57 protein-coding genes (1 of these 57 running past the window's edge) are annotated in these 55,310 nt (G+C 68.7%); 21 read left to right on the top strand and 36 right to left on the bottom strand.

Features of this window, described 5'->3' with window-relative positions:
• From HNR40_RS38530 to HNR40_RS38475, 12 genes are all read right to left on the bottom strand, one after another.
• Positions 1-515, bottom strand: the start of a protein-coding gene (locus HNR40_RS38530; RefSeq protein ID WP_184970443.1) for an acetyl-CoA carboxylase biotin carboxylase subunit. The gene continues 841 nt to the left of window position 1, outside the view; only the first 515 of its 1,356 coding nucleotides appear in the window; its start codon is at positions 513-515; the stop codon falls past the left edge of the window.
• Positions 516-538: 23 nt separating this feature from the next.
• On the bottom strand, positions 539-973 hold the full coding sequence (gene accB / locus HNR40_RS38525; protein WP_246509956.1) for an acetyl-CoA carboxylase biotin carboxyl carrier protein: 435 nt from the start codon (positions 971-973) through the stop codon (positions 539-541).
• A 14-nt stretch (positions 974-987) separates the two neighbouring features.
• The gene (locus HNR40_RS38520; protein ID WP_184970439.1) at positions 988-2,652 is read right to left on the bottom strand and encodes an acetyl-CoA carboxylase carboxyltransferase subunit alpha; all 1,665 of its coding nucleotides are present in this window, start codon (positions 2,650-2,652) and stop codon (positions 988-990) included.
• A 132-nt stretch (positions 2,653-2,784) separates the two neighbouring features.
• Positions 2,785-3,093, bottom strand: coding sequence for an antibiotic biosynthesis monooxygenase family protein (locus HNR40_RS38515; protein ID WP_184970437.1), 309 nt, complete (start codon positions 3,091-3,093; stop codon positions 2,785-2,787).
• Positions 3,090-3,425 carry an antibiotic biosynthesis monooxygenase family protein gene (locus HNR40_RS38510; RefSeq protein WP_184970435.1) on the bottom strand — a complete coding sequence of 112 codons (336 nt, stop codon included), beginning with the start codon at positions 3,423-3,425 and terminating at the stop codon, positions 3,090-3,092. Before HNR40_RS38510 ends, HNR40_RS38515 begins: the two co-directional genes overlap by 4 nt.
• A 1-nt stretch (position 3,426) precedes the next feature.
• Entirely contained in the window at positions 3,427-4,164 is a 738-nt protein-coding gene (locus HNR40_RS38505; protein ID WP_184970433.1) for an SDR family NAD(P)-dependent oxidoreductase, read from the bottom strand.
• Positions 4,165-4,208: 44 nt separating this feature from the next.
• Positions 4,209-4,670 (bottom strand): anthrone oxygenase family protein, encoded by a 462-nt coding sequence (locus HNR40_RS38500; protein WP_184970431.1) that lies wholly within the window; start codon positions 4,668-4,670, stop codon positions 4,209-4,211.
• 7 nt (positions 4,671-4,677) lie between these two features.
• A complete protein-coding gene (locus HNR40_RS38495; protein ID WP_184970429.1) occupies positions 4,678-5,145 on the bottom strand; it encodes an SRPBCC family protein in 468 nt (155 codons plus the stop codon).
• A 2-nt stretch (positions 5,146-5,147) separates the two neighbouring features.
• A complete protein-coding gene (locus HNR40_RS38490; protein WP_184970427.1) occupies positions 5,148-5,402 on the bottom strand; it encodes a phosphopantetheine-binding protein in 255 nt (84 codons plus the stop codon).
• The gene (locus tag HNR40_RS38485) at positions 5,399-6,643 is read right to left on the bottom strand and encodes a ketosynthase chain-length factor (RefSeq protein ID WP_184970425.1); all 1,245 of its coding nucleotides are present in this window, start codon (positions 6,641-6,643) and stop codon (positions 5,399-5,401) included. Before HNR40_RS38485 ends, HNR40_RS38490 begins: the two co-directional genes overlap by 4 nt.
• Positions 6,640-7,911, bottom strand: coding sequence for a beta-ketoacyl-[acyl-carrier-protein] synthase family protein (locus HNR40_RS38480; protein ID WP_184970423.1), 1,272 nt, complete (start codon positions 7,909-7,911; stop codon positions 6,640-6,642). The genes HNR40_RS38485 and HNR40_RS38480 overlap by 4 nt, the downstream gene beginning before the upstream one ends.
• On the bottom strand, positions 7,908-8,213 hold the full coding sequence (locus HNR40_RS38475) for a cupin domain-containing protein (protein ID WP_246509954.1): 306 nt from the start codon (positions 8,211-8,213) through the stop codon (positions 7,908-7,910). Before HNR40_RS38475 ends, HNR40_RS38480 begins: the two co-directional genes overlap by 4 nt.
• A gap of 314 nt (positions 8,214-8,527) precedes the next feature.
• Here HNR40_RS38475 and HNR40_RS38470 point away from each other — a divergent pair, with 314 nt between their 5' ends.
• Genes HNR40_RS38470 through HNR40_RS38455 form a run of 4 tightly spaced genes read left to right on the top strand, consistent with a single transcriptional unit; the run spans position 8,528 to position 11,781 of the window.
• Entirely contained in the window at positions 8,528-8,983 is a 456-nt protein-coding gene (locus HNR40_RS38470) for an anthrone oxygenase family protein (RefSeq protein WP_184970419.1), read from the top strand.
• Positions 8,984-9,032: 49 nt separating this feature from the next.
• Positions 9,033-9,506 (top strand): pyridoxamine 5'-phosphate oxidase family protein, encoded by a 474-nt coding sequence (locus HNR40_RS38465; protein ID WP_184970418.1) that lies wholly within the window; start codon positions 9,033-9,035, stop codon positions 9,504-9,506.
• Positions 9,507-9,542: 36 nt separating this feature from the next.
• Positions 9,543-10,733 (top strand): cytochrome P450 family protein, encoded by a 1,191-nt coding sequence (locus HNR40_RS38460; RefSeq protein ID WP_184970416.1) that lies wholly within the window; start codon positions 9,543-9,545, stop codon positions 10,731-10,733.
• 34 nt (positions 10,734-10,767) lie between these two features.
• Positions 10,768-11,781 carry a methyltransferase gene (locus HNR40_RS38455; RefSeq protein WP_184970414.1) on the top strand — a complete coding sequence of 338 codons (1,014 nt, stop codon included), beginning with the start codon at positions 10,768-10,770 and terminating at the stop codon, positions 11,779-11,781.
• A 30-nt stretch (positions 11,782-11,811) separates the two neighbouring features.
• Here the strand turns inward: HNR40_RS38455 and HNR40_RS38450 are convergent, their stop codons facing one another.
• Together HNR40_RS38450 and HNR40_RS38445 are read right to left on the bottom strand one after the other, a co-directional pair.
• Positions 11,812-13,086 (bottom strand): FAD-dependent oxidoreductase, encoded by a 1,275-nt coding sequence (locus HNR40_RS38450; RefSeq protein WP_184970412.1) that lies wholly within the window; start codon positions 13,084-13,086, stop codon positions 11,812-11,814.
• Positions 13,087-13,163: 77 nt separating this feature from the next.
• Positions 13,164-13,307 (bottom strand): hypothetical protein, encoded by a 144-nt coding sequence (locus HNR40_RS38445; RefSeq protein ID WP_184970411.1) that lies wholly within the window; start codon positions 13,305-13,307, stop codon positions 13,164-13,166.
• A gap of 138 nt (positions 13,308-13,445) precedes the next feature.
• Between HNR40_RS38445 and HNR40_RS38440 the strand changes: the two genes are divergently transcribed.
• The 3 genes from HNR40_RS38440 (at position 13,446) to HNR40_RS38430 (ending at position 18,511) form a co-directional block, all read left to right on the top strand.
• Positions 13,446-15,359: an APC family permease gene (locus HNR40_RS38440; protein ID WP_184970409.1), complete on the top strand. Its 1,914-nt coding sequence runs from the start codon at positions 13,446-13,448 to the stop codon at positions 15,357-15,359.
• A gap of 267 nt (positions 15,360-15,626) precedes the next feature.
• Entirely contained in the window at positions 15,627-17,561 is a 1,935-nt protein-coding gene (locus HNR40_RS38435; protein ID WP_312896669.1) for a hypothetical protein, read from the top strand.
• Positions 17,562-18,223: 662 nt separating this feature from the next.
• A complete protein-coding gene (locus HNR40_RS38430; protein WP_184970405.1) occupies positions 18,224-18,511 on the top strand; it encodes a hypothetical protein in 288 nt (95 codons plus the stop codon).
• A 242-nt stretch (positions 18,512-18,753) separates the two neighbouring features.
• Here the strand turns inward: HNR40_RS38430 and HNR40_RS38425 are convergent, their stop codons facing one another.
• Positions 18,754-19,146 (bottom strand): VOC family protein, encoded by a 393-nt coding sequence (locus HNR40_RS38425; RefSeq protein ID WP_184970403.1) that lies wholly within the window; start codon positions 19,144-19,146, stop codon positions 18,754-18,756.
• Between the two features lie 35 nt (positions 19,147-19,181).
• The gene (locus HNR40_RS38420; RefSeq protein WP_184970401.1) at positions 19,182-19,787 is read right to left on the bottom strand and encodes a dihydrofolate reductase family protein; all 606 of its coding nucleotides are present in this window, start codon (positions 19,785-19,787) and stop codon (positions 19,182-19,184) included.
• 256 nt (positions 19,788-20,043) lie between these two features.
• Here HNR40_RS38420 and HNR40_RS38415 point away from each other — a divergent pair, with 256 nt between their 5' ends.
• The 3 genes from HNR40_RS38415 (at position 20,044) to HNR40_RS38405 (ending at position 21,785) form a co-directional block, all read left to right on the top strand.
• Positions 20,044-20,517: a hypothetical protein gene (locus tag HNR40_RS38415; RefSeq protein WP_184970399.1), complete on the top strand. Its 474-nt coding sequence runs from the start codon at positions 20,044-20,046 to the stop codon at positions 20,515-20,517.
• A gap of 18 nt (positions 20,518-20,535) precedes the next feature.
• Positions 20,536-21,114 carry a NucA/NucB deoxyribonuclease domain-containing protein gene (locus tag HNR40_RS57545; protein WP_184970397.1) on the top strand — a complete coding sequence of 193 codons (579 nt, stop codon included), beginning with the start codon at positions 20,536-20,538 and terminating at the stop codon, positions 21,112-21,114.
• 62 nt (positions 21,115-21,176) lie between these two features.
• Positions 21,177-21,785, top strand: coding sequence for a hypothetical protein (locus HNR40_RS38405; protein ID WP_184970395.1), 609 nt, complete (start codon positions 21,177-21,179; stop codon positions 21,783-21,785).
• A gap of 150 nt (positions 21,786-21,935) precedes the next feature.
• Here the strand turns inward: HNR40_RS38405 and HNR40_RS58135 are convergent, their stop codons facing one another.
• Positions 21,936-22,757 (bottom strand): recombinase family protein, encoded by an 822-nt coding sequence (locus tag HNR40_RS58135; protein ID WP_312896683.1) that lies wholly within the window; start codon positions 22,755-22,757, stop codon positions 21,936-21,938.
• Between the two features lie 480 nt (positions 22,758-23,237).
• Positions 23,238-23,618, bottom strand: a complete 381-nt coding sequence (locus HNR40_RS38390; RefSeq protein ID WP_184970391.1) for a hypothetical protein — start codon at positions 23,616-23,618, stop codon at positions 23,238-23,240.
• Between the two features lie 632 nt (positions 23,619-24,250).
• Here HNR40_RS38390 and HNR40_RS38385 point away from each other — a divergent pair.
• Complete coding sequence (locus HNR40_RS38385; RefSeq protein WP_184970389.1) at positions 24,251-28,570, top strand: WD40 repeat domain-containing protein; 4,320 nt, start codon at positions 24,251-24,253, stop codon at positions 28,568-28,570.
• 120 nt (positions 28,571-28,690) lie between these two features.
• On the opposite strand, the gene HNR40_RS38380 is transcribed toward HNR40_RS38385, so the two are convergent.
• The 5 genes from HNR40_RS38380 to HNR40_RS38360 all read right to left on the bottom strand — a co-directional run bounded on the left by HNR40_RS38380 (position 28,691) and on the right by HNR40_RS38360 (position 33,805).
• Entirely contained in the window at positions 28,691-29,872 is a 1,182-nt protein-coding gene (locus HNR40_RS38380) for a cupin domain-containing protein (RefSeq protein ID WP_184970387.1), read from the bottom strand.
• Positions 29,869-31,083 carry a radical SAM protein gene (locus HNR40_RS38375; protein ID WP_221341351.1) on the bottom strand — a complete coding sequence of 405 codons (1,215 nt, stop codon included), beginning with the start codon at positions 31,081-31,083 and terminating at the stop codon, positions 29,869-29,871. The genes HNR40_RS38380 and HNR40_RS38375 overlap by 4 nt, the downstream gene beginning before the upstream one ends.
• Before the next feature lie 9 nt (positions 31,084-31,092).
• Positions 31,093-31,722: a hypothetical protein gene (locus tag HNR40_RS53895; protein WP_221341350.1), complete on the bottom strand. Its 630-nt coding sequence runs from the start codon at positions 31,720-31,722 to the stop codon at positions 31,093-31,095.
• Positions 31,723-31,726: 4 nt separating this feature from the next.
• A complete protein-coding gene (locus HNR40_RS38365) occupies positions 31,727-31,987 on the bottom strand; it encodes a hypothetical protein (protein WP_184970385.1) in 261 nt (86 codons plus the stop codon).
• A 468-nt stretch (positions 31,988-32,455) separates the two neighbouring features.
• A complete protein-coding gene (locus HNR40_RS38360) occupies positions 32,456-33,805 on the bottom strand; it encodes a carotenoid oxygenase family protein (protein ID WP_184970383.1) in 1,350 nt (449 codons plus the stop codon).
• 287 nt (positions 33,806-34,092) lie between these two features.
• On the opposite strand from HNR40_RS38360, the gene HNR40_RS38355 reads away from it, so the two are divergent.
• The gene (locus tag HNR40_RS38355) at positions 34,093-34,719 is read left to right on the top strand and encodes a hypothetical protein (protein WP_184970381.1); all 627 of its coding nucleotides are present in this window, start codon (positions 34,093-34,095) and stop codon (positions 34,717-34,719) included.
• Between the two features lie 120 nt (positions 34,720-34,839).
• Complete coding sequence (locus HNR40_RS38350; protein ID WP_246509952.1) at positions 34,840-35,799, top strand: TAXI family TRAP transporter solute-binding subunit; 960 nt, start codon at positions 34,840-34,842, stop codon at positions 35,797-35,799.
• A gap of 11 nt (positions 35,800-35,810) precedes the next feature.
• Here the strand turns inward: HNR40_RS38350 and HNR40_RS38345 are convergent, their stop codons facing one another.
• Positions 35,811-37,226 carry a sensor histidine kinase gene (locus tag HNR40_RS38345; protein WP_184970379.1) on the bottom strand — a complete coding sequence of 472 codons (1,416 nt, stop codon included), beginning with the start codon at positions 37,224-37,226 and terminating at the stop codon, positions 35,811-35,813.
• A 6-nt stretch (positions 37,227-37,232) separates the two neighbouring features.
• Positions 37,233-37,895, bottom strand: a complete 663-nt coding sequence (locus HNR40_RS38340; protein WP_184970377.1) for a response regulator transcription factor — start codon at positions 37,893-37,895, stop codon at positions 37,233-37,235.
• 144 nt (positions 37,896-38,039) lie between these two features.
• Here HNR40_RS38340 and HNR40_RS38335 point away from each other — a divergent pair, with 144 nt between their 5' ends.
• Genes HNR40_RS38335 through HNR40_RS38325 form a run of 3 tightly spaced genes read left to right on the top strand, consistent with a single transcriptional unit; the run spans position 38,040 to position 41,005 of the window.
• Complete coding sequence (locus HNR40_RS38335) at positions 38,040-39,035, top strand: tripartite tricarboxylate transporter substrate-binding protein (protein WP_184970375.1); 996 nt, start codon at positions 38,040-38,042, stop codon at positions 39,033-39,035.
• Position 39,036: 1 nt separating this feature from the next.
• Complete coding sequence (locus HNR40_RS38330) at positions 39,037-39,498, top strand: tripartite tricarboxylate transporter TctB family protein (protein ID WP_184970373.1); 462 nt, start codon at positions 39,037-39,039, stop codon at positions 39,496-39,498.
• A 1-nt stretch (position 39,499) separates the two neighbouring features.
• Positions 39,500-41,005, top strand: coding sequence for a tripartite tricarboxylate transporter permease (locus tag HNR40_RS38325; RefSeq protein ID WP_184970371.1), 1,506 nt, complete (start codon positions 39,500-39,502; stop codon positions 41,003-41,005).
• A gap of 249 nt (positions 41,006-41,254) precedes the next feature.
• On the opposite strand, the gene HNR40_RS38320 is transcribed toward HNR40_RS38325, so the two are convergent.
• Positions 41,255-41,656: a hypothetical protein gene (locus tag HNR40_RS38320; protein ID WP_184970368.1), complete on the bottom strand. Its 402-nt coding sequence runs from the start codon at positions 41,654-41,656 to the stop codon at positions 41,255-41,257.
• 1,040 nt (positions 41,657-42,696) lie between these two features.
• A complete protein-coding gene (locus HNR40_RS38315) occupies positions 42,697-42,963 on the bottom strand; it encodes a DUF1876 domain-containing protein (RefSeq protein ID WP_184970366.1) in 267 nt (88 codons plus the stop codon).
• A gap of 126 nt (positions 42,964-43,089) precedes the next feature.
• Between HNR40_RS38315 and HNR40_RS38310 the strand changes: the two genes are divergently transcribed.
• Entirely contained in the window at positions 43,090-44,028 is a 939-nt protein-coding gene (locus HNR40_RS38310; RefSeq protein ID WP_184970364.1) for a TIGR03885 family FMN-dependent LLM class oxidoreductase, read from the top strand.
• Positions 44,029-44,031: 3 nt separating this feature from the next.
• On the opposite strand, the gene HNR40_RS38305 is transcribed toward HNR40_RS38310, so the two are convergent.
• The 5 genes from HNR40_RS38305 to HNR40_RS38285 form a co-directional block, all read right to left on the bottom strand.
• The gene (locus HNR40_RS38305) at positions 44,032-44,667 is read right to left on the bottom strand and encodes a TetR/AcrR family transcriptional regulator (protein WP_184970362.1); all 636 of its coding nucleotides are present in this window, start codon (positions 44,665-44,667) and stop codon (positions 44,032-44,034) included.
• Between the two features lie 253 nt (positions 44,668-44,920).
• Positions 44,921-45,592: a uridine kinase family protein gene (locus tag HNR40_RS38300; protein WP_184970360.1), complete on the bottom strand. Its 672-nt coding sequence runs from the start codon at positions 45,590-45,592 to the stop codon at positions 44,921-44,923.
• Between the two features lie 167 nt (positions 45,593-45,759).
• Positions 45,760-46,425 carry a C39 family peptidase gene (locus tag HNR40_RS38295; RefSeq protein WP_184970358.1) on the bottom strand — a complete coding sequence of 222 codons (666 nt, stop codon included), beginning with the start codon at positions 46,423-46,425 and terminating at the stop codon, positions 45,760-45,762.
• 383 nt (positions 46,426-46,808) lie between these two features.
• Positions 46,809-47,540 carry a sulfite exporter TauE/SafE family protein gene (locus HNR40_RS38290; protein WP_184970356.1) on the bottom strand — a complete coding sequence of 244 codons (732 nt, stop codon included), beginning with the start codon at positions 47,538-47,540 and terminating at the stop codon, positions 46,809-46,811.
• A 360-nt stretch (positions 47,541-47,900) separates the two neighbouring features.
• Positions 47,901-48,263 (bottom strand): STAS domain-containing protein, encoded by a 363-nt coding sequence (locus HNR40_RS38285; RefSeq protein WP_184970354.1) that lies wholly within the window; start codon positions 48,261-48,263, stop codon positions 47,901-47,903.
• 486 nt (positions 48,264-48,749) lie between these two features.
• On the opposite strand from HNR40_RS38285, the gene HNR40_RS38280 reads away from it, so the two are divergent.
• Positions 48,750-49,619 carry an alpha/beta fold hydrolase gene (locus tag HNR40_RS38280; RefSeq protein WP_184970351.1) on the top strand — a complete coding sequence of 290 codons (870 nt, stop codon included), beginning with the start codon at positions 48,750-48,752 and terminating at the stop codon, positions 49,617-49,619.
• 14 nt (positions 49,620-49,633) lie between these two features.
• Here the strand turns inward: HNR40_RS38280 and HNR40_RS38275 are convergent, their stop codons facing one another.
• The 3 genes from HNR40_RS38275 to HNR40_RS38265 form a co-directional block, all read right to left on the bottom strand.
• Complete coding sequence (locus HNR40_RS38275) at positions 49,634-50,095, bottom strand: hypothetical protein (protein WP_184970349.1); 462 nt, start codon at positions 50,093-50,095, stop codon at positions 49,634-49,636.
• 207 nt (positions 50,096-50,302) lie between these two features.
• On the bottom strand, positions 50,303-51,163 hold the full coding sequence (locus HNR40_RS38270; protein ID WP_184970347.1) for an SDR family oxidoreductase: 861 nt from the start codon (positions 51,161-51,163) through the stop codon (positions 50,303-50,305).
• 103 nt (positions 51,164-51,266) lie between these two features.
• Positions 51,267-51,821 carry a hemerythrin domain-containing protein gene (locus HNR40_RS38265; RefSeq protein WP_184970345.1) on the bottom strand — a complete coding sequence of 185 codons (555 nt, stop codon included), beginning with the start codon at positions 51,819-51,821 and terminating at the stop codon, positions 51,267-51,269.
• 225 nt (positions 51,822-52,046) lie between these two features.
• On the opposite strand from HNR40_RS38265, the gene HNR40_RS38260 reads away from it, so the two are divergent.
• The 3 genes from HNR40_RS38260 (at position 52,047) to HNR40_RS38250 (ending at position 54,451) form a co-directional block, all read left to right on the top strand.
• On the top strand, positions 52,047-53,186 hold the full coding sequence (locus HNR40_RS38260) for a carboxylate-amine ligase (protein WP_184970342.1): 1,140 nt from the start codon (positions 52,047-52,049) through the stop codon (positions 53,184-53,186).
• The gene (locus tag HNR40_RS38255; RefSeq protein ID WP_312896668.1) at positions 53,183-54,175 is read left to right on the top strand and encodes an iron-containing redox enzyme family protein; all 993 of its coding nucleotides are present in this window, start codon (positions 53,183-53,185) and stop codon (positions 54,173-54,175) included. Before HNR40_RS38260 ends, HNR40_RS38255 begins: the two co-directional genes overlap by 4 nt.
• A 102-nt stretch (positions 54,176-54,277) precedes the next feature.
• Positions 54,278-54,451, top strand: coding sequence for a CDGSH iron-sulfur domain-containing protein (locus tag HNR40_RS38250; protein ID WP_184970943.1), 174 nt, complete (start codon positions 54,278-54,280; stop codon positions 54,449-54,451).
• A 72-nt stretch (positions 54,452-54,523) separates the two neighbouring features.
• Here the strand turns inward: HNR40_RS38250 and HNR40_RS38245 are convergent, their stop codons facing one another.
• A complete protein-coding gene (locus HNR40_RS38245; protein ID WP_184970340.1) occupies positions 54,524-55,042 on the bottom strand; it encodes an EF-hand domain-containing protein in 519 nt (172 codons plus the stop codon).
• Positions 55,043-55,310: the final 268 nt, after the last annotated feature.

The raw sequence follows: 55,310 nt of genomic DNA, 5'->3' as shown, positions 1-55,310 counted from the left end.
CGGACCACGGCCATGCCGCGGCCGCCGCCACCGGCCACGGCCTTGATGATGACGGGGTATCCGATCGTGCCGGCGACCTCCTTGGCCTCCTGGCCGCTTTGGAGCGGGCGCGGGCTGCCCGGAAGGACGGGCAGCCCCGCGGCCGCGGCGAGGTTGCGCGCCTGCGTCTTGTCCCCCAGGGAGGCGATCACCGACGGTGACGGGCCGATGAAGGCCAGCCCCTTCGACTCGCACATCTCGGCGAAGTCGGCGTCCTCGGACAGGAAACCGTAGCCGGGGTGGACGGCCTGCGCCCCCGTGCTCAGCGCCGCCTCCAGGATCGCGGGCGGGTAGAGGTAGCTGCGCCTGGCCGTCGCCGGGCCGATCTGCACCCGCTCGTCGGCCAGCCGCAGCGCGGGCGAGTCGCGGTCGGCCGTCGAGTGGATCATGATGACGCGAACGCCCAGCTCGCGGCAGCTCCGGGCGATGCGCAACGCTATCTCGCCCCGGTTGGCGATGAGGACCGACGAGAACATGGAGCCTCCAGGCGCGCGATCGTTCACTGTGTGGCGAGCGGGGCGACGGCGAACAGCTTCTGCCCGTACTCCACCGGCGTGCCGTCGGACACGAGGATGTCGATGAGCCGGCCGGAGGTGTCGGCTTCGATGGGGTTCATGAGCTTCATGGCCTCAAGGACTCCGATCTGCTGCCCCTTCTCGACCGAGTCGCCGATGCGGACGAACGGCGCCGCCCCGGGCTCGGGAGCCCGGTAGAAGGTGCCCACCATCGGTGCGCAGACGTGGCGCAGGTCGTCGCGCTCGGCGGGGGCGTCGGGCACCGGGGCCGGGGCGGGCGCCGCGACCCCGGCGGCCTCCGGCCGTTCCAGTTCGACGACCATGTCGCCGGATCGCAGCCGCACTCTGCGCATGCCACCGCCGACGGCGATGAGCTCGGCGGCGTGACGGCACAGCTCGGAGATCAGCGGCCGTTCCATGGGGTCCTCCGCGCTCATCGTGACCCCGCGTCGAACTGGCGGAACCGCTGACGGCGCTCCGCGATCAGCTTGCGCGGCTCGTGGATGGCCAGATCCTCGAACGCCTCGGACACCGCCGCCGCCAGCAGCCGCGCGGTCGTCGCCGGGTCCGAGTGGGCGCCCTCTCCCGGCTCGGGGATCACGCCGTCGACGATCCGGTGCCGCAGCAGTTCGCGGGCGTCCAGGCGGAGCGCTTCCGCGGCCAGCGGCGCCGCCGTCGGGCTCTTCCACAGGATGGACGCGCACCCCTCGGGGCTGATCACCGAGTAGACGGCATTGGACAGGGCCAGGACGCGGTTGGCGACGCCGAGCGCGAGCGCCCCTCCGCTGCCGCCCTCGCCGGTGACGACGGTGACGACCGGCACGGGCAGCGTCGACATCAGGCGCAGGTTCTCGGCGATCGCCCACGCCTGGCCGTCCTCCTCCGCCTCGATTCCGGGGTACGCGCCGGGCGTGTCGACCAGCGTGAGAATCGGATATCCCAGCTTGGCGGCCAGCCGCATCAGCCGGGCCGCCTTGCGGTATCCGGCGGGCGTGGGCATGCCGAAGTTGCGCTCGACACGCTCCCTGGTGGTGTGGCCCTTCTGGTGGCCGATGAAGACGATCGGCCTTCCGCCGAGCCGGCCGAGACCGCCGACGATCGCGGGGCAGTCACCGCTCAGCCGATCACCGTGCAGCTCCACGAACTCCTCCAGCATGTAGCCGGCGTAGTCGAGCGTGGTGGGCCGGTCGGCGTGCCGGGCGAGCTGAACGGCCGTCCAGCCGTCCCTGACCGGCAGCCGCTCCGGCTGGAAGAGGAGCTGGGACGGCTCGGCGGTGGGCGGGCGCTCGGCCGTCCGCCGCAGGGAGCAGAGGCGGGCGAGAGTGAATCGCAGCGCGGCGCGGGGCCGTACGTCGTCGATGAGCCCTTTCGCCCGCAGGAACTCCGCTGTCTGGAATCCGTCGGGCAGCTCCTGGCCGATCGTCTGCTCGATCACCCGTGGGCCGGCGAACCCGATGTGGGCGCCCGGCTCGGAGAGGATGACGTCGGGAAGCGTCGCGAAGGACGCCGCCACCCCGCCATACGTCGGATCGGTGATCACCGCGATGGTCAGGATCCCGGCCTCGTCGAGCTCGGCCAGGGCCTGGCTGGTCTTGGCCATCTGCATGAGCGACAGCGCGCCCTCCTGCATACGCGCTCCGCCCGAGGCCGTCACCAGCAGGAAGGGCACCTGCTCCACCAGCGCGACCTCGGCCGCGGCGACGATGCGCGCTCCCACGCCGACGCCGAGGCTGCCGCCCATGAACCGGAAGTCCATGGCGGCGGCGACGGCGGCGTGGCCCTCGATCGTGCCGCGCACGCACAGCACGGCCTCGTCCATCCCGGTCTTCGCGCGCGCCTCGCGCAGCCGGTCGGGATAGGGCCGGCTGTCGACGAACCCGAGCGGATCCTCGGGGGTCGGCGGCGCGTCGATCGCCCGCACCGATCCGTCGTCGAAGAGCTGCTCGATCCGCTGCCGGGCGGTGAGCCGGGTGTGCAACGCGCACCCCGGGCACACGCCGAGATCGCGGGTGAACCGCTTTCCGTACACGATCTCCCCGCACCGCGTGCAGCGGATCCATTCGGCGACTTCGACCGTGGGGGGAAAAGTGATGGTCATCGTCGCTCCTCCTTTTCCTCGCTCGACCACCCGTCGGCGAAGTTCGTCCGCCCGATTGCTTGCAAACCGGTCCATACGTGCTGCCCCACCGCGTGCATGATCTGCCGCAGGTCCCCAGGGCCCGGCCGTCCTTCAGAACTGGTCCACGACTTCATAGATCCCGTAGCCTTTGCCGCTGTCGTCGTCGCGGTATGACCGGAGCGCTGACGTCTGCCCCTTGTGCCGCGAGCCCTGCTCCCAGGAGTTGAACTGCGACAGGCTCGTCCACTCGCTGAGCACGGCGAACTCGCTCGGGTCCAGCGCCGACTGGAGGAGCTGGCTGCTCAGCAGGCCCGCGGTGCCGCGCATCCCCATGCTGACCCGCCGGTAGGCGTCGATCACCGAGCTTTCGTGACCGGCGGCGGCCGAGTAGAAGACCAGGACGCGGACCGCGCCGCTCATCGGCCCGCCTCTGAGCGTTCGCGGCCGAGGTCGTACACCACGTGCAGGGTCGTCATCGTGCCGTGCGAGCGGTAGGGGTGCAGCTTCCTGCGGTGCTCGACGTGCGCGTCGCTGCGCTCGAACGCGCGGAACCTGGCCTCGTCGACCCAGTCGCTCATGATGTAGTAGACGCCCTCTTCCTCGGCGCTCTTCGACAGCCACTGGCCGACGTTGGCCGGATCGCCGCCGACCACATCCGCGACGGAGTACCAGACCCGCTCGAAGTCCTTCTCCTTGCCCGGGATGATCTGCATCCTCAGCATCACCCGGAACACCTGCGCGTTGTCGCCCATCTCAGATCCCTCCGTCGACGTGGACGGTCTCGCCGGACATGTAGCGGGAGCGGTCGCTGGCCAGGAACAGCACGACGTCGGCGATCTCCTCCGGCTCGCCGAGCCGGCCGAGCGCGGTCATGTTGCGGTAGCGCTCCTCCTGCTCGGGGGTGAGGCCCTCCGCGGCGTGGGTGGAGATGATCCCGGGCGCGATCACGTTGATCCTGATGCCGCGCGGGCCGAGCTCCTTGCACAGCGATCTGGCCAGGCCGAGGACTCCCGCCTTCGAGGCCGTGTAGTGCGTGCGCAGGGGTACGCCGACCATCGCCGCCTTGGAGCCGATCGCGACCACGGAGCCGCCCTCCGACATCAGCGGCAGCGCGCCGCGCACCACGAGGTACATGCCGGTGAGGTTGGTGTCCAGCACCCGCTGCCACTCCTCCAGCTCGAGCTGGGCGAACGGTATGTGGCTGATGGCGCCGGCGTTGTGCACGACGACGTCCAGCGTGCCGAGTCGCGTACGGCATTCGTCGATCAGCCTGACGACCTCGTCCGCCTTGCCCACGTCGGCCTGGATGACGCCGTGCTTGCCCGGTGTGACGGACAGGTCGTGCTCCAGCCGTGCCGCCGCCTCGGTGTCACCGCGGTAGCACGCGACGACGTTGCAGCCCTCCTGGGCCAGGCTGAGCACGACCGAGCGGCCGATCCCTCTCGTCCCTCCGGTGACCAGGACGTTCTTGCCCTCAAGCCGGAAGCTCATGATGGGTCTCCTCTGGGTTCGCGGTTGGTGTCGCGGGCTGCTGTTCAGAGCAGCGCGACTGCGGCGCCGGTGTTCAGCGTGAGAGCGAGTACGGCCAGCCCCGTCCGGGTCTTGTTCCACCGCGCCCACCGGCGGCGGAAGGCGTCCATGTCCCAGCCGGGTGGCAGCGCGTCAGGATCCTGCGCTTTGACCCAGCGGTTCATCGGAACGTTCCGGGTGAGCGAGATGGCCACCACCGAGCCGGCCGCCAGGGCGGCGGCCGCGCACAGCAGCCGCCCCGCCCAGCGCGGCTCCACCGCCGCGACGAGCACGTCGGCGAGGAGGGTGACCACCAGGCAGGCGGGCTGGAACGGGTCGTACCGCCCGACGGCGAACGCGTGGGCCCTGACGTAGTCGCCGGCCGTGAGCGTCATGTAGAACGGGACGACCCCCAGCACGGTGGCCATCAGCACGCCCGCGGCAAGGCCGTTGGCCAGCAGGGCCAGCGGCAGCGCCACCTCGGTCATGGCCGGCTCACGACTTCCCGGCCCGCTGTGCCGCCTGCTCGACCTTCTCCTTGATCAGTTTCATCTGGCCGGGCGAGCTGCCGTTGATCCGGTTGGTCATCTGCTCCAGGTTCACCGGGGAGTCCGGCTTCATGCGGAAGTCCTGGATCCAGCGCATCTCCACGCCGCCGGGGACCTCCGCGTACTCCCAGTGCAGGTGCATGTACTCGAACCAGCCCAGCTCGGTGCGGTGCGCCTGCACCGTGCGCGTCCTGGCGTTGGCGGTCCGCTCCGACACCCACGACCAGGCGTTGCCGTCCTTGTCGGGGTGCATCGTGAGGCGGAAGCGGACCATGTCGCCCTCGCGGTGCAGGACCTCGACCTTCGCGTACTCGCTGAACAGGTTCGGCCACGACTCGACGTCGTTGGTCATGGTCCAGACCAGCTCCATCGGCGCCGCGATCACGATCGCGTTCTCGGTGTGTCCTCCGGCCATGGCTAGTTCACCGCCGCCCGCTCGTTGACGTAGTCGAGGACCGCGCGGGGCGTCTCCAGCGTGGCCGCCACCTCGTCGGGCACGATCACGCCCCAGTCCCGCTCCAGGCGGCTGGCCATTTCGAGCACGGCCAGGGAGTCGTAGGCGAGGTCCTTGAACGTGGTGTCGATGATGTCGCCGTCGAGGTCGATCGACTCGTCCTCACCGGCGCTGAGCCGCATCAGGCTTCGCAGGTCGTCAAGCGTGAGTTCCTTCATCGGTCTCCTCCTGTCGCGGTGCTGTTGGGTGCGCGCAGCACGAGCGCGGCGTTGAACCCGCCATAGCCGCGGGCGATGATCAGTGCGGAGCGCACCCGGCAGGGGCGGGGTTCGTCCCTGACCAGGTCGATCTCGTAGTCGGGGACGAGCTCGGCCACGCCGACCGTCGGCGGCAGCACCGAGTCGCGCATGGCCAGCAGCGCGGTGGCCACGTCCAGGGACGGCCCGCCCGCGTACAGCCGGCCGGTCATGGTCTTGGGCGCCGTCACCGGCACCCCGTGGGCGCCGAAGACGGCCGCGATCACCTCGGCCTCGGCCCGGTCGAGCTCCGGAGTGCCGGCGGCGTCGGCGAAGACCACGTCGACGTCCCCCGGCGCCAGCCCCGCCTCGGCGAGTGCCAGCTCGACGGCCCGGCGCAGCGCGGGCGGGCGTCCGGTGGCCGGGGCCGGATCGAACGTGGCGGCATGGCCGGCGATCACGCCGTAGACCTTCTCCGCTCCGCGCGCTCGGGCGCTCGCGGCGTCCTCGACGATGAGGATGGCTCCGCCCTCGCCGGCCACGTAGCCGTTGGCGCCGGTGTCGAAGGGCCGGTAGGCGAGCGCGGGATCGCCCTGAGTGCTCATCAGGCCGTTGGAGATCTGGCACGTCAGGCCGTACGGGCTGAACGGGGCCTCGGTGCCGCCGCTCACGACCAGGCGGGCGCCGTCCTCCAGCACCCGGCGGGCCTGCGCGAGCGACTCCAGGGCGCCGGCCTGCTCGGCGACCACGACCCCGCACGGGCCGCGCATGCCGTACCGGATCGAGATCTGACCGGTGGTCGCCGCGTAGAACCAGGCGATCGACTGGTAGGCGCCCACATGCCTCGGGCCTTTGCTCCACAGTTCCTGGATCTCGCGCTGGCCGAACTCCACCCCGCCCGCGGAACTCGCCGTGACCACGCCCATCTCGTACTCGGGCAGGGCCGACGGGTCCACACCCGCGTCGGCGAGCGCCATGTCGGTGGCCACCAGCGCCATGTGGGTCCAGTGGTCGGTCTGCGGGATCAACCGGCCGGGCACGTTACCGGTCGCGACGAAGTTCCTGGCCTCTCCGGCCACGCGCACCGGGTAGTAACCACTCTCGAATCGCCTGATCGTGTCGATCGCCCTCGTCCCGCTCAGCGTCGCGGACCAGTGCGCCTCCGCGCCGAGACCGGTGGGGGCGATGACACCGATCCCCGTGATCACGGGGGCGGTCGTCATGCGACCTCCAGTCCGGGCGCGGTGAGCACCATCGCCGTCTGGAAGCCGCCGAAACCGCTGCCCACGCTGAGCACCACGTCGACGGGCTGCTCGCGCGCCACGTGGGGCACGTAGTCGAGGTCGCACTCCGGGTCCGGCGTCTCGAGGTTGGCCGTCGGCGGCACCGTGCCGTGCTCGATCGCCAGCGCGCTGGCGGCCACCTCGATGGCCCCGATCGCGCCGAGCGAGTGCCCGACCATCGACTTGATCGAGCTGACCGGGGTCCGGTAGGCGTGCTCACCCAGGCTGCGCTTGAACGCGGCCGTCTCGTGCCGGTCGTTCTGCTTGGTGCCGGAGCCGTGGGCGTTGATGTAGCCGACGGCGTCCGGGTTCAGCCTGGCCTGGTCGAGGGCGACCCGGATGGCCTCCGCCATCTCCCGGCCGTCCGGCTTCAACCCGGTCATGTGGTACGCGTTGCCGCGCGTGGCGTACCCGGCGATCTCGCAGTAGACATGAGCCTCGCGGCGCCGGGCTCGCTCCAAATCCTCCAGCACGAACACGGCCGCACCCTCGCCCAGCACGAAGCCGTTGCGCTCGCGGTCGAACGGGCGGGAGGCGTGGGCCGGGTCGTCGTTCCTGGGCGACGTCGCCTTGATCGCGTCGAAGCAGGCCACGGTGATGGGTGAGATCGGGGCATCTGTCGCACCGGCCAGCACGACGTCCGCCGAGCCCTCGGCGATCAGCCGCGCCCCGTACCCGACGGCGTCGAGCCCAGAGGTGCAGCCGGTCGAGATGAGCGTGACCTGGCCCTCCGCGCCGGACGCCCAGGCGACCTCGGCGGCCAGCGAGCTCGGCACCAGGTGCCCGTACAGGTGCGGGACGCCGTAGGAGGAGTCGACGAGCCAGCCTCGGCCGGAGTCGCTGACGACCACGTACTCCTCTTCGAGGCTCATGGTGCACCCGACGGCGCTGCCCAGGGTCACGCCGGTGCGCATCGGCTCCAGGTCGGAGGGGTCGAGGCCGCTGTCGGCCAGCGCCTCGCGGGTGGAGACGACCGCGAACTGCGCGGCGCGGTCCATGCGCCGGATCTCGCGTGCGCTGAGTCCCTCCACGGCCGGGTCGAAGTCGCATTCGGCCGCGATGCGCGACCGGAACGCGCCGGCGTCGAACATCGAGATCGTCCGCGTCGCGGTACGGCCGGCCGTCAGCAGTTCCCAGAACGCCTTGCGGCCCGTGCCGCCAGGAGCCACGACACCGATGCCGGTGAGGGCCACCCGCCTGCGGTTCATCGCTTCTCCCCCACGTTGAGCGAGGGCTCGGCGGGGTTGGGCTGCGGCTCGGTGTCGACGTGGCCGAGGTCCGGCCGCGGCGCGAGCGGGCTGAGGTGGAACACGACCATGGCCTGCGCGTCGCCGGTGTTCTCGACCCGGTGCCTGACGTCGATGGGAATGTGGAGCGCCTCACCCGGACTGAGCCGGACCGGCGTGCCGTCCGCCAGAACGGTCAATTCACCCCGAATGACGCAAAGGAACTCCTCCGAGTAAGGGTGGTAATGCTCGGACACGAACTCCCCCGGCTCCAGCGTGAGCATTCCCATGAATCCGGACGTCGCTCCCACCGTCGCAGGGCCGAGCAGAACACGAATGTCACCGCCACGCCGCCGATTAGGTGTGATCTCGCTGGCTATGATCTTTGATGCCCGAGTAATCGTCACGTCGAAGCCTCCCATTCAGGCGGACGACTCTGCTGACAGCAGCATGGCGGCGCCGGCTAGAGGAATACTCGAAGCGTGCTCAAGCCCTCCGCAAATGGCGCTCGGCGCTATTCCCCCACCGATATTCGAGTCCGCCTCAAGGTGCCGGCGGGATACTTCGGGTGGTGACAGAGGAAGGAGCGACATACGTGATGGCCCACATTCTCACCGCCGCCGTGCTGGTCACCAGCGGGCTCGCCGCCGGTGTGCTGTTTACCCACGCCATCGGCGTGTGGCCGGCCATGCAGGCGATGACACCGGAGCGCTACGTCGCGGCCCACAAGTTGCTCGGCCGCGCCTACGACCCCATGATGCCGATCATCGTCGGCACGTCGACGGTTCTTGACATCAGTCTGGCCTTTATCGCCGAAAACAGCCTGAGCCAGAATCTGTTCATCGCCTCGGCCGTGTGCCTGGTCGGCGTCGGCGCGGTCTCGCAGACCAGGAACGTGCCGATCAACCGGCGGGTCAAATCACTCGACCCCCGGGCCATTCCAGCCGACTGGAAAGACCCGAGAAGCGCCTGGGCCAAATGGAACATGGTCCGGACGACATTCGCCGTGCTGGCCCTCGTGGGAAATGCCGCGGCGGCGGTCTCCGCGTTCTGAAACAGAGCTCTGCGCGTTCTGATACCAGATCTCAGCCGAAGGGATTCACATGTCCGCGACCGGCACCGCGCGGGGCGTCGGCCTCGCACCGCCCCGCGACCTCGCCCAGCGCAAGGCCGACGTGCTCGGCAAACTCGAAACAGAGAGGTACGCCTGGCTGGCGACCGGCGGCGAGTCCGGCGCCCACCTCGTCCCGCTCGGCTGCGTGTGGGACGGCGCCCGCCTGGTGATGGCCACGCGGAAGCAGCACGTGACCGTGCGCAACCTGCGCCGGCGCGCCGAATGCCGCGTCGCGCTCGGCGATCCCACCGACGTCGTCCTCATCGACGGCACCGTGGAGATCATCGCGCATCGTGACCTGCCTCCCGACGCCCCGAGCGTGCTCGGGGACCTCCCGGTGAACCCGACCCGCGTTCCGGGCTGCGTCTATCTCTTCCTCACGCCCCGGCGCGTCCTCGCCTGGCGGCACCGCGGCGAGATCCCCGGCCGCACCGTGATGACCCACGGCCGCTGGGTCGTCTGACCTGCTTGAGAAACCTCTCAGACCTGAGGAGCGCAGATGATCGGCGACATCCCTCATTCGGCCCTGATCGACCCCTACCCCTTCTATGAACTGTTGCGCGCGCAGGGGCGGGTACACCACCTGGACACCCCCATCGGGCTGAAAGCGTGGTTCGTCCCGCACTACGAGGACGCCCGCCCTCTGCTCAGCGATCCCCGCTTCAGCAAAGCCGCGCACCACTCCGACGTGGTCAAGGAGGACGGGCAGAAGGCCGAGAGCTCGTTCGCCGACAACATGGTCAGCACCGACCCTCCCGAACACACCCGGCTGCGCAAGCTGGTGCAGAAGGCGTTCACCCGCCGCCGGATCGAGCTCCTGCGCCCCCAGGTGGAGCGGTTCACCGACGAGCTGCTCGACAAGATGGAGAAGGCGGGCGAGGTGGAGCTCATGGAGGACTTCTCCTTCCCCCTGCCCATGATGGTCATCGGGGAGCTCCTGGGACTGCCCCCGGAGGACCTCGCCAACCTGCGCGAGAAGAGCATCTTCTGGTTCATGGAGGAGGAGTTCACCGGCAGCCCGGTCGACGTGTTCCGGGCTCGGCAGGCCAGCATCGGGGCGTACGTGCGCGATCTCATCGAGCGTCGGAGGGGTACTCCCGGCGACGACCTCATCCAGGGGCTGATCGAGGCCCGCGACGGCGAGAACCAGCTGTCCGAGCGGGAACTCGTCGCGACGGTGATGCTGCTCATCTTCGCCGGCTTCCTGACCACCGTGAACCTGATCACCAACGGCATGCACGCTCTGGTGCGCAACCCCGGCCAGCAAGCCCTGCTCGCCGCGCGCCCCGACCTCATCGGCTCCGCCGTGGAGGAGTTCCTCCGCTACGACAGCTCGCTGGCCCTGATCGAAGGGCACGCCAAGGAGGACATCGAGATCGCCGGAACCGTGATCCCGGCGGACGCCCTGATCATCGTCCCCGTGCACTCGGTCAACCGCGACCCGGCGGCGTTCCCCGACCCGCACCGGCTGGACATCACCCGCAATCCCAACCCGCACCTGGCCTTCAGCCACGGTGTGCACCACTGCCTGGGCGCGCCGCTGGCGAGGCTCGAAGCGCAGGTGGCCATCACCGCGCTGCTGCGCCGGTTCCCGAACATGACGCTCGCGTGCGACCCCGCCGAGGTGCGCTGGCACCGCGACTTCTTCCAGCGTTCCCTGCACGCGCTCCCTCTGCGGCTCAACCCCTGACCTTTTCCTCTGGATCGTTGAGAAAGGACGCCGGATGTCCGCAACACCCCTTGTCAGGACAGCGACGGGATTCTTCCAGGCGCAGGCCCTGTTCGCCGGGATCGAGCTGGGACTGTTCGCCCGCATCTGCGCCGCGCCAGCCACCGCCGAGGAGATCCAGCGCGAGTTCGGCCTGCATCCCAAGCTGACGAGCGACTACCTGGACTCGCTGGTCGCGATGGACCTGCTCGCGCGGAACGGCTCCGCGTACAAGGCGGGTCCCCTGACCGCGACCTACCTCGACCCGCGCCGGCCGGAGTACATCGGCGGCTTCCTCGCCCACAACCAGCGCCGGCTCTACCCGGCGTGGGGCAAGCTGCCCGACTTCCTGCGCTCAGGCGAGAGCCTGGTCCAGCAGTTGTCGGAAGCCGACTTCACCGAGGGCCTGTACGCCGACCCCACGCGCACCCGCCACTTCGCCGACGCGATGGACGGCTACGCGGTGCTGCTCGGCCGCCCGCTGGCGGAGAGGTACGCGTGGGACACGGTCAAGTCCTTCACCGACCTCGGCGGCTGCCGCGGACTGCTCACCATGCGGCTGGCCGCCGCCCACCCGCACCTGCGCGGGGTGACCTTCGACCTGCCCCCGCTGGAGCCCCTTTTCGACGAGCTCATCGAGAAGGAAGGCGGCGAAAGCGACCTGCGTGACCGGGTCAGCTACCAGGCGGGCAGCTTCTTCACCGACGACCTGCCCGACACCCAGGTGTACATCTTCGGCCACGTGCTGCACGACTGGGCGGACGAGCGTCGCCGGGCGCTGGTGAACCGGGCGTTCGAGCAGTTGCCCCCCGGCGGCACCTTGCTGATCTACGACAGCATGATCGACGACGAGCGGCGCGACGCGGCCTTCGGGCTCCTGATGAGCCTCAACATGGCGATGATCAGTGGATCCTCGGAGTACACGGTCGCCGAGGGCCTCGGGTGGTTGAAGGAGGCCGGATTCGAGGTCCGGCCGCCGGTCGCGCTGAACGAGCTCAGTACCCTGCTCATCGGCGACAAGCCGGTCTGATGACACCGGGCGGTGTCTTGCGGTCGGGGTTCAGGCGGCTCCGGCCGCGAAGGCGCGTTCCTTCAGCATCGGGATCCGCTGGGCCGTGCGCAGGAAGGTGCGGAAGCCGAGGCGGGCCAGCGGGCTCCTGGTGACGAACCGCCGGGCCGTGTTCAGGGAGTCGCGCACCGCGGCGAAGCCGTACACGGTCATCTGGCTCTCGTACGCGGCGATCGCCGCGACGACGTCCTTCGCCTGAGCAGCGGTCAGTTCCTGACACAGCAGCCGGGCGTCGCGCAGCGCGGTGTTGGCCCCGAGGCCCAGGTGCGGGGCCATGGTGTGGATGGCGTCACCGAGCAGCGTGACGTTCGTGGCGGCCCATGGCCCCGTCGGTACGGCGCTGCGGATCGGCAGCAGCGACACCGTCTCCGGAGGAGTCATGTCGATCATCCGGAGCAGGTCCGGGTGCCAGTTGCCGATCATGCCGGTGACGAGGTCGCGGATCGCGGCGCCCGGCATCTCGGCGGCGTCCGCCGGGAACTGCCGGGTCTCGGCGCCGAAGGCCCACAGGATGTAGCTGCTGGTGTTGTCGTGCATCGCGCCCTCGCGTTCGCTGGCTCCGATGCCGCCGGGCAGCACGACCGGATCGCCACCGAAGTCGTGCGGCGCGCAGAACATCGAGTAACCCCTGGCCGGGACGATGTTGGTCAGGCCCTCGTACAGGTGAGCCGGAATGAGCCGCTTCGTCTCCTCGGTGAGCGGGAACTTGCCGGCGACGCGGGTGATGCCGGTGTCGATCCGCTCGGCCTGCGGAAGGTACTGCTGCCGCACCCGCGAGCCGCTGCCGTCGGCGGCCACCAGGACGTCGGTGGTCGCGGTGGAGCCGTCCGCGAAGTGCAGCGTGATCCGCCCGTCTCCCCTGCGCTCGTACCGCTCGAACGTCCGGTCGAAGCGCACCACCTCGTGCAGGCCGGTCAGGAGGATCTGGCGCAGGGTGATCCGGCTGACCGAGTGGTGGTCGCGCCAGTTGGCGTCCCGCTCGCCGGCCTCCAGCTTGATCAGCGGCCGCAGCCGCTCGGTCATGAACACGAAGTCGAGGCCGCCCTTGCCCGTGGTGGCCAGGAACGCCTGCCACAGCTCGGGGGACATGCACTCGCGGAGCGCTTGGGCGCCGAGGGGGTTGATGTGCAGGCGGTAGCCCTGGAGGCGGTTGGTCGGTGTGCGGTCTCGCTCGTACACGGTGACGTCGACGCCCGCCTTGTGCAGGCCCTGGGCCAGACAGAGCCCGCCCACCCCGGCGCCGATGACTGCTACGTGGAAGGTCATGCTTCCCCGTCCCCGACAGTCATCCATTCGGATGAATGTCTCAACCAAACGTATGGATGCTACGAAGGTAACCCGGATCAGGGCACGCGGCAATCGCTGCGGTCCGCAGCGTCGTCGATGACGACCACCTTCGCGTCGTTGACGACCACCTTCGCGTCGTTGACGACCACCTTCGCGTCGTTGACGACCACCTTCGCGTCGTTGACGGCGTCAACGCCCACCGATTGCCCTGACCAGCCATCACCCGCGCCCGCGCCGGGCAATATTTACGTTTTTTTGACGCCTTGATCGCGCGGGATCGACCTTCGGGCTCAGTAGCGTGCATTCGTCTGACATGCCGCAAAAGTGGAGGTGGCCCGGTGGCCGGCGCTGTCCGGGAGCGAACGCTGCGGCAATGGCTGCTGAAGGGTCTCAAACGCCCCGAAGGGCTGAGCAGCGCACCCCACGAAGAAGAAACCCCCGAACATCAGCATTCCTGGTGGCAGGTCATGTGCCTGACCGGCGTGGACTACTTCTCCACGCTGGGCTACCAGCCTGGCATCGCCGCCCTGGCCGCCGGCGCACTGAGTCCCATCGCGACACTTGTGCTGGTGGCGCTGACGCTCTTCGGCGCCCTGCCGACCTATCGGGCGGTGGCCGAGCAGAGCCCGCACGGGCTCGGGTCGCTGTCGATGCTGGAGCGGTTGCTGCCCGGCTGGCGCGGCAAGCTGCTGGTGCTGTTCCTGCTCGGGTTCGTGGCCACCGCCTTCATCGTCACCATCACCCTGTCGGCGGCCGACGCCACCGCGCACATCCTGCACAATCCGTTCGTGCCGGAGTTCCTGGCGAGCTGGCAGGTTCCAGTCACGCTGGTACTGATCGCGGCGCTCGGCGGAGTCTTCCTTGCGGGTTTCAGTGAGGCGATCTCCATCGCTGTCGTGCTGGTGGCCGTCTACTTGCTGCTCAACGTGGTCGTGGTGGGCTCGGCCGTACAACATGTGCTCACGGCGCCGGAGAAGGTGGCCGGCTGGCAGAACGCGCTGAGCACCGACTACGCCAGCCCGCTCGCCATGGTCGCGGTCGCGCTGTACGTGATGCCGAAACTCGCCCTGGGCCTGTCCGGTTTCGAGACCGGTGTGGCCGTCATGCCGCTGGTCAAGGGTGACCTCGCCGAGCGGGTCAAAGGCGCGCGCAAGCTGCTGACCACGGCCGCTCTCATCATGAGCGTCTTCCTGATCACCTCCAGCTTCGCCACCACCGTGCTCATCCCGCCCGCGGAGTTCGCCGAGGGCGGCTCGGCCAACGGCCGAGCCCTGGCCTACCTCGCCCACGAATACCTGGGCGACTGGTTCGGCACCGCCTACGACCTGTCCACCATCGCCATCCTGTGGTTCGCCGGAGCCTCCGCGCTGGCCGGCCTTCTCAACATCGTGCCGCGCTATCTCCCCCGGTACGGCATGGCCCCGGACTGGACCCGAGCCTCACGCCCGATGGTCCTGGTCTTCACCGCCATAGCATTCGTCATCACCATGGTCTTCGGCGCCGAAGTCGAGACACAGGGCGGCGCCTACGCCACCGGCGTGCTGGCCCTCATCCTGTCCGCCGCCGTCGCCGTCACCCTCTCGGCCTGGACCGCAGGCCGTACCCGGCCCGCCCTGTTCTTCGGCTTCGTCACCCTGGTCTTCGCCTACGCCACCGTCGCCAATATCATCGAACGTCCCGACGGGCTCGTCATCGCCTTGCTGTTCGTGCTGGCCATCGTGGTCGTCTCCCTCGTCTCGCGCGCCACCCGCTCCACCGAACTGCGCGTCACCCGCATCTCCCTGGACGACGAGGCCCGCCGCTACATCAACGAAGCGGCAGAGCTCTACCTCATCGCCAACGAACCCCACGGCAGGGACGCCAAGGAGTACGTCGACAAGGCCCGCGAAGCATGGGAACTGCACCGCCTGCGCACCGGCGAAGGGCTCCTCTTCCTGGAGGTCACCGTCCCGGATGCCTCCGAGTTCGCCGGGGAACTCCGCGTCACCGGCGAGGAACGCCACGGCTTTCGCATCCTGCGCATGCACAGCACCACCATCGCCAACTCCATCGCCGCCCTACTGCTGCACCTGCGCGACCAGACCGGCAAGACCCCGCACGTCTACTTCCACTGGGCCGCCGAAGGCAATCCCATCGGCGCTCTGCTGCGCTATCTCGTCTTCGGCGGCGGCGACATCCCTCCCCTGACCCGCGAAGTCCTCCGCCAAGCCGAACCCGACCCCGACCGCCGCCCTATCGTTCACGTCGGCTAGCCTCGCGCTGCCTGTGGGGCCTCAATCATGGGATTCGACGTCCGGCCGTTCAGGGAACTTGGCGCCCTGAACGCGGCTGATCGGCTCCCTCGTCATCCTTCTATCGCGACGGTGGCGGCACCGTCTTCGAGCGGTACGCGGTCGTCAGCCGTATTGACGTGTTGCGCGCAAAAGATTACGGTCCTGACCATAATTGAGCACGAATGGACAAGCTGGAGGTCTGCTGTGCCGCGACTCTGTGTGTCCTTACTTATGGTCCTGACCGTTGTGGTAGTCCCAACCTCCGCCCACGCGAGCTCCGCGCCGGACTGCGGCGCCCAGGCGGTCACCACCTACGGCCCGGCCTCCGTCACCGGCGCGATCGTCGGTGCCGCCGTCCACGACGGTCACGCCTACGTGGTCTCCCGCGGGCCGAAGCCTCCGGTCGTGGCCGAGATCGACCTGGCCACCCGCAAAGTAACGCGCACGGCCACCCTGCCGGACGGCCCCGCGGCAGGCGAGCCGGAAGGTGGTTGGGCCACCGCCGTCGCCGACGGCAAGCTGTACATCGGCACCTATCCCGTGCCCGACCTGTACAGCTACGACCTGGCCACGGGCCAGGTGACGCACCTGCGCTCCTTCGGCGCGAACGGCGGCTTCGTCTGGAGTATGGCAGCCGCGCCGGACGGCGCCCTGTACCTCGGCACCTCCTCCGACGGCCGACTCTGGGAGTACATCCCCTCGACCGGCGCGGTCCGCAGGTACGGCGTGCTGGCCCAGGGCGAGCACTATGTCAGGGCCGTCGCCGTCGACGACACCACGGCCTACGCCGGCCTGCTGGAAAAGGCCAAACTGCTGGCCGTTGACCGGGTCAGCGGCGCGGTCAGGGAACTCGCCCAGGGACCCGCGGCCGTCGGCACGGTGACGCTGTACGGCGAGCGGGTACTGGCGGCGAGCGGGAGCACGCTGATCGACGTGCGCAAGGACGGCACCGACCGCCGGCAGTTCGAAGCCGGAGTGGGCGTCATCGACGCCTTCGAGGTCGCCCCTGACGGCACGGTCTACCTCACCTCACGCCCCGACGGCGCCGTCTACAGCTACCGCACCGGGCAGAACACGGTGATCAAGGTCGCCGACCCGCCCTCCCCCGGCGAGGAGACCCGGGCGCTGCAGCTGAACGGGCAGCAGCTCATCGGCTTCGCCGGCAGCGGCGGCATGTGGTGGCTGGACCTGCCGAGCGGGACTTCCGAGTTCGTCGACCTCATCGACGCGGGCTTGCCGGCGGGTCCCGAGCGGACCCAGAGCATGCTGCTGATGCCAAACCGGGCGCTGTACATCGGCGGCCACTTCGCCGTGGAGGTGCGTGACCTGCGGACCGGAAAGCAGCGCAGAATCCGCGTCGTGGGCGAGCCGAAGGCCATGGTACGGCGGGGCAACGAGATCTACGCCGCACTGTATCCGAGCGGTGAGATCATCTCCATCGACGTGCACACCGACAAGGTACGCAGCCACGGCTACATCGGTCATGACCAGTCACGCCCGTGGGACATCGAGCACGACCCCGTCACCGACACCATCCTGGTGGCATCCGCGCCGACCGGCGCGAAGCTACACGGCGCCCTGACAGTGCTCGACCCCGATACCGGGAAACTGGACGTCTACCCGAACGTCATCCCCGACCAGAGCCTGATGAGCCTGAGCGTCGACGCCGCGCGCGGCGTCGTCTACCTCGGCGGCGACGTGCTCGGCGGAGGCGGCACCCCGCCGACCAGGGCGACGGCCTCGATCGCCGCCTTCGACCTGCAGCGGCGCACGGTGCTGTGGCAGATCGATCCCCTGCCGAACCACCGCACCTTCCAGGACCTCAAGGTGCACGACGGGCTGCTGTACGCGGTCTACAAACGTGTGCTCGGCGCCTGGATCGCGCTTGACCCCGCCACCGGGACCATCAAGCACCAGGGCCTGCTGTCGGGCCACGGAGAGCTGTACGTCCACAGAGGCCGGGTGTTCACCTCCACCTACTTCGGCGGCGGAAACGCCTACGAGCTCGGGCCGAAGCCCAAACTGCTGGCAACCGGGCTGGGCGACGAGTGGCACACCAATCCGCAACTGCAGTTCGAGCCTGGCTCGTTCAACGCCTGGACGATCGTCGGCAGGGACCTGGCCAAGGTGCGACTCGACCCGCGCTGCCCGCCCGTGACGATCCCGGACCAGCACGGCTGACACGCACCCGAGCGAGGAAGGGGCGGCGGCGCACCCTTGGATACGCCGTCGCACCTTCCTCCCCCCGGCCAGACAGCAGCTACTGCCTGGCGCCAACCGTCCACATTGACGGCCGCCAGAGACAGCCCTGAACGGCGACCGCCCGGTGCGAGCCACCACGTCGTCAGCACCTCGGTGCGAAGCGCGTTCGTTGGCGGCGTGATGGACGGTGAGTGCGACCGTTCACGCGCCGGCGACGGGCAGGAGCAGAAGCCGGGACTCCTTGGGCGGCCAGCGAGAGGCGTAGCGTCGAGCGGGTGAGCGCGCTTCTGCCCTTGGGCTGGGTCGGGGGTCGATCCGGAGCTGGTGCCCGACGAGCGCACCCACTACCTGGTGCTGCCCAAGCAGGGCGACACCAACGGCCGGCACGCAACGGTGTGCGGGCGGCGAGTCGCCCTGCTGGTATACCGGCGCCAGACGTGGGCCTATGCCGAGGCCGGCGACCCGCTGCCCTTCGCCCCCGGGTATCAGTCGCCTGCGGAGAATGCCTGGTGGCGGCTGCCGCGCTCGCCGAGGCCGCCCGCACGACCGCCGAGTCGGCGCCGCGGCCGCGCTTGACCAACCGCTGACCGCCCACCGCTCTGGCCGGTCTCCCGGAAGGCGTAGCGATCACAGTTGCCGGCATGCGGGTCGGCGACTTTTCGGTGGCGAATTCCGGGGCCATTTCCGGGGTGCGCGGCCAGCTCGGCGGCGGCCATCCAGCTCTGGGTATGGCCGCAGAAGGCCAGGCTCACGACAGTACCGTCGGCGATGGTGTCATCGCCGTACTCGCTCACCTCGCCCGGGTCCCGAATACCGCTGTGGTGCCTGCCGACTTGCAGCCGAGTGATCCATCGGCCGTGATCGCCGCCGAGCGCGCCCGGCTGGTCGACCTCGTGAACCAGCGCACCCGCGAACAGCAAGAGCGGTGACCCCCCGCGATCACAGATCAGCCTCACGCCCGGCACCGAGCGCGCCACAGCCCCGAGTCCTGAGGAACTGCAGGCGGCCCCGGAGGAACAGGAAGACGTCGACGCGGACCGGGTCGACGAGCGCGCCCACGCCGCACTCACTGGCAGAGCGGCCGACCGGCGGGGTTCAGCAGGACCGTCCATTGACCACCGCCGGGCTGGTGGTCGGGCTTGGTGGCGCCCAACTCCAGCTCCCGCGACGGTCAGGATGTGAAGTCAGCGGAGCGCCACGGCATCTCCTGGAGCACCCAGGTGTTGCCGTCGGGGTCCGCGAACGGCACGAACAGCATGGCGCCCTCGTGCTCGTCGACCTCACCCACGTCGACTCCCTTCGCGGCGAGCTCGGCGCGGGTGGCGCGCGCGTCGGCGACCACCAGATGCAGGCTGCGCAATGAGCCCGGCGTCATCTCCGCGATGCCCGGGAGTGCGGTGCTCAACAAGATCGAGCACGCCGACCCCGGTGGGGTCAGTTGCACGATCCGCGTTCCCGGCACGGGTTCGATGTCCACGTCGACCGCGAACCCGAGCTTGTCGGTGTAGAAGGCCTTGGCGCGGTCCACGTCGGCGACCGGCACCGGTACGAGTTCGAACTTCATCTGTGTCATCACGCACACTCCAGGTAGAAATCAGATCAGATGGTAGGGACGGAACGGTAGATCAGGTGTGTCACCCCGGTGCCGGCAATCACCTCTGGGTCGCCGAAGTCGACCGGCGCCGAGCCGACGCCGTCCAGCATGCGTACACCGCCGCCGAGCACGACCGGCACCAGGTCCAGCCGCAACTCGTCCAGCAACCCCAGGTCCAGGGCCTGGCCGACCAGGCTCCCGGGGCCGACGCCGACATCGCGCGCGCCGGCGGCCACGACCGCCTGCCGGATCGCCGACTCGACGCCGTCGGTGACGAAGGTGAACGGGGTGACGGTGTTCACCCAGCCCGCTGGTGGCTGGTGGGTCACCACGAACACGGGCACGTCCCCGATCGGATGCGCCCCGCTCCATCCACCGGTCAGATCGAACTGGCCCCGGCCGACCACCAAGGCCCCGGTACGCGCCATCGTGTCGCGCAGATAACCCGCCGTCTCGGCCGAGGTGCGGTACGTGAGCCGGTCGGGTTGCGCCGACGGCGTCGCCACCTCCCCAGCGGTGCACCACGCGAACAGGCGGTCGAATCCCGAACTGCCCGGCCCCGCGATGAACCCGTCCAGGGACACCGATGCCTGCGCAACAACCTTGCCCATTTCGCCTCCGCCTCGTCGATCATGCCGTGCTACCAAGAGAGACCCCGGGCGGGCGGAGAAGTCATCGGTCGCGACCGACCGCGACCGGCCGCTGTAGTCGTCCCGACCTGTCTCGCAGTCCGCAGGTCAGCGTGATCACTTCCTGCGAGGTTCACGCGGACGGGACAGGGGCGTCCAAGACGTCCCCGAGGACGGCTTTGCCCCCCGAACCGGCCCGACTGGTCATCGTCACCGTCCTGGAGCAGCGGCATGCGCCATGTCACGAAACCCGTACGGAAGGGCGGCGCTCGGTGGGAGTCGTCGATCAGATGCGCGCCAAGGCCGGGCAACTGCCCGCCGAGCCCTGGCCGCGGTCGACGTCGTCGCGCAGGAAAATCCCACCCAGCTCAAGACGATCGCGGGCTGGCGCTCGACGCCCTATCTCCTCTACCTCATCAACACGCCCAAGCCGGCGGCCCACGACAGGGAGGTCTGCGTCATCAAGCCCGCCATCACCCAGTACAAGGAGAACAAGGGCCGGCTCCCCCTCTGGGACCAGGAACTCCTCGGCGACGATGGTAGACGGCTCGGCGTGGTGCGGTGGGGACAGGGCATTCCCAGCGGCAGCATGTACGCGCCCCATTATCGCTGCGACCGGAAGAAACTCGGATTCGGCAAGAACGAGGAGAAGAACACCGGCGGCTGCATCTACGTCACAGCCGATCGGGTCTTCACGATGTCCAAGAGCTAGGACAGAAACTTCATCGGGGTGATCAACCACATCGAGAAGGCCCTGAGCAGGGAGACGAACCTCCACACCAACCTGCAGTTCCGGCCCGGCGACACGACGAGCAACCGCTTCATCGAATACCCGCCGCACAAGAACACGACGGGTACGGAGCGGCCGAAGGACATCCCCGGAAACTACCGGGCGGCGCCGAACACCACCGAGGGCGCCGCGCTGTGGAGAGGCACCGACGACGGCTACGCCAAGAACCGGGCGATCTTCTCGGGGCACCGATTCTGGATGCACAGAGGATTCCCGGAGGAGTTCTACATGAAGGAAAGTTACGGCTCGAACTACTGCAAGTACTACAACTCCGACCTCTACGCAATCCACGGCAACGGCGCGCTCAGGTGTGACGAGTACCCTTTCGCCTCCACCCAGGAAGGAACGGCCAAGGACAAGATTAACTACTCGGTCCAGGCCGTCTTCACCAGCTACAACGCCAGGCACGGAGAGGCGCTCCAGGCGTTCTACAGCCAGTACCGCCTGCTCACCTACGGCCCGGTCAACACCATTACAAAGGTAAGCGACAGCCCCTTCTGGGTGCAGATCGTAGAGTAAGCGGCGAAAAGCCGGGGCCGCCCCGGGCGGCTCCGGCTGCCACCAGATGTGAGGACGCGACAATGACGCACCCCGAGCAGGCGCTGCCCGCGGAGAACCAATGGGATCTGCTGGTCGAATACGGGCACGGACTCCACAACGGCCTCCACGGCCTCTGGGTCGAGAGCGACGACCCCGAAGAGGTGTCCCGCCTGCTCCGGGTGAACCCGGACTCCCGCCAGGACTGCGACCTCGAAGCCGCCTTAGCCGTGTACGGCGCCATCCCGGAACGAACCGCCGCGTGGATCGGCCCACACTCCCCCGGCTGGACCCATGTGTTCGCCTTCGGCCTGCACCCGTACCACCCCGCCATCCTGAACCTCGGAAAGCGGCGGATCTTCGAGATCTTCTCCCGCGAGGAACTCGGCGAGCTCGACCCCCTCAACCTCTACAACGACGGAGAACACCTCGGCGACGTCACCCCGCCCTACGACGAAGGCGGCGAGATGGATCTGCCCGAGTACCTGCCGCTCACAGCCGGACTGGAACTCGGGCACACCCGAGACCTGAAGCGGGACCTGCACCTCATGGCGGGCATGGTGGGCCGCATCACCGGCTGCTTCACCGACCGGGAATGGTGGACGGCGATGCGCGCCTTCTACCGCGTCCCCGACGGCTCCTGGGAAGCCTGACGAAACACCGGACGGCGTGGGTACGGCGCGCGCACGCCGTACCCACGCCATCAGGTCGTCAGGTTGTCAGGTTGTCAGGTTGTCACGCGTAGACCTCCAGTTCGTCGATCCGCGTCGCGGTGTCTGAGGTATCGGGCGGGGTGGTCACGTTCAGCTGGCCGTGTCTCGCGGCCGTGACGGGGATGGTGCCAGCGTTCCGGGAGGTCGGTGACCGGCAGGGCGTTGAACAACCTCGGCAACGCGCTGCAGCAGGAGCGGCGCTTCGACGAAGCGATCACCGCGCACGAGCAGGCCGCCACCATCTTCGAGTCGTTTGGTGACGACTACAGCCGGGATGTCGCCCTGGGCAACCTGGCCGATGATCGTCGCATGCGTGATGGGTGAGCGGGGGTTGCCAGATGCTTCAGGTGGCAGATCCTTGCGGTGCCGCGCGGAGTTTTCTTGGAGGTCGGGGATGTGGTTGTACAGGGGGCCCACGCTTACTCCGAGCAGCTTGGCGATCGAGGTGACCGATGGGCCCTGGTCCGGCAGCAGGTCGCGAGCGGCTTTGAGGAGTTCGGCGTCGACCACGGTGGGGCGGCCGCCAACGCGGCCGCGCGCTCGTGCGGCGGGCAGGCCTTCGTGGGTGCCGGCGATGATGAGTTCGCGGATGAACTCGGCCAGGGCGGCGAAGACGTGGAAGACGAGCCCTTCCGCCTGGGGTGGTGGCGTCGAGGTTTTCATGCAGGCTGGTGAAGCCGATCTCGCGTTTGCGGAGGTCAGGTCGTGCAGGGAGCGGCCGTAGCGGGCGAGTTCGGGGACGATGAGGGTGTCGCCGGGGGTGAGGAAGGCGTGGCAGGCCTGCAGCTCGGGCCTGAGTGCGTTCTTGCCGGATTTCTTGTCGGCGAACACACGCCGACAGCCGACCGGCTGCAGGGCGTCGATCTGGCGGTCGAGGCTTTGGCCGCGGGTGAAGACGCGGGCGTAGCCGATGCGGATCTCGGACCGGGGGGCGGGGAAGGCTGCCAGGAGGTCGTCGGGCAGGTCCAGGGGAGTGCTCGTCGCCCCCGAGTTCTCTCAACAAACGGTCTCAAGGATTGTTGAAGACACGCGGTTGTTGAAGCGGGTTTGAAGATCTCCGCCCCAGGTCGGCACCACTCCATGATCATCGTCATATGGCGATCGCTTAATGAAGCCTCCGAGCCTCAGCCTCATCACTCCAGTAGGCGAGGTTGGCGCGGGCGGTTAGCGTGCTGGGGTGTTCGGGAGCGGACGCGCGTTCGCGGACGGGCAGCAGTCCGGTGTACATGTCCTGGGCGGCCACTACAGTCCCTGCCAGGCCCCCGTCCAGGAGGCGAGGTTGGCACGGTCGGTCAGCGTCGTCATCGTCTTCACGCTGACGTCGCTACAACTGAGCTGCATGCCAGGAGGTCGTGCTCGTTAGACAGCGTTCTCGGCGGCGGGCAGGTGGTGTCAGCGATCTGCGGCAAGCGCCTGCAAGCGTGGACCGGCTTGTCTGATGAGGTACGGGTGATTCCTGCGCAGATTGCCCGCGATATAGACGTCCACATCTTCAGTGACAAGTCCACTTTCCAACTCAAGAAGCCGCTCACTCATTCGGAGGAACGCCGCGATCGTTTCATCGTCTCCGTTCTCGACGAAGCTCTCGAAGGATTTGACGGCAACCTCGTAGATGTAGTCAGCTTCAGTTGGAGTCTTCTCGTCGGCGAGCATTGATTCTTCCATCGCCAGGACGGCTTCTTGCACGACGGGAATCGAGGTCAATATGATCTCGCGTGTTCGCGATACCAGCTCTTCGAAGGTGATGAGCTTATCAAGGTCTGGACGTTCCACTGAGACCTCCAAAGTTGTGTTGGATTCTGCTTGAACTGATCATCTAGGTCGGACTATCCGGCGGGCAACACCGCCGCATTACGTCAAAGAAGTAAGTAAGACCACCGAGAGCGCCAAGCACTTTGCTAAGATCCATCATACCTTTAAGGAACCCACTGAGCGGCTTACCCTCAGTTGGGTGCATATAGCTTTTGGCGTTCGGATTCCGTGCCTGACCGTATGGGGCTCAAAATAGGGTTTGGTGTCTGGCCTGCTGGTTCTTGGTGGCTTCAGTTGGCGATCTGGTTCTTGTTGATGAGGCCACCAAGGATGGCTCTGCGGTGGACCCGATGGCTGGCCAGGTCAACTGGCGATGGCGGTCAGGTTTCAGCTTGGGATGGGCTCAGCTGACCGATGCCGCGGTGGGGCTGTGGGCAACAGCACGAACGCTGATCCCCGGAACGCCCCGCCCGACCAGGCGATGAACCCCGGTGCTGGGGACGAATCGTGTTCTTGAGCCCCACAGGCACGACCGTACGGCAGACGGGAAAGAGAGGGCTGCGCTGATTGATTCTGGTTTCCCCGATTGCCGCGACCCCATGCCCGCCCGTAACTAGGGTGAGTTCTGCCATCGTGAGCGCCTGGAGGGGCGGATGAGCGAACCATCCGCTCTGGGGGCGGAAGAACAGATCGCCGCCGCCCGCGACGGTGCGCGCGACTGGTTGCATCACACGGCCAGGCTGTCGGCGCGGGGCGTGGCGTGGGCCGGGCCCCGCGGAATGCTCGTTGGGCTGTGCGCCAGCGCGCTGGTTCCGGTGGCGTTGGCCGAGCCGGGACTGATGGCGCTGGCTGCAGGTCTGAACGTGGTGGGGTCGGTTGGGGCGAACGTGCTGGCTGACATCGTCGGCGCGTCCTTGGCCGCCGCCCGTGCCCGCACACGCGCGTACCCGGAAAAGGAACAAGCGGATGATCCCGAGCAGGTGCGCGAGGAGATCGCCGCCCGGCTGGAAGCGGCGCTGGCGGTTCGAGATCAGCAGGCCGAGGAACTGTCCAGGACACTGGCGGTGGTCCTGGAAAGGATCGGCGCCGGTTCTCTCGTGGTCAGCGAGGCTGTCGCCGGCGGCCAGGCGCAACTTCTTCGCCACCTCACGGCGGGGTTCGCCGAGCTGAGCGGGTTCGGTCCACTGCTGAAAGACCTCGACGCCGCGATCGTCAAGATCCAGCAGAACCTCGCGTGGAAGGACGCGGAATACCGCTTCGACCGAGCCCAGGCTCAGCGGCAGATGGCCCTGTTAGAGGAGGTTCACGAGCAACTGTCCGAGCTGACCCACCCCCTTCGCCCGCTAGGCTCCGGCTCAGCGAGCTCGGCCCTCTGGGAGGGACGCTGCCCCTACCAGGGGCTCGCCCCGTATGGATCGGCCCACGCCGCGGTCTTCCACGGCCGCGGCCAGGACACCGCGCGACTGCTGAGAATGGTCGCCACCCACAGCGCGAACGGGCCCATCATCGTCACCGGGGTGTCGGGGTCGGGCAAATCCTCACTGCTGCACGCTGGATTGCTGCCCGCGATGGGCGCGCCCGGCACCGCGTACGGCACGGCGAACTGGCCCCAGATCACCTTCACTCCCGGCATCCAGCCGCTACGGGAGCTGGCGACCCAACTGGCGGTGCGTTGCAGCACAGACCCTGACCAGGTGCTGGCTGAGCTGCGCGCCGATCCGGCGGAAGCCGCGCTACGGCGGGCGCGGCAGGTTCTGACCGCCGAGCAGATCCACCGCCGGGCCCAGCCGGGTGACGGCACTGCGCGGCTCGTCGTGGCCGTCGACCAGTTCGAGGAGCTGTTCACCCTCGCCGGTCAGGGCGATCAGCCGGCCGATGTCGAGAAGTTCGTGGCCGCGCTGGAGGCACTGGCCACACCAGCCGGTCCCGTCGTGGTGTCCGCCATACGTGGCGATTTTCTGGACCGCTGCTCCGCCTACCCCGTCCTGGCCCGCGCGCTGGAGGAACAGGCGTTCGTGCTGGCCCCGATGAGCGAACAGGATCTACGCCGGGTCATCACCGGACCGGCTGCGGCCGCCGGTCTGCGCGTACAGGACGGCCTGGCCAGCCAGATCGTCGACGACCTGGTTGCCCATGTACGCGGCGCGGGATCGCCGGGGCAGGCGGGCGCGCTGCCTCTGCTGTCGATGGCCATGGTGCGTATTTGGGTCAACCGCGAAGGCACCCGGCTGACTCACGCCTCCTACGACCGTGCCGGCGGTATCACCTCCGCGCTCACCGACACCGCAGAGGACACCTATGCCCGCCTCGATCCCCCACTACGGCAGATCGCCCGGTGCGTCCTCACCGCCCTGACGATCACCGGGGCTGACGGTCAGACCAACCGCAGGGGCGTCCCGCTGAAGGAGCTGACGAGTCGATCCGCGGATGGTGGCCGCGTCCTTCAGGTGGTGGAGGCGTTCACCGGTGCCCGTCTCATGATCGCCATGGCGGCCCCCTCAGGGGGCATGGTCGAGCTTGCCCACGACCTGCTGCTGAGTGCCTGGCCACGTCTGCGGTCCTGGCTCGCCGACGACCAGGCCGAGCGCATTCTTCACGGCCAGCTCGTGCGCGACGCCACGGCATGGGAGGAGTGCGGCCGGGACCCGGCATTCCTGTACCGGGGATCCCGCCTGGAGGACGCACGGAATGCAACCACCCGCTGGCGGGCCGATCCCGGCCGGTATCCGGCCATGAGCATGCCCATGGCCGTCGGCACCTTCCTCCTGTTCAGTGACCGCGCGGCCGCCCGCGGCCGCCGCCTCAGCCGGACGGTGATAGCGCTGCTGGCCGGGCTGCTGGTGATTTCGATCATGACCGCGCTGGCCGCCGTTCGTTTCGGTCGTGAGGCCGACCGGCAGCGCGCTTTCGAGTCGAGGCGCAGTGCGCAGATCCTGTCCCGGCAGGCGGCCGCCCACAGCCAAGCCGTCCTTGGTGACCCCGTCACCTCGGCACGGCTGGCCGTCGCCGCTTGGGCGATCTCGCCGACCGACGAGGCCGCGGCTGGTCTGACCGCCCTGTTGAGCCGGCCTCAGCGTGCCGTCCTCACCGGCCACGGCGACACCGTGAGGTCGGTTGCCTACTCTCCCGATGGCACCCAGCTGACAACCGCCGACCAAGGCGGGGCCCTGCGTGTCTGGGACGCCCGCACCGGCGCCCTGATCGGAACACAGCACGCCGAGTCGGTGGACGCGATGGCCTACTCTCCCGGCGGGAGCCGACTGGCCACCGCCGGCCGTGACGGGACGGTCCGTATCCGCGACTCCCGCACCGGCGTCCCGGTCGGAAGGCCCATCACCGCTCACACGGGCAGAGTGTGGGGAATCGCCTACTCCCCGGACGGCACCCGACTGGCCACCGCCGGAAACGACACGACCGTGCGCCTCTGGGACACCCGCACCGGCACCCAAGTCGGCAGCGCCATGACCGACCACACCAAGCCTCTGACCGCGGTGGCCTACTCTCCGGACGGCACCCAACTGGCCACCGCCGGAGAGGACAATGTCGTCCGCATCTGGAACACCCGCACGGGCGTCCCGGTCGGAAGGCTTATCACCGCTCACACGGGCAGAGTGTGGGGAATCGCCTACTCCCCGGACGGCACCCGACTGGCCACCGCCGGAAACGACACAACGGTGCGCCTCTGGGACACCCGCACCGGCGCCCAGGTCGGCAAACCTCTGATCGGCCACACCGACTGGGTTGGCTCCATAGCGTATTCCCGCGATGGTACCCGGCTGGCCAGCGGTAGTGGCGACCACACCGTGCGGCTCTGGGATGCGCGCACCGGCGCCCCGATCGGCAAACCTCTCACCGACCACACGGGCAAGGTGTGGTCGGTGGCGTTCTCCCCGGACGGCATCCACCTGGCCAGCGGCAGCGGCGACCGTACAGTCCGCGTCTGGGACACCCGAACCGGCACCTCCACAAGCACTTCCCTGGCAAGGCGCACCGGCCGGATCGTGGCACAGGCGTTCTCGCCGGACAGAACCCGGCTGGCCACCGGCGGCAAGCGCGCCGGGAGGATCTGGGATGCCCGAACCGGCACCCCCATCGGCAAACCCTTGACCGGCCACACGGGCCATGTGTGGTCGGTGACCTATTCCCCCGACGGCACGCGGCTGGCCACCGGCAGCGAGGACACAACCGTGCGCATCTGGGACGCCAGTACCGGCGCGCCCATCGGCAAACCCCTGACCGGCCACACCGGCTGGGTGTGGTCGGTGGCGTTCTCGCCGGACGGCACGCGGCTGGCCAGCGCCAGCGAGGACTCAACCGTGCGCCTCTGGGACACCCGCACCGGCACCCCCATCGGCCAACCCTTGACCGGCCACACCGGCCCGGTAGGAGTGACGGTCTTCTCGCCGGACGGCACGCGGCTGGCCACCAGCAGCGAAGACACAACCGTCCGCCTCTGGAACGCCCATACCGGCGCGGCCATCGGCGAACCCTTGACCGGCCACACCAGTTGGGTCGGATCGATCGCGTACTCCCCCGACGGCGCCCGGCTGGCCACTGGCAGCGAGGACAACTCACTGCGGATCTGGGACACTCGCACCGGCACCTTGATCGGCACGCCGCTGACCGGCCATACCGGCACCGTGGCGGCAGTGGCCTTCTCCCCCGACGGCACGCGGCTGGCGAGCAGCGGCGGCAACGGGGCAGTACGCGTCTGGGACGCCCGCACCGGCACCCCGATCGGGACACCGCTCACCGGCCATACCGGCACCGTGACGGCAGCGACCTTCTCCCCCGACGGCACCCGGCTGATCACCGCTGCCGAGGACAAAACGGTGCGTGTATGGGAGGTCGCCCTTCCCTCGGATCTCCTGAACGCCGCGTGCGCCATCGCAGGCCGAGGATTCACCGCCGCGGAATGGCGACGCCGACTCCCCGACGCACCCCACCTGCGCACCTGCCCGCCACCCGGTTGAGGCAAAGCTCTGCCCGAAGCGGCACCTTGAGGATGCGGGTGCCTGCGGTCATGAAGACCCCGGGTGAGGAACGTTCCCAGGTGACACAACCGGCCCGCCCGCGTCCGCGACACCTGTCGGTCACAGCCGCACGAGGAACCCGTCCACGACGAGCGTGCGGGCCAGCTCGATCTGTTGCGCCTCGGACAACTCCGGCAGGTCGCGTACCTCGAACGGCTCGGTGTTGCCCGACAGGAACAGCATCGCGGCCCGATGGTCCGCGTCGGCGTTCACCAGCGACTGCGCGAACTGCAGTGCGACGCCGTCCGCCATCATCAGCACGCGCGAGTAGAGCGGCTGATACTTGACCACGCGGGTCCGCCCGTCGATCCGGGGCGCCTCGACGGCATTGGTGACCAACTGCCCGACGGGCCGGCATCGGCCACGCCGTACCAGAGCGTCTCCCAGAGCCCCGAAACCTTCGGCCATGACGGCCGGGTCCTCGATCGCCCTGGCCATGTCGCGCAGGAGGCCGTCGAGGCTCGCGCGGACGCCCACGTCGTCGACGTGCCGCGGCGGCAGCTGGGCGAGGACCCGGTCGTCCCGATAGCTCAGCGACTCGAGGGCCTCGGTGATGAGCTTCAGCACGGTCGGTGCGTGGATCCCGACGGTGAGGTGGATGGACGGCTCGGCGTTGGCCGTGGCGGCATGGACGCGGCCGCGCGGGAGGTACAGCACATCCCCCGCGTTGAGCCGCAGGACGGCCGGCGCCGGGAGGCCGGACGCGACGACCTTCTCCCGGCGTCGCATCTTGTGCGGCGGTACGCCCGCGTCGCCGTGGACATGCCAGGTCTTGGATCCCCGGACCTGGAGGACCAGCACGTCGTGGTCGTCGTAATGAGGCAGGAAGCCCCGCGACCCGGGTGGCGTGATGTAGGCGTTGACCTGTGTCTCGAAGTTCAGCTCGACCTCGAGGCCGTGGGCCAGCGTGGCGATGGCGGGCACGTAACGCTCGACACCGTTGAGGACGATGGTGTCGCCGTCCGCGAAGGCGTTGCGGATCCGGACGAGGTCGACGGTGCCGTCGGCGAACCGGTAGGAGTCGGGGCTCCTGTGGTCGTCCTCCCGCACGACCACCACCGCGGACGGCTCCGGCCGGACGATCTCCAGGACGTCCTCGACGGCGGCCGGGCCGAACAGGCTGTCGAAGTAGTCTTCGCGGCCGCGTTCGACGTGGTAGTGCGTGACGCCCCACACCTTCTGCAGGAAGGTCTCCACCGTGAGTGGCTGGAGCAACTGGGCCAGCGTGAATTCGACGGTCATGCGTTCCCAAACTTTGCCGTGATCAGTTCACCGGGATAGCCGTTGCGCACCAGTTCATCGCAGACGTACTGGTACATCACCTTGTAGGCGTCGCAGTACACCGACGGGTTGTCGAACCCGTTCCGCTTCGAGAAGCGGTTCTCCAGGTCGCCACCGCGGCAGACCTGCCGCCACCGGCACCCGGCGCACCCTCCGGGCAGGGTGTTGAAGGTCTCCTCGACCTCCAGGAAGACCGGTTCGGCGAGGAACTCGCGCAGGCTGGTGTCGCCGGTGGAGCACACTGGCGTCCCGGAGTACCAGCCCAGTGCGGGGATGAACGTGTCATCGATCGCGACGGTCCCGTCGCTGCGCGCGATGACGACCTGGTTCTCCTTGCGCGGCCGCCGGAATGCCTGGCCGGGGGCCACGTCCGGCCGGAAGTGGTCGAGCATCTGGTCGACGAAGCGGATGTGCACATCCGTGTTGTCTTCGCTGAACCATGCGTGGAAGAGATCCGAGAGGCACGAGCCATACTGCTTCGCCGCGCCCGAGGAGATGAACTCGACGTCGTCGGCGTTCCTGTCGGGAAGCAGGAAGGTCATGTCCCGCACGCCCAGCGCCCGCAGATAGCGGTAGACCTCGCGATAGTCGTTGTCACCGTGCATGACGCTGACGGTCGACGGCAGCGGAGTCCCCGGCCCATGGGCCGCGACGAGCCGCCGGATCGCGTCCTCCGTCCGGCCGAAGCTCGAACGACCGTGGCGGTCGAGGCGGAAGCGGTCGTTGACCGCCTGCGGCCCGTCGATGCTGACGCCCACGGCGACGCCGTGCTCGGCGAAGGCCGCGATCCACTGGTCATCGAGCAGCGTGCCGTTCGTCTGGATGCTCAGCAGGACGCTCGCGACCGGCTCGATGATCTCCCGGAGGCGCCGGCACGCCTCACCGAACCTCCTGACCCCGATGAGGGTCGGTTCGCCGCCGTGGAAAGCGATCTTCGCGCACGGGATGCGGAGCTCTTCACAGCCCTGGGCGATCCAGCGGGCGAGCGCCTCCGTGACATCGCCGGAGGCGAGTGACGGCCTGTCGAACGCCGTCTCCTCGCCCATGTTGAAGTAGTAGCAGTACGTGCAGTTGATGTTGCAGCGTTCGGCCACCTTGTAGACGACCTGGAGCGCCTCGATCGAGCCCGGCTCCGCGGGGCTCCACGCCGGCCGGACCACCCTCTCCGTCACTGCGCGGGCCTACACCAGCCGGGCCTGGTCGTAATTCCCGCCGCCGCTCTGGCTGTAATTGCCGCCGCCCCGCTGCGTGTAATTACCACCGTGCTGGTTGTAGTCGAGGGAACCCGCGATTACCTCGCCCGGCGCGATGATTCCGTTCAGGATGCTTTCCCCGAGGATCTTACGACCCTCGGTGGACAGCGTCGTCCGGCCTTTCGATACCTTCTCGTCATTCGCTTCTGGCATGACGGAATCTCCTTTCATATCAGTTTTCACGTTTCTTACGATCAGGGGGCACACCGCACAGGCACTCGGACCGGCCTGCGCGAACCAGCGACATGCTCTCCGGATCGAACAAACCGGCAGGGATTCTGCGGCGGCCCCGAATGCCAGGGCGTCGTCGATCACCGCGCACCGCTCGCCGGTCCAGTTCCTGCAGCCGCTCTCGACGCAGGGCTGGGCGAACCGGAAACGCTCCTCAGGAGTCCGACCTTCGGCAGCGCCGGCCACAAAGTCGTCATCGACCTTGAGAGCTGGCCGTATGTATCCCAGCCGACCGGAGGCATCGAGGACTCCCAACAGGATCGCGTCCTTCTCGCACCGGGCGCTCGGGCAGAGGATCTCCGCCGCCTTCTCCCCGTGGACGCTCACCGCGTCAGCTCCCGAAGTCCGGCTTCCTGAGCCCGGTGGCCGCGATCTGCTCGCCGGAGATCTCGACCGTCCAGATTCCCTGCGTCCCCCCGCCGCCGCTTCCTCCCCGTGCGGCCAGGATGGGATTGTTGATCCATGCCCTGTCGCTCAGGTCGACGTTCGCGAGCTCGACGGCCACCGCTTTCTGCACGGCTTGGTTGATCCTGCTGACCACGCTTTCGTCGAGCTCGAAATCGAGCACCACACGAAATTCATGTCGCGCCACGGCCGCCTCCCCCACAGTGTTTCCCGGGCGTCTATTCCACTGCGGCTCCGGCCACAACCATGGGAAAACCGAGACGTTACCCTCTTTGTTCGATGAATAGCGTCGCCGGGGCGCGGGATCACCCAATGCGGACGTTCCTGCTGGTCGGGGAGGGAGGCGCCCTTCAGCACGCCCATCCAGCATCAGCGTCTGGGCGCGGGCGGCGCGAGGCGACGCCGTCATGGTCCTGCGCCCCGAAGACGCCGACGGCGTCAACAACGTCTTCGACGAGTTCTTCTCAGACGTACGGCTGCCGCCGCTGCGTGAGCGAGCTGACTGATCGTCGGACCTGACCCAGCCTCCCGGGACGACCGCCCGGAGCCGAAGGCGCGGCGGGACTGCGCGAGCCGGCCGCGGCCAATCCGATCACCCGGGCGGCGGGCCGACCGGTTGTGGCGCTTCGTCCGCGCCGAGAGGCGATGATCGGCCTCAGGTCGGGATCCAGTTGCCGTGGAAGCCCGTGGGGATGCGCACCGGGACGTGTACCTCGGCGAGCGGAGGTGCGGCCAGGTCGGCAGCGTCCAGGATGGCCAGGTAGCTCGTGCCGGCGCCACGGTCGTGCGCGAACGTCATCAGGAAGCCCTCGTTCTCACCGGTCCCGGATCGGGGTACGAAGACGGCCTCGCCACACGTGTGGCCTGGAGGGAGGCGGTGCACCGCCCGTTCGCCTCCGCTGGTGAGGTCGTAGGCGTAGATCCGCGACCGCTCGGGCTCGGCGTCCAGGGAGAAGCTCGTCGTGTAGCCGTAGCGGTGAGGGAGCCCGAGCTTCGAGTCGGCCACCCGTGGGTATTCGCTGGGCGCGTCGTCGAGCGCTTCCTCGGCGACCGCGCCCGACCTCAGGTCCAGCGTCCAGCGGTACACGAGCGGGAGTCCGCCCTCCAGGTCGTCGGCGCCGCCGCGCCACAGCGAGGGGACGCGGGTGCCGGTGACGGTGATCGTGTCGCCTCGCGGGTCCTCGAAGGCGTTCATGGTGTGCCACACGTAGCACGGAGCAACGTCGAACCAGCGTACGGGCGCGTTGTCGCCGGCCGTACGCGCCAGCACGCCGAACCGGGCGCGGTGCGCGTCATCCCAGCGCCACGGCGGCCCGCCCGCCGCAGCCTGGGCGGAGTCGAAGACGACCGGCAGGTCCATGAAGATCACGTGGTCGCGGGTGATGGCGAAGTCGTGCATCATCGTCGCGCGCGGCACGTCCACGACCCGCGTCTGCACTACCTCGCCGGCGGGCGAGACGCGGTAGCAGGTCAGGTACGGCGGGCGTAACTGATAGCCGAAGAACAGCAGCTCACCCGTGATCGGGCAGGTCTTCGGGTGTGCGGTCATCGGGGTCCGGAGGGCTCCGTCGAAGGTGTACGCCCCGATCGTGGCGAGGTCCGGCGTCACCTCGTACGGGAAGCCACCCTCTTCCAGCGCGAACAACCGGCCCGCGTGTGCGATCAGATGGGTGTTGGCCGTGGTGACCCGGTAGTCGATCCGGCTCGTCTCCTGGTCGAAGGCGAGAGCGAATCGGGACTGTCCGGGGTGCTCGTACATCGGCGTGCGCACGTACCGGTTGCGATACCAGCGGGCCCTGCCGCCGTCGAGCGCGATGGTGTGAATCATTCCGTCGCCCGCGAAGGAGTGCGGCGACCAGCCGGTACGCGGGTTGGGCCCGTTGCGGAAGAACTGCCCGCTCAGCTCGGCCGGGATTTCGCCGACGACCTTGAGAGGCTTCAGGGTCACCTCGTCGGCGACCGGGGCATTGTTGCCCGCGAGATGCAGCGGCACCGTTTCGGACATGCTGAAACTCCTATCGGCATGTGGTGGAGACGCCCACAACCGTGCACGAAGGAATCCGCGGATAACAGTCTTGTTCTTCCCGCCCGCCTCAGCCGCCCGAAAAGAGCCCAGGTGAGAGCCCCATGAGAAACCCGCACGGGCCGCCGGGAAGCCCTCAGACGGGGCGAGACCAATCCGGGACAAGGTCCTCTCACGGAGGCTAGCCTTGAGCCATAGCCGGGCGTCCCCCAAGGTCCGCCCATGACCGACCGTCGAGGTCGGCATGGGAGCCTGCCCGCGCCGATGACATGGCGCAGGCCCTGTGGTCCGAGCTCGCACGCAAGCACCGCGTCTCCCGCGAACGGCCCGACACGTGGACCATCGCGGAACCTCGCGGCTTGGGCGCGCTGCGGAAGGCCGGTGCCTTCGACAGGCTCGCCTCCCCATCTGTCGTGGCCGCGATCGACGCGCTGCCGGGGCGCGCGGACTGGCCTCAGCCGTTCAGCCGGGGTGACCCGCTCGTCACGTTCCCGACGCCGGGCGTATGGGACGTGCCGCTCAGCGGCCGGCACATCGACTTCCCCGCCAGGAGCGCCCTGCTGCTGAAGTGGCTGGGCTACCTCGCCCCCGTCGAGCCGGCAGGAGGCGGCACCGTGGTCCTGGCCGGTTCACACCGGCTGGTCGCGCACTTCCTCCGGCGGGCAGGCGAGGCGGAGCCGGGCCGTTCACCCACCGTCCGCGACGCGATCTTCGACGCACATCCTTGGCTGAACGGCATCCGCCGCCCGGGGCCCGCGACCGAACGCGTCGCGCGGTTCGTCGAGCGGGGAGCGCACCGGCGGACTGGCCTGACCCCTCATGCTCGACCACCACCTCTCCGTGGATCCTCTGAGAGCCGAACTCATCCGCCACTGCGCCATGAGCGTCGAAGGTAGCTAGTCATGATCGATCTGCCCGCTTGGTCACGTATCCGCCAAGCCGCACGCGCCGATGTCAGGGCACTTCGTCTCCGGCAAGACGTCGCCTGTCGTCATGGCCGTCCCTATCATCTCGCCATGGTGTCGAACATGGTGCCCCGGCTCGGCCGGCGGGCGGTGCTCGTGGCCGCCGGCGGGCTGCTGGCCGGGTGCGCCGCGGGACCGGAGGCCGACGAGGTACGGCTGCGCCTGGCGACGGGCCCGGCTGGGGCGGTGTACCGGCGGATCGGCGGCGCGCTGGCCGAGCACGTCTCGCAGCAGGTGCCGGGCGTGACCATGAGCACGGTGCCGAGCGGTGCGTCCACCGACAACATCCGGATGTTGCGCGCCGGGGAGGTCCACCTCGGGTTGTCCAGCCTCGACGCGCTCATCACCACCGACGGCGGCGCGCCCCCGGGGCTGTCCGCGGTCTGCCGGCTCTACGACAGCCATCTGCATCTCGTGGTCATGGCCGGATCGCCGATCAGGGCGCTGCGCGACCTCGTGGGCAGGCGGGTCTCCCTGGGTGCGCGTGACTCGGGCACGGAGTTCACCTCGCGGCGGGTGCTGGACCTGAGCCGGGTCGCGGCGGAGGTCCGGCTCCTGAGCCAGGCGGAGTCGGCGCCGGCTTTGCGGGACGGGGCGATCGACGCGATGTTCTCGCTGACCGGGGTCCCGACTCCGGCGATCACGGAACTGGCGCTGCGGCACCGGGTGCGGCTGATCCCGCTCGACTCGCAGGTGGACGCGCTCTTCACCGCCTATCCCGGCCCATACAGCCCGGGGACGATCCCGGCGACCGCCTACGCGGGGGTCCCGGCGACGCCCGCCGTCGCCGTGCCGAACATGTTGCTCGTGCGCGACGACGTGGCCGCCGATCTGGTGTATGCCATCGCCGACGCGATCTTCACGCACACCCGGGCGATCACCGGGGGCGGGAGCTCCGGTCCCGAGGCGGTGCCGGAGGCGTGGCACATCAACGTGCGTACCGGGATCTCCACCGGCCCGGTGCCACTGCACCCGGGCGCGGCCGCGTGGTTCCGCGACCGCAAGCACTGACCGGCCGCCATCTATTCGGCCTCGTCCCGTACGGCCGGCAGTGTGATCACCGTCGCGAAGCCGTATCCCCGGCCGTGGGTGGAGCCGTCGGGGCGCGGCAGCCCGTCCTCGATGCGCAGCCCGCCCCCGGCCGCGCCGACCAGGTCGGCGCTGATCGCCAGGCCCAGACCGGTTCCCGGGATGTTCTGGTGCCGGGGTGAGCGCCAGAAGCGCTGCAACGCCTGGCCCCGTTCGGGCTCGTCCATGCCCTGGCCGTCGTCGCGGACGGCGATCGTGATCACCTCGTCGCGGGCGCGGGCGGAGACCTCCACGAGGCCCGCGTCCGACAACCGCAGCGCGTTGCTGACCAGCTCGTCCAGGATGCTGCCCAGCCCGCCGGAGGGCTCCAGGACCCGCAGGCCCGGCGGCACGTCGACCGACAGCCGTTGCCCCGCCGTACCCGTCAGTGCCCGCCAGCGCTCCACCCGGGTGGCCAGGACCTCGTCGAGGTTGACGGGCGAAGCCGTACGGATGCTCTCCATGCGGGCGCTGGCCTGCAGTGAGTTGAGCAGGTCCTGCATCGCCTTGGCCTCGTCGACGGCCATCTCGTAGACCGGCCGCCCCTCCGCCCGGAGATACGGCTCGACGCTCTCCACCGCCAGGCGCAGGCTGGTCAGGGGGTTGCGCAGCTGGTGGGAGGCGTCGGAGACGAACGCCCGCTGCCGCCTGACCGCGTTCTCGACCGCGTCCATCATCGTGTTGAACGAGCCCGCGAGGCGCCGCAGCTCCATCGGGCCCGCCTCGGCGTCCGCCCGGATCGTGAGATCGCCCTGGGAGATGCGCGAGCTGGCCGCGTCCAGCTCGCGCACGGGGCGGAGCACCCACGCCGACACCGGCCAGGCGACGGCCACCAGGCCCATGAGCGGCAGCAATCCGAGTCCGGCCAGCTGGGCCCAGCGGACGAGGATGCGGTGCCTGGTTTTCGACAGGTCCGAAATGGTGACGACCGCGCCGACGACCTCGCTGTCGCGGCCCACCGGCTCGGCGACGACCAGGGCGGCGTCGTCCCACGGCGCCCACTCCCCCGACGGCTCCGAGCGTGTGCCTGCCAGTGCCGCCGTCACGATCCTGGGCAGGGCCGGCTGGGCCCGCGCCGCCTCCAGATAGGCGCCCGACGTCCCCAGCAGCACCGCGCCCGAGGTGTCGATGACGGCGGCCCGGATGCCGTAAAGCTCGTGGTAGGTGGCGAGCTCCTGCTGCAGCGCCTGCGTCCGGCCCGTCGACAGGGCGGCATCGGCCAGCGAGGCGAAGCGGCCCGCGTCGTTGAGCCGGTCGACGTAGGTCTCCTGCATCTCCCGCTCGGCCACCGTGACGCTGAGCGGCGCCCCGAGCGCCACGACGAGCAGTACCGCGAGGGGTACCAGGACGACCAGCAGGCGGCGGTGCACGGCGGGTCAGGCCTGGACCCGGTAGCCGACCCCGTGGACCGTCCGGATGGGAACCGCCGGACCGAGTTTGTGGCGGACCGCGGCGATGTGGGTGTCCAGGGTACGGCTGGAGGCCTCCCAGGCCGCGCCCCAGACCTGGTCGAGGATGGCCTCGCGGCTGACCACGTTCGGCGCCCGGCGGGCCAGCAGCAGGAGTAACTCGAACTCCTTACGGGTCAGCGCCATGGGCACGCCGTCGACGCTCACCTCCCTGGTGCCCAGGACGATCCGCAGCGGGCCCAGTACCAGCGGCTCGTCCGGGTGACTCAGCGACCGGGCGACCCTGGTGCGCCTCAGGACGGCGTCGATCCTGGCCAGCAACTCGGGGACCCCGAACGGCTTGACGATGTAGTCGTCCGCGCCGGCGCGGAGCCCGCGTACCCGCTCGTGCTCCTCGGAGCGCGCCGTCACCGCGATGACCGCGGTCTCCGGACGGTCGCGCAGCTTGCGGATCACGTCGAGCCCGTCGCCATCGGGCAGCCCCAGGTCGACGAGGACCACATCGGCCGGCTCAGCCTGTACGGCTTCCGCCGCGGTGGCGATGCGGCTGACGTCGAACCCCGACTGAGTCAGCACGGTCATCAGCGCCCGAGCCACGCGGTCGTCATCCTCGATGATGGTGATCCGCATGAAGGCGGATTGTAGGGGTATGCCCGATGTTTGTGTTACCCCCAAATTTCTTGGGATTCTTTTGACACCATCCGCGTTCCCGCCATCCCAGACTTAGGCCGCGCGCTACGACACCTGCGCCTGCCCTGCCGAGGAGGCCGCGATATGCCTACGACCAGCACATTACGGATGATCGCCGCGATCGGCGTCCTGTCCCTCACCGCAGCCTGTGGCGCAGGCGGGAGCGCGAGCGGCGGCTACCCGGAGCAGAACATCACCATCGTGGTCCCGTTCAGCGCGGGCGGCCCTACCGACACCGTCACCCGCATGATCGCCGAGCCGATGGCCGCCAAGCTCGGCGCCAAGATCGTCGTCCAGAACGTCGAGGGCGCGGGCGGCACTGTCGGCGCGGACGAGGTCGCCAACGCCAACCCCGACGGCTACACCGTGCTGATGCACCACATCGGCATGTCCACGGCCCCAGCCCTCTACGCCAACCTCGGCTTCAAGCCGCTGGAGAGCTTCGAGATGATCGGCCTGGTCACCGAGGTGCCCATGACGATCGTCGCGCGCAAGGACTTCGAGCCCAAGACGCTGCAGGAGCTGGTGACCTACGTGAAGGCGAACGCCGCCAAGGTCACCCTGGCCAACGCCGGCGTCGGCGCCGCCTCCCACCTGTGCGGCCTGCTGTTCCAGACGGCCGCCGGGGTCAAGCTGCAGGAAGTCCCGTACAAGGGCACGGGACCCGCGCTGACCGACCTGGTCGGCGGCCAGGTCGACTTCATGTGCGACCAGACGACCAACACCAGCGGCCAGATCACCGCCGGCGAGGTCAAGGCCTACGCGGTCACCACGCCCGAGCGGGTCAAGAGCCTGCCCAACCTGCCCACCACCGCCGAGGCGGGCCTGCCCGGCCTCAAGGTGAGCGTCTGGCACGGGCTCTACGCGCCCAAGGGCACGCCACAGGACGTCGTGCAGAAGCTGACGGAGGCGTTGAAGACCGCGCTGGCCGACCAGAAGGTCATCGACCAGATGGCCAAGCTCGGCACAGAGCCGGTCAAGGCCGAGGACGCCACCCCGCAGGCGCACCGCGCCAAGCTGGAGGAGCAGCTCGGCATCTGGAGCAAGGTCATCGCCGACGCAGGGGTCAAGGCCTCCTGAGGTGAAGCGCAGCCGATCCTTTCCCGACGTCCTCGCCGGGGGAATCTTCGTCCTGATCGGCGGCGCGTTCGCGGCGGGGTCGCTCGGCTACGAGCTGGGCACCCCGCTGCGGATGGGCCCCGGCGCTTTCCCGCTGCTGGTGGGGTTGATCGTCGCCGCCTTGGGCCTGGCGATCGTCATCAAGGGCCTGGTGGCGGGCGAGCTGATCGAGTTCGGGCCGATCCCGTGGCGGGCCGTCGCCGCGATCACCGCCGCGCTCGTCTTCTTCGGGCTCACGGTCCGCGGCCTCGGCTTCGTCCCGGCCTCGGCCGTCACCGTCCTGCTGACGACGCTGGCCAGCACCCGCGTACGCCCGCTCATGGCCGTGGCGGTGACGGCCGGGCTGACCGCGGCCGCCACCGTCATCTTCGTCGTCGGACTGCGGCTGCGGATCCCGCTGATCGGCCCGTGGCTGGGAATGTGACATGGACCTCCTCGACAATCTCGCCCTGGGCTTCTCGACCGCCCTGCTGATCCAGAACGTCGTCTACTGCTTCGTCGGCGTCCTGCTCGGCACCGCGGTCGGCGTCCTGCCCGGCATCGGGCCGACGGCGACGGTGGCGATGCTGCTGCCGATCACCTTCAACTTCGAGCCGGTCACGGCGCTGATCATGCTGGCGGGCATCTACTACGGCGCGCAGTACGGCGGCTCGACCACGGCCATCCTGATCAACCTGCCCGGCGAGTCATCGGCGGCGGTCACCGCCCTCGACGGCCACGAGATGGCCCGCCGGGGCCGGGCGGGCGCGGCGCTGGCGGCGGCCGCGGTCGGCTCCTTCATCGCCGGAACGGTGGCGACCGTGGTGCTGGCCGTAGCAGCCCCGCCCCTGGCCCGCGTCGCGTTGCAGTTCGGGCCCGCCGAGTACTTCTCGCTCGTGTTCCTCGGCCTCATCGTCTCGATCTCGCTGGCGCGCGGCTCGGCGCTGAAGGCCCTGGCGATGATCGCGCTGGGCGTGCTGCTCGGCACGGTCGGGCAGGACATCTACACCGGCACCCCCCGTTTCACCCTCGACCAGCGTGAGCTGTTCGGCGGCATCGACTTCGTATCGGTCGCGGTGGGCATGTTCGGCGTCGCGGAGATCCTGCGCAACCTGGAGAACGAGCACGCCCGCACCGCCGTCGCCGGCCGGGTGCGCAACCTCTGGCCCACCCGCGAGGACCGCCGCCGGATCATCGGCCCGATCCTGCGCGGCACCGGGCTAGGCGCCGCGCTCGGCGTGCTCCCGGGCGGCGGTCACGTGCTGGCCTCCTTCACCTCCTACGCCGTCGAGAAGCGCGTCTCGAAGCGCCGGGAGGAGTTCGGCCACGGCGCGATCGAGGGGGTCGCCGGTCCCGAGTCGGCGAACAACGCCGCGGCGCAGACCTCCTTCATCCCGCTCCTCACCCTCGGCCTGCCCGCTCACCCGGTGATGGCGCTGATGGTCGGCGCGTTCATCGTCCACGGCATCACCCCCGGACCGAACGTCATCACCGACGAGCCGGCGCTGTTCTGGGGCCTGATCGCCTCGATGTGGATCGGCAACGTACTGCTGGTGCTGCTCAACCTGCCGTTGATCGGCATCTGGGTACGCATGTTGCGCATCCCCTACCAGGTGCTCTTCCCGATGATCATCCTGTTCGCGGCGATCGGGACCTACTCCCTGGGGTTCAACGCCTTTGACGTCTACGCGATCGTCTTCTTCGGGCTCCTGGGGTACGTCCTGATCAAGTGCGGCTGCGAGCCGGCGCCGCTGCTGCTCGGGTTCGTGCTCGGACCACTGACCGAGGAGAACCTGCGCCGAGCGCTGATCATCTCGCGTGGCGACGCGACCGTCTTCCTGACCCGGCCGATCTCGGCGGTACTGCTGGTGCTGGCCGTGGCGGCCCTGATCATCGCGGCGCTCCCGGCGATCCGGCGGCGTCGCGAGGTCGTGTTCACCGAGGAGGACTGACCCCACGACCGGTCCCGCGCGAAGAGGACACCAGTCTGGAGATGCATTTGGTCCCTAATAACCAGGGCGATCAGGTGGCTGAAGTATCGCTGCAATTCCACGCTGCACCTGGCGAGATAGTCGAGTTCGCCAGGTCGTGGGCCGAAGACATGTAATTGCAAGTCGCCGGCGAAAGGATTCGCGCGGACTGGGTGGAGCCGATCGCGGCCGCCCGGACATTTTCGATCGCTTGGGCCCCGTTGAACCCACCTACGTTGTCGGCGCCCCATTGAGCGCGACGACGAGACTGGCCGCTGCGAGCATGAACGCAGCAGATGTTCCGACGTACCGCTCAGGCTTGCTTCGGGACACCGCATTGGGGATGACGCTGAGCGCAGCGAACCCGAACACTGCCCAGGTGCCGATACCCGCGACGGGCTCTGCGACTACGTCGATCCATCCGGCACGGTCCAGGACCACGACTGCGAACGCGACATAGAGCACCAGCGCAATACCGCTGCCGACCCGCAGCGGTCCCGGTAGGACCCGGTGCCGCCCGCCCCAGGCAAGGCTTCCCCATGGCGCGCCGTACACGAGCCCTAGTTGTAAGACCGACAGCAGGGCGAGGACGACGACGAAGAGGACGACCAGGACAGGCACCAGTTCGTTCATGAGATCGTCCCTCCAGGGGTCGATACGCATCGCTGGAGGGTTACGATATGTCGCGTTTCAATGTTACGTCAAGATATATCGCGTTGGCCACAGTGGTCTACCCGAAGTTCCTGGTCAGGTCGGCCGGCAGCAGATCATCCACCCGGCCCGGCGCCGCAACGGGCAAGCCGATCTCCGCCCTCAGGCGGTTCCCTTCCGCAGTGACTTGTTCGTCCCGCCGGTCCACCCGGCCGCGCGCAGGGGCGGCCCGCCACGGCGCGACCTTCGCCAGCCGGCTTCGGCCTACACGGCCTCCCGCCCTCCGCCCAGCGCGGTGATGGCGGTCGAACTGCCCACGCCGTCACTGAGCCGAGCGGCCAAGATATCGGCGCAGGGCTTCTCGCCCACCTGGAACGAAGGGCCCTCGATCGACCACCTTCCACAGTCGAGCTCTGCGAGCCAGGCATGCCACGCGATCTCGGACGGAGGGCGCCACCGTTCAACGTCACATGGAAGTTGAACGGAGTAGAACAGACCTACTCCAGGAATGAACATCTCGTAGCCAGCAGGTGCCTGGCAGCTCTGGATGAAACCTCCCCTTCGGAGTCTCGGGCTGCCAGACCATCAGCTCCACATCGGCACACCAGCACTAGCTGATGATGGGGTCGTCGACAACGGCGCTCACCGGACGCGCATGCGCTTGCAACACTCCCCTTTCAAGATCACCTTCAGGTGGCAAGGTATCGACATGTGACCGACCCGCCGAGGTCCGGACGATCTTGACGCGTGGGCAGGGAAGGCCGGTGCGAGCCGCGATAGAGGGGCGCCTCGCGGGCCGCGCAGAAGGCGGGCAGATCGCGGCCCTACGCCAACCCGGTTCGCAAGCAGGCGTGGTTACATCGCCACTACGTCGTCGACCGCGCGCCGCAGGTGAGTCCTTCGGCGTGGGCGACTCCGCACCACCCGGAATGATCTCGGCTCGGCGCGAACGGCGCGCCGGGCATGCTGGTCGGCGCGGGCGGCCAGGGACGGCCCACGATGGGGACTGCTGGGCGTGGATCTCAGACGGTTCGGGCGGGGCCGGCCATTTCGGCGATGTCCTCGGCTCCGTCGCCGAGGAGCTTGTCGGCCAGGTCCATCAGCGCGCGCCCGGCGGCCAGTTCGTCGCCGATCTCGGGGATGGGACGGTCGCCGGGGTTACGGCGGGCGTACCCGACGCTTTCGTGCCGTCTGTTGTCGATCGCGTAGAGCACGGCGGTGGCCGAGGTGCGCTTGTCCTCGTCATCCTCGGTAATGAGGATCTTGACGATCCACTCCTTGGTGTTCATGACGCCTCCCATGCCATAAACGTGACGATTCGGTCATATCCCCCAGCATCCCTCCATAAGGGCGACGAGCGCGAGGCCATCAGGCTATGAGGTTCGGCCTGTGTGTGATCGGGTAGCTGCGGCGCCATGCCTACCTACGGATTCCACGCCTCGCACGAGCAGGTGTCGCCCGGAGAGCTCCTCGACGCGGTCGCGGCTGCCGAGGAGGCCGGATTCGGCGCCGCCATGTCGTCGGATCACTTCTCACCGTGGAGCGCGCGGCAGGGCGAGTCGGGATTCGCCTGGTCCTGGCTCGGCGCCGCGATGGAGCGTACGGCGCTGCCGTTCGGAATCGTCAACGCGCCCGGTCAGCGCTACCATCCGGCGATCATCGCGCAGGCGGTGGCGACTCTTGGCGCGATGTTCCCCGGCAGGTTCTGGGCCGCGCTCGGCAGCGGCGAGGCCTCCAACGAGCACATCACCGGCGATCCGTGGCCGCGCAAGCGGGTGCGCAACGCGCGGCTTCGCGAGTGCGTGGAGGTGATCAGGGCGTTGCTGGCGGGTGAGGAGGTCACCCACGAGGGTCTGGTCACGGTGGACAGGGCCAGGTTGTGGACGCTGCCTGCCGAGCCGCCCGCGCTCGTCGGCGCGGCCGTAAGCGAGGAGACCGCGCGCTGGTGCGCCGAGTGGGCGGACGGGCTGATTACCGTGGGCGGGCCGCAGGCGGCGAAGGTGGCGCGTGCCTATAGGGAGGCGGGCGGTCGTGGCCCGCTGAGGGTCCAGGTCCACCTGAGCTGGGCCCCTACCGAGGAGGAGGCTCTGGGACTGGCCCACGACCAGTGGCGCTCCAACGTGTTCGCCCCGCCGGTCTGCTGGGACCTGGACAGCGCGGAGATGTTCGACATCATCTCCGAGCACGTCCGGCCGGAGAAGGTGGCTGAGGTCGTGCACGTCTCGTCCGACGTGGGCCGCCACGCCGAGCATCTCAGCTGGTACGGCGAGCACGGCTTCGACGAGATCTATCTGCACCACGTGGGCAGGGAGCAGCGCCCGTTCATCGAGGCCTTCGCCGACATCCTCAAGTAGCCGTCACCTGGCCGGGGGCGGTGAACCCGGCAGTCCCAGCGTGCGGTGGATCATCTGGTGCATGTGGGCCCGGAAACGCCGCATGGCGCGTGGATCGGCGGGGCCGCGCCGCCGCCCCGCCGCGTCGAACACGCCGCTGAGCACGAACCCGTGCACGCACCACACCAGGGTGTTGATCGTGTAGTGCACGTCGGCGTCCGGGGCCTCGGTCGCCGGGATGATGTTCTCGATGGCGAACTCGGCGAGCGGCCGCACGTACTCCGCCTCGAGGTTGCTGACGTCTCGGGCGTCGGACAGCCACCGGTGCATCCACAGCGCGGGCACCTCGGGATTGTCGGCGGAGAAGTCGATGTACGCGTCGATGAGCCGGTGGATCGCCGTCACCTTCTCCGCGATCGGAGCGGTCTGTACATCCTTGACCCTCGCCTCCACGACGGCCGAGTGAAGGACGTGGGCGCGTTCCATGACCGCCAGATAGAGGTCGCGCTTGGCGCCGAACTGGGAGCTCACGGCCTTCGTGCTCAGCCCTGCCGCCTCGGCGATCTGCACGATCTCCGTCGCGTCATAGCCGAGCGCGGCGAACAGCCGGAACGCTGCCTGGAGAATGCGCTCCCGCTCGTCCCCCTTCGCTGACGTCATACCAGTGACCCTAAGATCCGACATCTGTTCGGCTGATCATGTGATCGACAAATACCGGTCAAATAGCTCCTGCACCCACTCATGTCTGGACGAGTGCGGAGAAAAGCCCAGCGGGCCGGGCGGCGGTCAGGTCAGGTTGCTGTCCACGCCCGCCACCTCTTGAACCCGACCGGCATCGGGACTTCACCATGCGCTCCGGCTGGACCCGCCTCTGGCGCATCCGGTGACAACCTCGAGGCGTGCGTACGCCAGGTCATGCTGGTGGGTCGGCCAACCTGGGGGTTGTCGGCGGGGCGACGACCAACTCGGTGGCGGGGTCGTGGTCGATGTGTGGAGGGCCGGCGACGATCATGGTGGCTCGGGCCCACGGCTGTTCTCGCAGGATGAAGGGCAGTTCCTCCAGCAGCCAGCGAGCCACGTGCTCCAGTTGCTCGGGAGAGTCGCCGTCGCGGATGACCAGCAAGCGCTCTTGCCCGTCGAGGTCACCCTGTATCCACACCGAGGCGTCCAACCACGGGGCGAGCTCTTCGCGGATGGTGCCGGTGCCCTCGACCCAGATGACGTCGGCATCGGCGGGGATGGTGATCGATCCTGGCCGATCGTGGGTGATCCAGGCATCAGGGCGGAAGTTCACCGCTTCGCCCCGGTGCAGGGGGCGCAGGATGTTCTCGACGAGCACGGAGCCCCAGTCGAAATAGGCGTGGTTCCAGGCGATGTCGTCGGTGTGCACGATGGCGGAATTGGTCACGACCTCGCGTAGCCGCTTGGCCAGTGTCGTCTTGCCGGCGCCGCCCCGGCCGTCGATCGCGATCACCCGTGGTCGTCCGATGATCTCGGGTGATGAGTCGCGCAACTGCTGGACAGCGGCGAGTACGGTCACCACCCGCCAGCCAGCGGCCTCGGTCTCGCCTGGATGTAGGCGCATCGACAACCTCCGGCGGTCTGGACAGCCCGCGGACCCGGACGAACATTGTAAACACCCGCGCCAAGAATCCTCGCGGAGATCGAGCCGGGCGCAGCCGTACCTCTTGACCAGGGCCCCTTCCCGAGTGCCTACAGGAAGCGACGACCCAGAGCGGTGCCGGGCGCCTTCTACTTCTTGACCGGCTGGTAGAGGCCCCAGCGGCTGTAACCGGGAGCGGGGTTGGTGGAGAAGGAGGCCTTCGCGAGCTGTGCCCAGGTGATGCGGTGCTCGCCGCCGGCACCCGTGTAGTTGTTGGGATCCCAGACGATGAAGGTCTTCGCCTTCTTGTCATAGCCGTGAACGATCATGACGTGTCCGACGTTCTTCCGGCCGAAGTCGACGTCCCTGTACCAGGGAAGCCGCTCGAGGAAGACCTGGACCGGAACGGCCTTGCCCAGGGTGCCGATGCTGTGGACGAGCCGCCGGCCCAGACGCTTGGAGCTGTACGCGTCCGATGAGGGCACGTAGGTGTACCCGGTCTTCTTGGAGTACGCGTTCAGCACCCGCAGGATGTTGTCGGCGAGCGAGCCGTCCTTGTTGGTACGCATCTTCTTGGCCAAGGTGGCTTGGCTGACCTTGATACCGAGCGTGCGCAGAGCGATCGAAGCCGATGCCGGGGCGCACCAATACTCCGTGGCCTGGAAGACGCCCTTGATCGTGAGCTCGGCCCGCGTAGGCGACGCGGACGCTTGCGCGATGGCGCTGCCGACAGGGGCTTGGGCGGCCTGCGCGCTCACTGGATGCAGGGCGATGAAGGCTGAGGTCAGGACTGCGCTTGCCAGAAACTTCTTCACGCGGGATATCTCCGGGGGTGAGTCATGAAAAATCCTGATTGGCACCCTATGCGATCTTGCCTGCCGCAACGATCAGCTCGACGGACGCGACTCGGGCGCGCCTCCCCGCACACGACGTGAAAGGACAGAAGCCCAGCGGCCCATGCTCACCCCGTTCTTCGCCTCTTTACTTTCCGCCGGAATCCACCCCGAGAAAGCCGCTCCGAAAGCGGCGGCTGGCCCTGGCCGTCTCCTTCGCCGGCCTCGTCATGATCCGGGCAACGAGCAGATCGCCAGCGCAAGCGATCAAAGAGACCTGAGAGCTGATACCAAAACTCGTTCGCCGAACGAGTGGGTGCGGTCGTGACCGATGCCGGGATGAAGACCTGGCCCCCGTTCAAGGCTCATACTCCGACGAGGAACAGGATCGCCGCGATGAGCATTCCGGCTTCGATGACGAGAACGAAGATGCCGGCGCTCATCCGCATGACCGTTTTCTTGCCCAGCCACGCTCCGGCAATTATGGCTGGGGTGAGGGCCAGGCCGAGCTGGAGCACGTGAAGGGACAGCAGGCTGCCCGCGCCATAAGCGGCGACCTTGGTCAGATGAATGAGCAGCGAGGCGGTGGCCTCCGTGCCGATGTACGCGCCATGGACCAGGCCCTTGGCGAGGAAGAACGGGGCCGCGAGCGGTCCCGCCGCGCCGAACAGGGATGAGCCGAGTCCGGCGCCGGCGCCGATGGCGATGAACGTCGCGTCGGCGGGCGGGCGCGGCGTTGGCCGAAATCGCCGCCAGATGATGACGGCGAGGAGAAACGCGCCGAGAACACGCTTGAGAGGTTCGACCGGTAGGTAGGGCAGGAGGAGTCCCCCGGCCAGAGCGAAGGGGATGGCGCCGACGGCGTACCAGCCGATGACCCGCCCTTGGACCTCGCGCCGATTGAACCAGGCGCGGCCCCCGTTACCGGCCAATTGCGCCAGCGTGAGGACGGGCACGGCTACCTGAAGGCCGAACAGAGCAGTGAACACGAGCAGCATCAGCACACCACCACCGACGCCACCCACGGAGGACAACCAGGCAAGGGCGAAAGCCAAGACCGAAGCGGTCAGCAGCGTTGCGAGGAGTTCAGCGGACATCGGCAGAGCCGATACACCGGGATGGACCAGCGATCACGAGGAACAGAACAACGGTCGAGAACACGCGGAGGCCTCTCCGGTCCCCACCCTCGCGGGAACCGTGACCTCCAGGCTTTTGTCCCGTCAGTTGACCCGCAGCCATCGGAAGCCGCCGGCGGTGTCGCTCGGACCAGGCCCGCCTGAACGGATGAACCAGCCAGGCGGCGGAACCCTAGACACTCGCCAGGAACCCTACCGCCTCGTGAGATGGATGCCGAGCGCCGGCCGGAAGCTGAGGGCCACCGCCTCATCCGCTCAACGTTCGATGACAAACGCATAAGAGGACAACCTCGACTCTCCTGCCCTCGGCGCTCGCCGCGGTCAGGCGGGGGAGAGGGCGAGGTTGGCGGCGGTCAGGGCCGTTCTCAGCGACGGGTGGATGAGCAGGAGCCGATCGGTGCCGGTGATCTCCAGCACGCGAAGGACGCGTTCGTGAGGTGCGGCCAGATACAGCCGGCCGCCGTGGGTGTCCTGGCGGTGGTGCAGGTCGATGAGCAGGTGCAGGCCGGAGCTGTCCATGAAGGTCACGGCGGCCAGGTCCAGCACCAGCGGCAGGCTGCTGTCGGGGTGCCGGCCTTCGAGGTAAGTGGCGAGTTGGCCGGTGGTGGTGGTGTCGAGTTCCCCCGCCACGCCGACCAGGGTGCCCCTGTCCAGGTTCTGACAGGTCAGGAGTAGGGCGGTCATCGCGGCTTTGTCTCCGTCCGGGTTCTGCGGCCGAGCGGGTGACAGGCTCTCCGGCGTGGATCCTGTCGCCCATGGTTGCGGTGGCGACGGGAGTCTCCGTCTCTCACGAGAGTAATCCAGAAGGGTGTTACCTGAAAAGTGCTTCCCCTAAAATGGTGAACACCACCAAACCGGCAGGGACCGCGGCTCCGGGGCAGCGGGAGGCGGTGTGCTCAGACCTGCCGGGACCTGATGGTCCCCTTTGGACGTTCCTGAACCACCACGCCCAGGTACTGCTGGAAATCTGTCTGGGTCGAGCTGCCCCGGCCCCGGCCGGCACCTCGCCCCAGGGCGCGGATCTGACCAGCATCTCCCGGAGCGCGTGGTGAAGCAGCGCTCGACCGCTGGCGCGGTGTCTCCGGTCGGACCGGCGTCTTCGACGGCGAGCGCACCCGGACCGTACAGCGTCAGGAGTGAAGCAGCGAGCGATCGGGGTAGTGGGCGTGGATGTTCGATGACTTCGCGGTTGACGTGGTTGATGTAGGAGAGACGGAATTGTTCGTCCGGTACGGGGGCTCGGGTTCTCCGGTCTTGCTGCTCCACGGCCATCCGCGTACGCACGCGACCTGGCACCGTGTAGCGCCGGTCCTAGCCGCGCATCACAGCGTGATCTGCCCGGACCTGCGTGGTTACGGTCGTTCCGGAAAGCCGCCCACGACGGCCGATCATGCTCCCTACTCCAAGCGCGCCATGGCGGGCGACATGGTCGCCCTCATGCGGGCGCTGGGTCACGAGCGGTTCGCGGTGGCCGGGCATGACCGTGGTTCCTATGTGGCTCACCGGCTCGCCGCTGACCATGCCGACGTCGCCACGCGGCTGGTGGTGATGGACGGCATCCCCATCGGAGAGGCCCTGGCCCGTGCTGACGCGAAGTTCGCCGCGGCCTGGTGGCATTGGTTCTTTCTCGGCCAGACCGGTAAACCCGCCGAGCGCGTCATCAACGCCGATCCCGACGCGTGGTACACGGCTACCGCCGATCAGATGGGCCAGGAGGCGTACGAGGACTATCGTCGCGCCATTCATGATCCGGACACCGTCCACGCGATGTGCGAGGACTACCGCGCCGGGCTGACGGTGGATCGCGCGAACGACGACGCCGACCGGCTGGCGGGCCACCGCGTCCGGTGCCCGACGCTGTTCCTGTGGTCCGCCAAGGACGACATGGAGGAGCTGTACGGCGACCCGCCGCAGATCTGGCGCCAGTGGGCCGACGACGTCACCGGTCGTGCGATCGACAGCGGGCACCACATGGCCGAGGAGGCTCCGGACGAGCTCGCGGCGGCACTGCTGGAGTTCCTGCGCTCCGCGCCCGCGTAGCGGAGGCCACCCGCTTAGATGATCCACCAATCGCAGTCCGGGATTCCGTTCTCGTCATCGACGCAGACCGTGACGACGATGGCGAACCCCAGATCGGTGACGTAGACCTTGTACCTCCCCCACTCGAAGACCTTGCGGGCCATGTCGTCGAACGTCGTGTCCGGTGTGAGCGGGCTCATCTCGCCTCGTCCAGGCAACTGGTCGAACCGGCGCTCGGCGACGATCCGCTCGAACTTCTCCCTGGGCATCGACGCATCGGCGGCATAGATGGTCGCCCGTACCGGGTCGCCGGTGGGTCGGCCGATCTGCTTTTCGACGATCTGCTGGAACTCCCGGATCGTCAGCCTGCCCTCGCGCAGGTTGATCGGGAACCTGTCCTCGGCCTGCGACGGGCTGATGGCGAGGGTGGCCAGTACGGCGATGCCGACAATCGCGGCGACGCCCACCCGGATCATGTTGACGAGCATCTTGCGCATGTGGGGACTCCCTGTATGGTCCGTTCTGGCCGGCCGGAATGGCAACGGCTTCCAGTGCTCTACTTCTGGAGGCGTTCCATCCCGTTCCATCCAGGGGTGTCGCCCACGCGCACGAACAAATGACCACGATGCACGTGCCGCCGGACGACGCGGATGACCAGGTCGTACCGGGGGCGCGGTGTTCCCGCACAAGCCATCCCGGACCCTTCAGCCGGGAAGGGTCTCGCCGCCGATCGGGGCGAGGATCTCGCCGCTGTAGTAGGACGACAGCCGGCCGGCGGCGAAGAACACGTACGAGGGCGCGATCTCGTCAGGTTGCGCCGGACGGCCCATCGGCGCCTGCTCGCCGAAGTCCTCGACCCGCTCCTCAGAGAAGGTGGCGGGGATGAGCGGCGTCCATACCGGGCCGGGCGCCACCGCGTTCACACGAATGCCGCGTTTCAGGAGATTCTGCGCCATCGCCTGGGTGAAGGCGTTGACCGCGCCCTTGGTGGCCGAGTAGTCGAGGAGCGTCTTGTTGCCGCGCAGGCCGTTGACCGAGGAGGTGTTGACGATCGCCGCCCCTTCTCCCAAGTACGGCAGCGCCGCCTTGGTCACCCGGTAGTAGCTGTGGATGTTGACCTCGAAGGTGCGCAGCCATTGTTCGTCGGTCAGTTCGTCCAGAGACGACACCGGCGCCTGGTACGCGATGTTGTTCACCAGGATGTCCAGGCCGCCGAGCTCGGCCACGGCCTGTTCCACGACGTACCGGCAGTGGGTGGCCTCGCCGAGATCTCCGGCCAGCAGGACGCACCGCCGTCCGGCCTTCTCGACCAGGGAACGGGTGTGGGCCGCGTCCTCGTCCTCCGACAGATAGGCGATGGCGACGTCGGCGCCCTCCTTGGCGAAGGCGACGGCGACCGCGCGGCCGATGCCGGAATCGCCTCCGGTGATGAGGGCCCGCTTGCCCGCGAGCAGGTCACGCCCGGCGTAGTCGCGCATCTCGTCCTGCGGGCCCGGAGTCATCCGGTCGCTGGCGCCGGGATAGCTCTGCTCCTGGGGCGGCGGCGTGGTGTCGTTGACTGCCATTCCTTCCGGCTCCCCGGAGCGAGCGTCGTCAAACGTCGTGGCCGAGCCCGGCGAAGCACCTGACTTTGCTCAGCGCGAAGGTGTACGCGGCGATCACGGGCTTCTAGTCGCTGAGCGCGTCGATCAGTTGGTCCTTGGTCATCGAGCTGTAGCCGGTGACGCCCTTCTCCTTGGCCTGCTCCAGCAGTTCCTGTTTGGTGCGCCCGACGGGCTTGGGCGGCGTCGCCAGTTCGTCGGCCTTGGCCTGGCTGAAGACGCGGCCCAGCTTGACGAGCTTGTCGGCGGGGATGGCCTTGGCCAGGGCCGGGAGGATCTCGCTCTCCTCCTCCTCGACGTGATGGCTGACCGCCTTGACCAGGTTCTCCAGGGCGCTGAGGAACTCCGGCTTGTCGGGGTTGGCGTCCATCAGCTTGGCCAGCAGTTCCTCGGCCTGATGGTGCTCCTCCACGCCGTGGTGGACCTCCCCGCGCTCCGACGGTTTGGCCTTGGCCAGCGTGGGATAGACCTTCGTCTCCTCCGCTCGCGCGTGCGCGACGAACTTGGCGGCCAGCTCGGCCACCAGCGCGGGACGGTTCTCCGGCTGCCGCTTCAGCTTCTCGAAGAGCACCTCGACGTCGCGATGATCCGCCTTGATGAGGTCGATTACGTTCTGTGACATAGATCCTCCATGTAGTGACCCGGGGGAGCTACCCGGCTCACAGGAACCCATGCGAACGTTGGCCCGCCCACGCCCTTCTCGCGGCGCTTCGCGAAGGAAGCGTGTGCCCCTCACGCCCACGTCTGGCGTCGCACGGCACTCCCGCGGAGGATAAAGCAAAGGTCAGAGGCGTGATCGGCGCTCTCGGGGTAGGGGTGGGGAGATGTCCACCTGCCGAGGGGCGATATGACCAGGACTGTTGGCGTAGAAGAGGAGTTCCTCCTGCTGGACGCCCGCTCAGGCGAGCCGGTTCCGGCCGCGGGAAGAGTGCTCTCCGCAGTCGGCGGGCATCCGTGGCAGCATGCGGGCGGCGGCTTCCATCAGGAGCTCTTCCAGACGCAGGTCGAGGCCGCCACCGGGATCTGCACCACCCTCGGCGACCTGCACCGTCAGCTTCAGGGCACGCGCTTCCTGCTGGCCGCGGCAGCGCAGCAGGAGGGCCTGGGTCTGGTGTCGGTCGGAACGCCCGTGCTCGCCGCCTCATCGCCCCGCCCGTCCTCGGGTGAGCGGTTCACCCACATCACCGGGATGTACCAAGGCATCGTCGCCGACTACCAGAGCTCCGGATGCCACGTGCACGTCGGCGTGAAGGATCGCGAAACAGCCGTCGCCGTGATCAACCATCTGCGCCCCTGGCTGCCCACCCTGCTGGCGCTGTCGGCCAACTCCCCGTTCGACCGTGGCCGCGACTCGGGCTACGCGAGCTGGCGAACGGTCCAGCAGTCGCGGTTCCCCGGCGCGGGGGTCACGCCCTGGTTCGACTCCGCCGCCGCCTACGACCGGGAGGTGGAGCGCCTGGTCTCGTGCGGGGTGCTGGTGGACGATGCGATGTCGTTCTGGCTGGCCAGGCCGGGGATCGGGCTGCCGACCGTGGAGGTGCGGGCCGCCGACGCCGCGGGCACGGCCGACGAGGCGGTACTGCAGGCGGCACTCACCAGAGCCCTGATCACAACGGCGGAATCGTCGCTGACCGAGGGAAGGGAGGCGCCGAGAGTGAGCGATCAGGTGTGCGCGGCGGCCGTGTGGAACGCGGCACGGTACGGGCTCGACGGCCCCGGGATCAACCCCTTCGAGGAACGTTCCGTGCATGCGATAGAGGTCCTGGACCAGCTTGTCCTGCACGTCAGCCAGGCCCTGACGGACAGCGGTGACCTACCCGCGGTGAGTTCCCTGCTGGCACAGGTGAAACGAGCCGGCACGGGCGCGGCCCGGCAGCGGCGCGCCGCGGCGGGAGGGCTGGGCTCCGTGATCGAGATGCTCAAGGGGGAAACCATGGACGGACAATTCGCCTGGCAACGGGCGCAAACGTACAGGGAGAGCGCGTGAAAGGCCCGGCACTGCCCCAAGCGCGCGGCCCGCTATCAGCAGGGGTGATCGCCACATTGCTGGAGCGGGGGCCGCTCTCGTCGCCCGCCGCGGACGTCGATCCCCTGGGAGAAGACCTTCAGCTCGCCCTGTACCTCACCTACGAGCTGCACTATCGCGGCTTCGACGGGGTGAGCGAAGACTGGGAGTGGGATCCCGACCTGCTGCGCGTACGCGGCGAGATGGAACGCGTGTTCCTTGCGACGCTGCGAGACAAGACCGCCGGTGGGCAGGATGTGGCGGGCGAACTGGAGAACCTGCTCGTCGAGCCCGTCGACGGCGAGGGCCTCTCCTACCATCTGCGCGACGGCGGGGAACGCCGGCAGGTGCGGGAGTACGTGGCACACCGGTCGATCTACCACCTCAAGGAGGCCGACCCTCACGCATGGGTCATCCCCAGGCTGCAGGGACGGTCCAAGGCCGCTCTGGTCGCGGTGGAGTTCGACGAGTTCGGTGGTGGCCGGGCGGAGCGGATGCACGCGCAGTTGTTCGCGGATCTCATGGAGGAGTTGGAGCTGGACCCCTCCTACGGGGCCTATCTGAACATCGCACCCGCCGAGATGCTGGCGGTCGTCAACATGATGTCGATGTTCGGCCTGCACCGCAGTCTCCGCGGCGCCATGGTCGGGCATTTCGCCGCAGCGGAGATCACCACACCGCCCAGTGCGAGGCGGATCGACCAGGGACTCCGGCGCCTGGGCGTGGGACCACGCGGCACCCTGTTCTACACCGAGCACATCGAGGCGGACGCCGTACACGAACAGGTCCTGCGGCACGACGTCATCGGCGACCTGCTGGAGCGGGAGCCGTACCTGACACGAGACGTGGTGTTCGGGATCCAGGCTACCGACTGGCTGGAAGGCAGATTCGGTGAGCACGTGCTCGGCCGCTGGCGCTCCGGACGTACCTCATTGCTGGGCCCCCTGCCCGGCCGGACGGAGGTGCGGTGAATCTCCCGTACCTCGGGCAGAACCATGAGGAAGTGGTGATGATCTGTGCAGGCAACTCCGAATCCGCCTGAACCCCGGCCCGTCCCGGCCACCCGCGTCACGATGGTGGCCGGGGGTCCCGTCCTCGTCGAAGGGCCGGTGGAGGTCGTCCTGGAAGACGGCTCCATCGCCCGGTCTGATCGTTTTCTGGTCGCCTTGTGCGCCTGCCGCAGGAGCCGCATTTACCCGTTCTGCGACACCAGCCATCGGCGGCGCAACCGTCCGCCGCAACCTTGACCCCGTGGCCGAGGTTCAGCGGAGCCCCGCTCCCGCCGTTCGTGATCTGGGCGCGAGTACGGTCGCCACCGGCTAGAACGTGCCGAAGGACCACGTGGCCGGGGCGTAGGGCTTGTGGTCGGCGAACAGGCCCAGCGCGGTCTTCTGCACGTTGGCGACGGCGACGGAACCATCGGACGCGGTGTGCTGGGCTGCCTGGTCGAGCGTCGCCTCGTCGGCGCCGAGCGCCCGCAGGATGGATCGGCTCTCCTGGGCGGTAAGCCAGCCGTCGCCGTCGGTGTCGGCGGCCGCGACCAAGGCCCGCACCCAGGGTTGCGCCGCCTGCTGAAACGCCGAGGCGGCGAGGAAGAACTCCTCCTGGCAGATCTTGCCGTCACGGTCTCCGTCGGCCTGGGCGGCCACCTGTCGCCAAAACGTCCCGGCCGCGGCCTTGAGGGCCTTGGCCTGGGGCGAGGTCGCCGTCAGCCCGTAGGCACCCAGCGCCCGGTCGGTCACCGTGTCGACGTCCGCCTGGGTGATCACGCCGTCCCTGTCGAGATCGAAGCCGGCGAGACGTGCTTGCACCTTGCGCTGGAAGAATTCGTTGTCCATGTTCGGGCCCTCCCTGGGCTGCGTGGGTGTGCGCTACCGGCCTGCCCGCGACCCGGTAAAGCGACGCCCCCACCCAGGGACAGGGCCCGGCCAGACATGCGACCTGAGGGCAGATCCGTCACCGGACGGCATCGCCGACCTCAGCCGTTGGACGGGCAGCCGAGGGCACAGGGAGGTGTTCCGCGCGGATCACCACGAGTTCCTCATAGCGCTGGCCCGGCAGGATCAGCCCGCGTTCCTCCAGCCATGCCGCCCGGCCGTACATGAC

It is taken from the genome of Nonomuraea endophytica (assembly GCF_014203235.1).
GTDB lineage: Bacteria > Actinomycetota > Actinomycetes > Streptosporangiales > Streptosporangiaceae > Nonomuraea > Nonomuraea endophytica.
The sequence above is the reverse complement of the archived record's forward strand: the minus strand, read 5'-3'. Positions and strand labels throughout refer to the sequence as shown.

What these genes read in the sequence shown, in the direction of transcription:
- HNR40_RS38480 (WP_184970423.1), bottom strand. Translation starts at nt 7,911, where the DNA reads ATGAACCGCAGGCGGGTGGCCCTCACCGGCATCGGTGTCGTGGCTCCT.
- HNR40_RS38425 (WP_184970403.1), bottom strand. Translation starts at nt 19,146, where the DNA reads ATGAAGTTCGAACTCGTACCGGTGCCGGTCGCCGACGTGGACCGCGCC.
- HNR40_RS38360 (WP_184970383.1), bottom strand. Translation starts at nt 33,805, where the DNA reads ATGTCCGAAACGGTGCCGCTGCATCTCGCGGGCAACAATGCCCCGGTC.
- HNR40_RS38460 (WP_184970416.1), top strand. Translation starts at nt 9,543, where the DNA reads ATGATCGGCGACATCCCTCATTCGGCCCTGATCGACCCCTACCCCTTC.
- HNR40_RS38315 (WP_184970366.1), bottom strand. Translation starts at nt 42,963, where the DNA reads ATGAACACCAAGGAGTGGATCGTCAAGATCCTCATTACCGAGGATGAC.
- HNR40_RS38470 (WP_184970419.1), top strand. Translation starts at nt 8,528, where the DNA reads ATGGCCCACATTCTCACCGCCGCCGTGCTGGTCACCAGCGGGCTCGCC.
- HNR40_RS38290 (WP_184970356.1), bottom strand. Translation starts at nt 47,540, where the DNA reads ATGTCCGCTGAACTCCTCGCAACGCTGCTGACCGCTTCGGTCTTGGCT.
- HNR40_RS38340 (WP_184970377.1), bottom strand. Translation starts at nt 37,895, where the DNA reads ATGCGGATCACCATCATCGAGGATGACGACCGCGTGGCTCGGGCGCTG.
- HNR40_RS38490 (WP_184970427.1), bottom strand. Translation starts at nt 5,402, where the DNA reads ATGAAGGAACTCACGCTTGACGACCTGCGAAGCCTGATGCGGCTCAGC.
- HNR40_RS38260 (WP_184970342.1), top strand. Translation starts at nt 52,047, where the DNA reads ATGACCAGGACTGTTGGCGTAGAAGAGGAGTTCCTCCTGCTGGACGCC.
- HNR40_RS38280 (WP_184970351.1), top strand. Translation starts at nt 48,750, where the DNA reads ATGTTCGATGACTTCGCGGTTGACGTGGTTGATGTAGGAGAGACGGAA.
- accB (WP_246509956.1), bottom strand. Translation starts at nt 973, where the DNA reads ATGGAACGGCCGCTGATCTCCGAGCTGTGCCGTCACGCCGCCGAGCTC.
- HNR40_RS38305 (WP_184970362.1), bottom strand. Translation starts at nt 44,667, where the DNA reads ATGACGTCAGCGAAGGGGGACGAGCGGGAGCGCATTCTCCAGGCAGCG.
- HNR40_RS38475 (WP_246509954.1), bottom strand. Translation starts at nt 8,213, where the DNA reads ATGCTCACGCTGGAGCCGGGGGAGTTCGTGTCCGAGCATTACCACCCT.
- HNR40_RS38455 (WP_184970414.1), top strand. Translation starts at nt 10,768, where the DNA reads ATGTCCGCAACACCCCTTGTCAGGACAGCGACGGGATTCTTCCAGGCG.
- HNR40_RS38510 (WP_184970435.1), bottom strand. Translation starts at nt 3,425, where the DNA reads ATGGGCGACAACGCGCAGGTGTTCCGGGTGATGCTGAGGATGCAGATC.
- HNR40_RS38250 (WP_184970943.1), top strand. Translation starts at nt 54,278, where the DNA reads ATGGTGGCCGGGGGTCCCGTCCTCGTCGAAGGGCCGGTGGAGGTCGTC.
- HNR40_RS38355 (WP_184970381.1), top strand. Translation starts at nt 34,093, where the DNA reads ATGGCGCAGGCCCTGTGGTCCGAGCTCGCACGCAAGCACCGCGTCTCC.
- HNR40_RS38420 (WP_184970401.1), bottom strand. Translation starts at nt 19,787, where the DNA reads ATGGGCAAGGTTGTTGCGCAGGCATCGGTGTCCCTGGACGGGTTCATC.
- HNR40_RS38520 (WP_184970439.1), bottom strand. Translation starts at nt 2,652, where the DNA reads ATGACCATCACTTTTCCCCCCACGGTCGAAGTCGCCGAATGGATCCGC.
- HNR40_RS38310 (WP_184970364.1), top strand. Translation starts at nt 43,090, where the DNA reads ATGCCTACCTACGGATTCCACGCCTCGCACGAGCAGGTGTCGCCCGGA.
- HNR40_RS38405 (WP_184970395.1), top strand. Translation starts at nt 21,177, where the DNA reads ATGACGCACCCCGAGCAGGCGCTGCCCGCGGAGAACCAATGGGATCTG.
- HNR40_RS38245 (WP_184970340.1), bottom strand. Translation starts at nt 55,042, where the DNA reads ATGGACAACGAATTCTTCCAGCGCAAGGTGCAAGCACGTCTCGCCGGC.
- HNR40_RS38270 (WP_184970347.1), bottom strand. Translation starts at nt 51,163, where the DNA reads ATGGCAGTCAACGACACCACGCCGCCGCCCCAGGAGCAGAGCTATCCC.
- HNR40_RS38380 (WP_184970387.1), bottom strand. Translation starts at nt 29,872, where the DNA reads ATGACCGTCGAATTCACGCTGGCCCAGTTGCTCCAGCCACTCACGGTG.
- HNR40_RS38275 (WP_184970349.1), bottom strand. Translation starts at nt 50,095, where the DNA reads ATGCGCAAGATGCTCGTCAACATGATCCGGGTGGGCGTCGCCGCGATT.
- HNR40_RS38385 (WP_184970389.1), top strand. Translation starts at nt 24,251, where the DNA reads ATGAGCGAACCATCCGCTCTGGGGGCGGAAGAACAGATCGCCGCCGCC.
- HNR40_RS38485 (WP_184970425.1), bottom strand. Translation starts at nt 6,643, where the DNA reads ATGACGACCGCCCCCGTGATCACGGGGATCGGTGTCATCGCCCCCACC.
- HNR40_RS38515 (WP_184970437.1), bottom strand. Translation starts at nt 3,093, where the DNA reads ATGAGCGGCGCGGTCCGCGTCCTGGTCTTCTACTCGGCCGCCGCCGGT.
- HNR40_RS38450 (WP_184970412.1), bottom strand. Translation starts at nt 13,086, where the DNA reads ATGACCTTCCACGTAGCAGTCATCGGCGCCGGGGTGGGCGGGCTCTGT.
- HNR40_RS38285 (WP_184970354.1), bottom strand. Translation starts at nt 48,263, where the DNA reads ATGACCGCCCTACTCCTGACCTGTCAGAACCTGGACAGGGGCACCCTG.
- HNR40_RS38505 (WP_184970433.1), bottom strand. Translation starts at nt 4,164, where the DNA reads ATGAGCTTCCGGCTTGAGGGCAAGAACGTCCTGGTCACCGGAGGGACG.
- HNR40_RS38325 (WP_184970371.1), top strand. Translation starts at nt 39,500, where the DNA reads ATGGACCTCCTCGACAATCTCGCCCTGGGCTTCTCGACCGCCCTGCTG.
- HNR40_RS38335 (WP_184970375.1), top strand. Translation starts at nt 38,040, where the DNA reads ATGCCTACGACCAGCACATTACGGATGATCGCCGCGATCGGCGTCCTG.
- HNR40_RS38265 (WP_184970345.1), bottom strand. Translation starts at nt 51,821, where the DNA reads ATGTCACAGAACGTAATCGACCTCATCAAGGCGGATCATCGCGACGTC.
- HNR40_RS38500 (WP_184970431.1), bottom strand. Translation starts at nt 4,670, where the DNA reads ATGACCGAGGTGGCGCTGCCGCTGGCCCTGCTGGCCAACGGCCTTGCC.
- HNR40_RS38430 (WP_184970405.1), top strand. Translation starts at nt 18,224, where the DNA reads ATGCGGGTCGGCGACTTTTCGGTGGCGAATTCCGGGGCCATTTCCGGG.
- HNR40_RS38495 (WP_184970429.1), bottom strand. Translation starts at nt 5,145, where the DNA reads ATGGCCGGAGGACACACCGAGAACGCGATCGTGATCGCGGCGCCGATG.
- HNR40_RS38415 (WP_184970399.1), top strand. Translation starts at nt 20,044, where the DNA reads ATGTCACGAAACCCGTACGGAAGGGCGGCGCTCGGTGGGAGTCGTCGA.
- HNR40_RS38465 (WP_184970418.1), top strand. Translation starts at nt 9,033, where the DNA reads ATGTCCGCGACCGGCACCGCGCGGGGCGTCGGCCTCGCACCGCCCCGC.
- HNR40_RS38300 (WP_184970360.1), bottom strand. Translation starts at nt 45,592, where the DNA reads ATGCGCCTACATCCAGGCGAGACCGAGGCCGCTGGCTGGCGGGTGGTG.
- HNR40_RS38350 (WP_246509952.1), top strand. Translation starts at nt 34,840, where the DNA reads ATGGTGTCGAACATGGTGCCCCGGCTCGGCCGGCGGGCGGTGCTCGTG.
- HNR40_RS38320 (WP_184970368.1), bottom strand. Translation starts at nt 41,656, where the DNA reads ATGAACGAACTGGTGCCTGTCCTGGTCGTCCTCTTCGTCGTCGTCCTC.